This is a genomic window from Anaerotruncus sp. (assembly GCF_057433415.1).
Genome location: NZ_DBMDHH010000013.1, coordinates 1 through 57,182, shown reverse-complemented (window position 1 = coordinate 57,182; position 57,182 = coordinate 1). Strand labels below are relative to the sequence as shown.

General features: G+C 63.8%; 55 protein-coding genes (1 of these 55 running past the window's edge). 41 read left to right on the top strand and 14 right to left on the bottom strand.

What is annotated here, in order from left to right:
• The 11 genes from infB to ACZO3G_RS05635 form a co-directional block, all read left to right on the top strand.
• A protein-coding gene (infB, locus tag ACZO3G_RS05685; RefSeq protein WP_302550097.1) for a translation initiation factor IF-2 crosses the window boundary here: on the top strand, positions 1-319 show its end. The gene continues 2,282 nt to the left of window position 1, outside the view; 319 of the gene's 2,601 nt are visible here — the last part of the coding sequence; its start codon lies beyond the left edge, outside the window; it ends in the stop codon at positions 317-319.
• Between the two features lie 45 nt (positions 320-364).
• Positions 365-706: a 30S ribosome-binding factor RbfA gene (gene rbfA, locus ACZO3G_RS05680; protein WP_101552738.1), complete on the top strand. Its 342-nt coding sequence runs from the start codon at positions 365-367 to the stop codon at positions 704-706.
• 10 nt (positions 707-716) lie between these two features.
• Positions 717-1,691: a DHH family phosphoesterase gene (locus ACZO3G_RS05675; protein ID WP_276872450.1), complete on the top strand. Its 975-nt coding sequence runs from the start codon at positions 717-719 to the stop codon at positions 1,689-1,691.
• 26 nt (positions 1,692-1,717) lie between these two features.
• Entirely contained in the window at positions 1,718-2,623 is a 906-nt protein-coding gene (gene truB / locus ACZO3G_RS05670) for a tRNA pseudouridine(55) synthase TruB (protein WP_276872451.1), read from the top strand.
• A 3-nt stretch (positions 2,624-2,626) separates the two neighbouring features.
• Positions 2,627-3,571 carry a riboflavin biosynthesis protein RibF gene (gene ribF / locus ACZO3G_RS05665; RefSeq protein WP_276872452.1) on the top strand — a complete coding sequence of 315 codons (945 nt, stop codon included), beginning with the start codon at positions 2,627-2,629 and terminating at the stop codon, positions 3,569-3,571.
• Between the two features lie 165 nt (positions 3,572-3,736).
• A complete protein-coding gene (gene rpsO / locus ACZO3G_RS05660) occupies positions 3,737-4,003 on the top strand; it encodes a 30S ribosomal protein S15 (RefSeq protein ID WP_101552729.1) in 267 nt (88 codons plus the stop codon).
• Positions 4,004-4,190: 187 nt separating this feature from the next.
• Entirely contained in the window at positions 4,191-6,314 is a 2,124-nt protein-coding gene (locus ACZO3G_RS05655; RefSeq protein WP_101552727.1) for a polyribonucleotide nucleotidyltransferase, read from the top strand.
• A 441-nt stretch (positions 6,315-6,755) separates the two neighbouring features.
• Positions 6,756-8,066 (top strand): HlyC/CorC family transporter, encoded by a 1,311-nt coding sequence (locus tag ACZO3G_RS05650; protein ID WP_276872453.1) that lies wholly within the window; start codon positions 6,756-6,758, stop codon positions 8,064-8,066.
• Between the two features lie 37 nt (positions 8,067-8,103).
• A complete protein-coding gene (proB, locus tag ACZO3G_RS05645) occupies positions 8,104-8,904 on the top strand; it encodes a glutamate 5-kinase (RefSeq protein WP_276872454.1) in 801 nt (266 codons plus the stop codon).
• 28 nt (positions 8,905-8,932) lie between these two features.
• Positions 8,933-10,177, top strand: coding sequence for a glutamate-5-semialdehyde dehydrogenase (locus ACZO3G_RS05640; RefSeq protein WP_101552723.1), 1,245 nt, complete (start codon positions 8,933-8,935; stop codon positions 10,175-10,177).
• A 23-nt stretch (positions 10,178-10,200) separates the two neighbouring features.
• Positions 10,201-10,962: a hypothetical protein gene (locus ACZO3G_RS05635; protein ID WP_101552720.1), complete on the top strand. Its 762-nt coding sequence runs from the start codon at positions 10,201-10,203 to the stop codon at positions 10,960-10,962.
• A 63-nt stretch (positions 10,963-11,025) separates the two neighbouring features.
• Here the strand turns inward: ACZO3G_RS05635 and ACZO3G_RS05630 are convergent, their stop codons facing one another.
• The 3 genes from ACZO3G_RS05630 to ACZO3G_RS05620 form a co-directional block, all read right to left on the bottom strand.
• Complete coding sequence (locus tag ACZO3G_RS05630; protein ID WP_276872455.1) at positions 11,026-11,937, bottom strand: hypothetical protein; 912 nt, start codon at positions 11,935-11,937, stop codon at positions 11,026-11,028.
• 170 nt (positions 11,938-12,107) lie between these two features.
• Positions 12,108-12,482, bottom strand: a complete 375-nt coding sequence (locus ACZO3G_RS05625) for a PH domain-containing protein (protein ID WP_101552716.1) — start codon at positions 12,480-12,482, stop codon at positions 12,108-12,110.
• 59 nt (positions 12,483-12,541) lie between these two features.
• Positions 12,542-13,921: a citrate synthase gene (locus ACZO3G_RS05620; RefSeq protein WP_486846913.1), complete on the bottom strand. Its 1,380-nt coding sequence runs from the start codon at positions 13,919-13,921 to the stop codon at positions 12,542-12,544.
• Positions 13,922-14,078: 157 nt separating this feature from the next.
• Between ACZO3G_RS05620 and spoIID the strand changes: the two genes are divergently transcribed.
• The 6 genes from spoIID to ACZO3G_RS05590 all read left to right on the top strand — a co-directional run bounded on the left by spoIID (position 14,079) and on the right by ACZO3G_RS05590 (position 21,052).
• Complete coding sequence (gene spoIID, locus ACZO3G_RS05615; protein ID WP_276872456.1) at positions 14,079-15,170, top strand: stage II sporulation protein D; 1,092 nt, start codon at positions 14,079-14,081, stop codon at positions 15,168-15,170.
• A 68-nt stretch (positions 15,171-15,238) separates the two neighbouring features.
• Complete coding sequence (locus tag ACZO3G_RS05610; protein WP_276872457.1) at positions 15,239-16,405, top strand: aminotransferase class I/II-fold pyridoxal phosphate-dependent enzyme; 1,167 nt, start codon at positions 15,239-15,241, stop codon at positions 16,403-16,405.
• Positions 16,406-16,413: 8 nt separating this feature from the next.
• Complete coding sequence (locus ACZO3G_RS05605; RefSeq protein WP_276872458.1) at positions 16,414-16,725, top strand: hypothetical protein; 312 nt, start codon at positions 16,414-16,416, stop codon at positions 16,723-16,725.
• Positions 16,726-16,807: 82 nt separating this feature from the next.
• Positions 16,808-18,193 carry a Trk system potassium transporter TrkA gene (gene trkA, locus ACZO3G_RS05600; protein WP_276872459.1) on the top strand — a complete coding sequence of 462 codons (1,386 nt, stop codon included), beginning with the start codon at positions 16,808-16,810 and terminating at the stop codon, positions 18,191-18,193.
• A 26-nt stretch (positions 18,194-18,219) separates the two neighbouring features.
• Complete coding sequence (locus ACZO3G_RS05595) at positions 18,220-19,668, top strand: TrkH family potassium uptake protein (protein WP_277138632.1); 1,449 nt, start codon at positions 18,220-18,222, stop codon at positions 19,666-19,668.
• Between the two features lie 202 nt (positions 19,669-19,870).
• The gene (locus ACZO3G_RS05590) at positions 19,871-21,052 is read left to right on the top strand and encodes an iron-containing alcohol dehydrogenase (protein WP_276874486.1); all 1,182 of its coding nucleotides are present in this window, start codon (positions 19,871-19,873) and stop codon (positions 21,050-21,052) included.
• A 301-nt stretch (positions 21,053-21,353) separates the two neighbouring features.
• Here ACZO3G_RS05590 and ACZO3G_RS05585 read toward each other — a convergent pair whose 3' ends face one another.
• The 5 genes from ACZO3G_RS05585 to ACZO3G_RS05565 all read right to left on the bottom strand — a co-directional run bounded on the left by ACZO3G_RS05585 (position 21,354) and on the right by ACZO3G_RS05565 (position 27,574).
• Entirely contained in the window at positions 21,354-22,004 is a 651-nt protein-coding gene (locus tag ACZO3G_RS05585) for a site-2 protease family protein (RefSeq protein WP_276874489.1), read from the bottom strand.
• 29 nt (positions 22,005-22,033) lie between these two features.
• Entirely contained in the window at positions 22,034-23,866 is a 1,833-nt protein-coding gene (gene ftsH / locus ACZO3G_RS05580; RefSeq protein ID WP_418452671.1) for an ATP-dependent zinc metalloprotease FtsH, read from the bottom strand.
• 18 nt (positions 23,867-23,884) lie between these two features.
• On the bottom strand, positions 23,885-24,328 hold the full coding sequence (locus ACZO3G_RS05575; protein ID WP_101552699.1) for a MarR family winged helix-turn-helix transcriptional regulator: 444 nt from the start codon (positions 24,326-24,328) through the stop codon (positions 23,885-23,887).
• Between the two features lie 1,095 nt (positions 24,329-25,423).
• Positions 25,424-26,536, bottom strand: a complete 1,113-nt coding sequence (locus ACZO3G_RS05570) for a dihydroorotate dehydrogenase (protein ID WP_276874377.1) — start codon at positions 26,534-26,536, stop codon at positions 25,424-25,426.
• A 15-nt stretch (positions 26,537-26,551) separates the two neighbouring features.
• Positions 26,552-27,574 carry a LacI family DNA-binding transcriptional regulator gene (locus ACZO3G_RS05565; protein ID WP_276874374.1) on the bottom strand — a complete coding sequence of 341 codons (1,023 nt, stop codon included), beginning with the start codon at positions 27,572-27,574 and terminating at the stop codon, positions 26,552-26,554.
• Between the two features lie 295 nt (positions 27,575-27,869).
• Between ACZO3G_RS05565 and codB the strand changes: the two genes are divergently transcribed.
• On the top strand, positions 27,870-29,126 hold the full coding sequence (codB, locus tag ACZO3G_RS05560; RefSeq protein ID WP_276874372.1) for a cytosine permease: 1,257 nt from the start codon (positions 27,870-27,872) through the stop codon (positions 29,124-29,126).
• Between the two features lie 42 nt (positions 29,127-29,168).
• On the top strand, positions 29,169-30,404 hold the full coding sequence (gene codA / locus ACZO3G_RS05555) for a cytosine deaminase (protein ID WP_101552691.1): 1,236 nt from the start codon (positions 29,169-29,171) through the stop codon (positions 30,402-30,404).
• A 167-nt stretch (positions 30,405-30,571) separates the two neighbouring features.
• Here codA and ACZO3G_RS05550 read toward each other — a convergent pair whose 3' ends face one another.
• Positions 30,572-31,495 carry a collagen-like domain-containing protein gene (locus tag ACZO3G_RS05550; RefSeq protein WP_276872693.1) on the bottom strand — a complete coding sequence of 308 codons (924 nt, stop codon included), beginning with the start codon at positions 31,493-31,495 and terminating at the stop codon, positions 30,572-30,574.
• Between the two features lie 313 nt (positions 31,496-31,808).
• Between ACZO3G_RS05550 and ACZO3G_RS05545 the strand changes: the two genes are divergently transcribed.
• The 14 genes from ACZO3G_RS05545 (at position 31,809) to ACZO3G_RS05480 (ending at position 46,160) form a co-directional block, all read left to right on the top strand.
• Positions 31,809-33,086, top strand: a complete 1,278-nt coding sequence (locus ACZO3G_RS05545) for an ABC transporter substrate-binding protein (RefSeq protein WP_276872692.1) — start codon at positions 31,809-31,811, stop codon at positions 33,084-33,086.
• A 157-nt stretch (positions 33,087-33,243) separates the two neighbouring features.
• Positions 33,244-34,119: a branched-chain amino acid ABC transporter permease gene (locus tag ACZO3G_RS05540; protein ID WP_158595723.1), complete on the top strand. Its 876-nt coding sequence runs from the start codon at positions 33,244-33,246 to the stop codon at positions 34,117-34,119.
• Between the two features lie 15 nt (positions 34,120-34,134).
• Positions 34,135-35,103 carry a branched-chain amino acid ABC transporter permease gene (locus ACZO3G_RS05535; protein ID WP_101552684.1) on the top strand — a complete coding sequence of 323 codons (969 nt, stop codon included), beginning with the start codon at positions 34,135-34,137 and terminating at the stop codon, positions 35,101-35,103.
• A gap of 21 nt (positions 35,104-35,124) precedes the next feature.
• The gene (locus ACZO3G_RS05530) at positions 35,125-35,859 is read left to right on the top strand and encodes an ABC transporter ATP-binding protein (protein ID WP_101553284.1); all 735 of its coding nucleotides are present in this window, start codon (positions 35,125-35,127) and stop codon (positions 35,857-35,859) included.
• Entirely contained in the window at positions 35,840-36,550 is a 711-nt protein-coding gene (locus ACZO3G_RS05525; protein WP_306575962.1) for an ABC transporter ATP-binding protein, read from the top strand. The genes ACZO3G_RS05530 and ACZO3G_RS05525 overlap by 20 nt, the downstream gene beginning before the upstream one ends.
• Before the next feature lie 29 nt (positions 36,551-36,579).
• Positions 36,580-37,605 (top strand): DUF2804 domain-containing protein, encoded by a 1,026-nt coding sequence (locus ACZO3G_RS05520; protein ID WP_276872688.1) that lies wholly within the window; start codon positions 36,580-36,582, stop codon positions 37,603-37,605.
• Positions 37,606-37,618: 13 nt separating this feature from the next.
• The gene (locus tag ACZO3G_RS05515; protein ID WP_276872685.1) at positions 37,619-38,677 is read left to right on the top strand and encodes a DUF2804 domain-containing protein; all 1,059 of its coding nucleotides are present in this window, start codon (positions 37,619-37,621) and stop codon (positions 38,675-38,677) included.
• Between the two features lie 37 nt (positions 38,678-38,714).
• Complete coding sequence (locus ACZO3G_RS05510; protein ID WP_121587622.1) at positions 38,715-39,287, top strand: glycerol-3-phosphate responsive antiterminator; 573 nt, start codon at positions 38,715-38,717, stop codon at positions 39,285-39,287.
• Between the two features lie 163 nt (positions 39,288-39,450).
• Complete coding sequence (locus tag ACZO3G_RS05505) at positions 39,451-40,902, top strand: NAD(P)/FAD-dependent oxidoreductase (protein ID WP_276872681.1); 1,452 nt, start codon at positions 39,451-39,453, stop codon at positions 40,900-40,902.
• Positions 40,895-42,154: an NAD(P)/FAD-dependent oxidoreductase gene (locus ACZO3G_RS05500; protein WP_418452693.1), complete on the top strand. Its 1,260-nt coding sequence runs from the start codon at positions 40,895-40,897 to the stop codon at positions 42,152-42,154. Before ACZO3G_RS05505 ends, ACZO3G_RS05500 begins: the two co-directional genes overlap by 8 nt.
• Positions 42,151-42,552: a DUF1667 domain-containing protein gene (locus tag ACZO3G_RS05495; RefSeq protein ID WP_486846908.1), complete on the top strand. Its 402-nt coding sequence runs from the start codon at positions 42,151-42,153 to the stop codon at positions 42,550-42,552. Before ACZO3G_RS05500 ends, ACZO3G_RS05495 begins: the two co-directional genes overlap by 4 nt.
• Complete coding sequence (gene glpK / locus ACZO3G_RS05490) at positions 42,549-44,039, top strand: glycerol kinase GlpK (protein WP_486846906.1); 1,491 nt, start codon at positions 42,549-42,551, stop codon at positions 44,037-44,039. The genes ACZO3G_RS05495 and glpK overlap by 4 nt, the downstream gene beginning before the upstream one ends.
• A 178-nt stretch (positions 44,040-44,217) precedes the next feature.
• Positions 44,218-44,472, top strand: coding sequence for a DUF6870 family protein (locus ACZO3G_RS05485; protein ID WP_276872676.1), 255 nt, complete (start codon positions 44,218-44,220; stop codon positions 44,470-44,472).
• A 53-nt stretch (positions 44,473-44,525) separates the two neighbouring features.
• Entirely contained in the window at positions 44,526-46,160 is a 1,635-nt protein-coding gene (locus ACZO3G_RS05480; protein WP_276872674.1) for a recombinase family protein, read from the top strand.
• A 1,123-nt stretch (positions 46,161-47,283) separates the two neighbouring features.
• Here the strand turns inward: ACZO3G_RS05480 and ACZO3G_RS05475 are convergent.
• Positions 47,284-47,955 carry an isocitrate/isopropylmalate family dehydrogenase gene (locus ACZO3G_RS05475; RefSeq protein WP_276873809.1) on the bottom strand — a complete coding sequence of 224 codons (672 nt, stop codon included), beginning with the start codon at positions 47,953-47,955 and terminating at the stop codon, positions 47,284-47,286.
• Positions 47,956-48,167: 212 nt separating this feature from the next.
• Between ACZO3G_RS05475 and ACZO3G_RS05470 the strand changes: the two genes are divergently transcribed.
• From ACZO3G_RS05470 to ACZO3G_RS05450, 5 genes are all read left to right on the top strand, one after another.
• Positions 48,168-48,416 carry an aconitase family protein gene (locus tag ACZO3G_RS05470; RefSeq protein ID WP_101552662.1) on the top strand — a complete coding sequence of 83 codons (249 nt, stop codon included), beginning with the start codon at positions 48,168-48,170 and terminating at the stop codon, positions 48,414-48,416.
• A complete protein-coding gene (locus tag ACZO3G_RS05465; protein WP_276873805.1) occupies positions 48,413-48,898 on the top strand; it encodes a LeuD/DmdB family oxidoreductase small subunit in 486 nt (161 codons plus the stop codon). The genes ACZO3G_RS05470 and ACZO3G_RS05465 overlap by 4 nt, the downstream gene beginning before the upstream one ends.
• 89 nt (positions 48,899-48,987) lie before the next feature.
• Complete coding sequence (locus ACZO3G_RS05460) at positions 48,988-49,542, top strand: chromate transporter (RefSeq protein ID WP_172439285.1); 555 nt, start codon at positions 48,988-48,990, stop codon at positions 49,540-49,542.
• Positions 49,539-50,066, top strand: a complete 528-nt coding sequence (locus tag ACZO3G_RS05455) for a chromate transporter (RefSeq protein WP_276873799.1) — start codon at positions 49,539-49,541, stop codon at positions 50,064-50,066. Before ACZO3G_RS05460 ends, ACZO3G_RS05455 begins: the two co-directional genes overlap by 4 nt.
• A 17-nt stretch (positions 50,067-50,083) precedes the next feature.
• Positions 50,084-51,043, top strand: a complete 960-nt coding sequence (locus tag ACZO3G_RS05450) for a D-2-hydroxyacid dehydrogenase (protein ID WP_276873796.1) — start codon at positions 50,084-50,086, stop codon at positions 51,041-51,043.
• 185 nt (positions 51,044-51,228) lie between these two features.
• Here the strand turns inward: ACZO3G_RS05450 and ACZO3G_RS05445 are convergent, their stop codons facing one another.
• Positions 51,229-51,399 (bottom strand): hypothetical protein, encoded by a 171-nt coding sequence (locus ACZO3G_RS05445; RefSeq protein WP_158595612.1) that lies wholly within the window; start codon positions 51,397-51,399, stop codon positions 51,229-51,231.
• A 14-nt stretch (positions 51,400-51,413) separates the two neighbouring features.
• Positions 51,414-51,587, bottom strand: a complete 174-nt coding sequence (locus ACZO3G_RS05440; protein ID WP_276873793.1) for a hypothetical protein — start codon at positions 51,585-51,587, stop codon at positions 51,414-51,416.
• 249 nt (positions 51,588-51,836) lie between these two features.
• On the opposite strand from ACZO3G_RS05440, the gene ACZO3G_RS05435 reads away from it, so the two are divergent.
• The gene (locus ACZO3G_RS05435) at positions 51,837-52,091 is read left to right on the top strand and encodes a hypothetical protein (RefSeq protein WP_101552654.1); all 255 of its coding nucleotides are present in this window, start codon (positions 51,837-51,839) and stop codon (positions 52,089-52,091) included.
• A gap of 54 nt (positions 52,092-52,145) precedes the next feature.
• Here ACZO3G_RS05435 and ACZO3G_RS05430 read toward each other — a convergent pair whose 3' ends face one another.
• Both ACZO3G_RS05430 and ACZO3G_RS05425 read right to left on the bottom strand, forming a co-directional pair.
• The gene (locus tag ACZO3G_RS05430) at positions 52,146-53,177 is read right to left on the bottom strand and encodes a 3-deoxy-7-phosphoheptulonate synthase (protein WP_277138610.1); all 1,032 of its coding nucleotides are present in this window, start codon (positions 53,175-53,177) and stop codon (positions 52,146-52,148) included.
• 257 nt (positions 53,178-53,434) lie between these two features.
• The gene (locus ACZO3G_RS05425) at positions 53,435-54,439 is read right to left on the bottom strand and encodes a LacI family DNA-binding transcriptional regulator (protein ID WP_276873792.1); all 1,005 of its coding nucleotides are present in this window, start codon (positions 54,437-54,439) and stop codon (positions 53,435-53,437) included.
• 286 nt (positions 54,440-54,725) lie between these two features.
• Here ACZO3G_RS05425 and ACZO3G_RS05420 point away from each other — a divergent pair, with 286 nt between their 5' ends.
• Both ACZO3G_RS05420 and ACZO3G_RS05415 read left to right on the top strand, forming a co-directional pair.
• Positions 54,726-55,787: a sugar ABC transporter substrate-binding protein gene (locus ACZO3G_RS05420; RefSeq protein ID WP_486846903.1), complete on the top strand. Its 1,062-nt coding sequence runs from the start codon at positions 54,726-54,728 to the stop codon at positions 55,785-55,787.
• Between the two features lie 136 nt (positions 55,788-55,923).
• On the top strand, positions 55,924-57,182 hold a 1,259-nt coding region (locus tag ACZO3G_RS05415; protein ID WP_486846901.1), incomplete at its 3' end, for a sugar ABC transporter ATP-binding protein.

The following is a 57,182-nucleotide window of genomic DNA, read 5'->3' as shown; positions in this document are numbered from 1 at the left end:
GGGCATGCTGACGCCCAAGACCCGCGAGGTCGAGCTCGGCCGCGCCGAGGTCCGCCAGGTCTACAAGATCACCGGCGTGGGCACCGTCGCGGGCTGCTACGTGCTCGAGGGCAAGATCACCCGCAACGCGGAGATCCGCGTCGTGCGCGACGGCATCATCATCGCCGACGATAAATTGGCCTCCCTCAAGCGCTTCAAGGACGACGTCAAGGAGGTCGCGAAGGGCTACGAGTGCGGCACCGGGCTCAACAAGTTCAACGACATCAAGGAGGGCGACATCTTCGAGGCGTATGAAATCGAGGAATATCGCGAATCCTAACAGCGCGGGGCTTCCCCGCGAAAGTGACCGGAAGGAGGGCTCGTCATGGGCTCTTACAGGGCTTCCAGAACGGAAGAGGACGTCAAACGGGAGCTGAGCGACATCATGCGCTCCCTCAAGGACCCGCGCATCACGGGGCTGCTGTCGATCGTAAAGCTCGACCTTGCGAAGGATCTGAGCTCCTGCAAGGTCTACATCAGCTCGATGGACGGCCTCGAGGCGGCCAAAAGCGCCGTCAAGGGGCTCACAAGCGCGGCCGGCTTCATCAAGCACGAGCTGAACAGCCGGCTCAAGCTGCGCAGGCTCCCCGAGTTCAGCTTTGTGGCGGACGATTCGATCGCCCACAGCGCGGATATCGCCAGGATGTTAAACGACCTTCAGAAGTGAGGTGACGCAATTGGGAACCAGCAGACCGGTGGACGCCGCGGGCGCGGCCGCGATCATCCGCGGGGCGGACCATATCGTGATCCTCTGCCACCAGAAGCCGGACGGCGACACGCTGGGCAGCGGCTTCGCGCTGCTCGGCGCGCTGCGCGCGCTCGGCAAGACCGCGCGGATCGAATGCCCGGACGGGTTCCCGCCGCGCTACTGCTTCATGTACCCCGGCTTCACCGGGGAGGACCAGCCGGCGTTTGCCCCCGAGCTGGTGGTCGCGGTGGACATCGCGGACATGCAGCTTCTGGGGGACCTGCGCCCGCGGTATGAGGGGAGGATCGGCCTCTGTGTCGACCACCACCCCTCCAACACCCGCTACGCGGAAAACCTGCTGCTCGACACCGGCGCCGCCGCCACGGTGGAATCGATCTACTGCATCATCCAGGAGCTCGGCGTGGGGATCGACTACCGCATGGCGGTGTGCATCTACACGGGGCTGGCGACCGACACGGGGTGCTTCCGCTACTCCAACACGACCGCCCGCACCCACATCCTCGCGGCCGAGATGATGCGCACCGGCATCGACAGCTACCGCATCAACAAGATGATGTTCGAGACCAAGTCGGTCGCGCGCATGGAGCTCGAGCGCCGGGTCATGGACACGCTGGAATACCACTACGACCACCGCATGGTGATTACCGTCATGACCCGGCGGGCGATCGCGGAGACGGGCGTGCCCGAGGAGGACATGGAGGGCATCGCGGCCGTCCCGCGGCAGATCGAAGGGGTGGACGTCGCGGTGATGCTCCAGCAGAAGGCGGAGCGCCGCTGGCGCGTCTCGATGCGCAGCAGCGAGCATGTGAACTCGTCCGCGGTCTGCGCCCGCCTGGGCGGAGGCGGACATGCCCGCGCGGCGGGCTGCACCCTCGAGGGGACGCTCGAGGAGGTCAAGGCCCGCCTGGTGGAGGAGCTCCGGACCGAACTCACCCCCGTTTGAGGGAAGGATAAGGGACAGGAAGACATATGGCGGAACAAAACGGGATCCTTTGCATAGACAAGCCGGAAGGCTTTACATCGTTTGACGTGGTGGCGAAGCTGCGCGGGATCGCGGGCACCCGCCGCGTCGGCCACGCGGGGACGCTCGATCCGATGGCGACGGGCGTGCTTCCGCTTTTTTTCGGCCGCGCGACCAAGGCGTGCGACATTCTGCCCCGGCAGGACAAGCGCTACCTCGCGGATTTCCGGCTCGGCGTGACCACCGACACGCAGGACGAGACGGGCAGGGTGCTCTGTGAGCGGGACCCTTCGGGGGTCTCAGAGGCGGACGTGCGAAAGGCCGCCGCGCGTTTCACGGGGGAGATCATGCAGGTGCCGCCCATGTACTCCGCCCTGAGGGTGGAGGGCAAACGCCTTTACGAGCTCGCGCGGCAGGGGGTGGAGGTGGAGCGCAAGGCCCGCCCCGTCACCATCCATTCGCTCGACTTCGTCTCGTGGGACGGGGCGTCCCACACCTGCCGGATCGACGTGCACTGCTCCAAGGGGACCTACATCCGCACGCTGGTGGCCGATATCGGCGAGGCGCTCGGATGCGGCGCGGTCATGACCGGGCTGCGGCGCACGATGGCGGCGGGCTTCACGCTCGCCGACTGCGTCACGATCGGGGAGGCCGGGGATCTCGCGCGGGAGGGTCGGTTTGCGGAAGCGCTGCTCCCGGTGGGCGCGGCCTTCGCGGGGCTGCCCAGGGCGCGCCTCAGTGAAAAGCAGGCGAAGATGTTTTTAAACGGCGTGCGCCTCGACCCGGCGCGCGTCGCCCGCCCCGGGGGGGAGGGCCCCTTCGCGGTCTATCTGGGGGAGGAGACCTTCCTCGGGACGGCGGAGGTGAAAAACGGGGAATTCCGGATGGTTAAACTATTTACGCTGGAGGTGTAGCCCTTGCGGGTCTTTCATACGATCGCCGAGGCGGCCCCGGCCGGCCGGTCGGCCGTCGCCTGCGGCTTTTTCGACGGGCTGCACATCGGGCACGCCGCGGTGATCGGCCGCGCCGTCGAACGGGCCGGGGAGGCGGGGCTCACCCCCGGCGTCTTCACCTTTACGATCCACAGCGGGCACCCCGCCCGCAAATGCGACAACTGCGAGATCATCACCGAGACGAAAAAGTTCCACATGCTCGAGAAATGGGGGGTGCGGCTGCTGCTCTCCCCCGACTTCACCGATTTTTCCGCCATGCCGCCGGAGGAATTCGTCGACGAGGTGCTCGTGCGGCGGCTCGGTGCGGCGGTCGTCTGCTGCGGCGACGACTTCCGGTTCGGGCGGGACGCCGCAGGGGACGTGCCGATGCTGAAAACCCTCTGCGCGGCGCGCGGCGTCGAGGTGGACGTTGTCCCGGCCGTGCTGTGGGGGGGCGAGCGGGTGAGCAGCACCCGCATCCGCCGGCTGCTCGGCGAGGGGGAGGTCGAAACCGCCGGCGAGCTGCTCGGGCGGGCGTTCGGCTACGACTTCACCGTCGTGCACGGCAAGCGGCTCGGCCGCACGATCGACTCCCCGACGATCAACCAGCGGTTCCCCGCCGACTTTGTGCGGCTGCGCCACGGGGTCTACGCGTCGGCGGCGCGGGTGGACGGGGTTCTGCGCCCGGCGGTCACCAACATCGGGCTGCGCCCGACGGTGGAGAACGCGTCCGCCGTCAACTCGGAGACCTACATCATCGGCTTTTCGGGCGACCTCTACGGGCAGGCGGTCGAGGTGCGGCTGCTGCGGTTTCTGCGGGGGGAGCGGAAGTTCCCGTCGGTCGAGGAGCTCAAACGCCAGATTCAGGCGGACGCGGCGGCCTCCCTGCCCGTCGCGGAACGGTACATTGCCGAAAAAAACGGAAAATAAAGGGGCATGATCCCTTTACATTCGGTCAACACTATGCTACAATAAACAATTGATGTGACCTTTTTCACGGAGACAGGGTTTTACGCCCGGGCGAAGAGCCGAACGGGATGTCACCCGCCTGTCCCTGAGATCAAGGCAAATTTAACATGAAAGGTGATTCCCAACATGATCCGCAAGGAAGAAAAACAGGAAGTCATTCTCCAGAACGCCACCCATGAGGGCGACACCGGTTCGCCGGAAGTCCAGGTTGCCATCCTCACCAAGAGGATCGCCGACCTCACCGAGCACCTCAAGACCCACAAGAAGGACCATCATTCCCGCCGCGGCCTCTTCAAGATGATCGGCCAGCGGAGAAACCTGCTCAACTATCTGGCCAAGAAGGACATCAACCGCTACCGCGCGCTGATTGCCAAGCTGGGCCTGCGCAAGTAAGCCATAAACGAAAGGCAGGCGGAGCGTCCGCCTGCCTTTCGATGCATCATCCAGAAGAATTTTACGGAGCTGTGGGCGTCCTTTTAGCAGTTACTTGAGCGCTCGAATTCCCCTCGAACGCTGAAATACTTGCTAAAAAGTACGCAGCTCCGTGAGATAAAATATTTTTGATTACGGAGGAACTGCAATGTTTGAAAACTACAAGGTATACGAAATCGAATACGGCGGCAAGAAAATGACCTTTGAAACGGGCAAGATGTGCTGCCTGTCCAACGCGTCGATCCTCGTGCGCTGGGGCGAGACGGTCGTGCTCTGCAACGTCACCGCCTCCAAGAAGCCCCGCGAGGGCATCGACTTTTTCCCGCTGTCGGTCGACTTCGAGGAGAAGCTCTATTCGGTCGGCAAGATCCCCGGCTCCTTCATCAAGCGCGAGGCGCGCCCCTCCGACAAGGCGATCCTCAATTCCCGCCTCGTCGACCGCCCCATCCGCCCGCTCTTCCCCAAGGACATGCGCAACGACTGCTCGGTCGTCATGACCGTCATGTCGGTCGACGCCGACTGCCCGCCCGAGATCGCCGGCATGTGCGGCGTTTCGCTCGCGCTGACCATCTCCGATATCCCCTGGAACGGACCGATCGCCGGCGTCAACGTCGGGCTTGTCGACGGCGAGATCGTCGTCTGCCCGACCGCCGAGCAGCGCGCGAAGAGCGACCTGCATCTGACCGTCGCGGCGGACGAGGACGTCATCTGCATGATCGAGGCGGGCGCCAACGAGGTCGCCAACGACGTCATGCTCGACGCGATCATCCAGGGCCACACCGAGATCAAGAAGATGGTCCGCAAGATCAAGGAGATCCAGGCCGAGATCGGCAAGCCGAAGTTCGCCTTCGAGTCGGTCAAGGTCCCCGCCGACCTCTTCGAGGCGGTCAAGGAGTTCGCCATCGAGGACGTGCGCGCCGCGCTCGACACCGACGACAAGAGCGTGCGCGACGAGCGCCTCGCCCCCGTCGAGGAGCGCGTCCACGCGCAGTTCGACGACGAGGAGAAGTCCAACGCCGCCCAGATCGACGAGGCGTTCTACCAGCTCCAGAAATTCGTCGTCCGCCGCTGGCTGCTCGACGAGCAGAAGCGCGTCGACGGCCGCAAGATGGACGAGATCCGCCCGCTGGCCGCCGAGGTCGGCCTGCTGCCCCGCGTCCACGGCTCCGGCATGTTCACCCGCGGCCAGACCCAGGTGCTGACCATCTGCACGCTCGGCACCGTCAGCGAGGCCCAGAAGCTCGACGGCATCGACGACCAGGACCAGAAGCGCTACATCCACCACTACAACTTCCCCTCCTATTCGACGGGCGAAACCAAGCCCAGCCGCGGCCCCGGCCGCCGCGAGATCGGTCACGGCGCGCTCGCCGAGCGCGCCCTCGAGCCGATGATTCCGTCGCTTGAGGAGTTCCCCTACACCATCCGCCTCGTCTCCGAGGTGCTCTCCTCCAACGGCTCCACCTCGCAGGGCTCCATCTGCGGCTCCACGCTGGCGCTGATGGACGCGGGCGTGCCGATCAAGCGCCCCGTCGCGGGCATCTCCTGCGGACTGATTACCGAGGGCGACCGCTGGATGACGATGGTCGACATCCAGGGGCTCGAGGACTTCTTCGGCGACATGGACTTCAAGGTCGGCGGCACCGAAAAGGGCATCACCGCCATCCAGATGGACCTCAAGATCAAGGGCCTCAACTACGACATGATCAAAGAGGCGTTCGAGAAGACCTACCAGGCGCGCATGTATATCCTGAACGACATCATGCTGCCGGCCATCCCCGCGCCGCGTGAGGAGCTCTCCAAGTACGCGCCCAAGGTGAAGAGCATCCACATCAACCCCGACAAGATCCGCGAGGTCATCGGTTCGGGCGGCAAGGTCATCCAGAAGATCTCCGCCGACTGCGGCGTCAAGATCGACATCGACGACGACGGCACCGTCGTGGTCTCGTCGGTCGACGCGGACGGCATCCGCCGCGCCGTCTCGATCATCGAGACGATCGTCAACGACCCTGAGGTCGGCGCGATCTACAAGGGCAAGGTCACCCGCCTGATGAACTTCGGCGCCTTCGTCGAGCTCGCCCCCGGCAAGGAGGGCCTCGTGCACATCTCCAAGCTCGATATGGGCCGCGTCGAGAAGGTCGAGGACGTCGTCGCCCCCGGCGACGAGGTCATCGTCAAGGTCACCGAGATCGACCAGCAGGGCCGCATCAACCTCTCCCGCCGCGACGCGCTCATCGCCATGGAGGCCAAAAAGAATGCCGCCAAGCAGCAGTAAAAGACCAGTTTCACGGGCCCGCCTTCCGGCGGGCCCGTTCTTTTTTTTCTTGAAAAAAAGAACCAAAAAAAGCGCTTCTCAGGATAAGCTGCCGCGCTTTGCGAAGCGCGGCAAGGGGCTCCGCCCCTTGACCCCGCCGCCTTTTGAAAAAGGCGGGCGAAAACTTTGAGCGGGCGGGCGAAAACGTTTGTCTCACGGGGCGCGTACGCGGCGGGGGGGCGCGGCCGGCCTGAATCAAAAGTTTTGAGGGGGGTCCGGGGGAACTTTTTTAAAAGTTCCCCGGGAGGGGCTTCCAGGGGCCTTTTGCAAAAGACCCCCTGGAAAAATTGAATTTTCGGTGAATATATGCTATAATCAATTGTTATCGGGCGGGATATTTGCTATGATAGCATCTGTACACCCGTACAAAATTCTAACGACAATATGGAGGTTGGTTTTTTCTTGGACAGTACAAGCGGCATATTATACCTGGTTTTGGTGGTACTGCTTTGCTTCTCCGCCTTTTTCTCCGCGAGTGAGACGGCCTATTCGTCCCTCAACAAGATCCGCATGAAGAACTACGCGGACGGCGGAAACAAAAAAGCGAAACGGGCGCTCGCGGTCGTGGACGACTTCGACCGCCTGCTCTCGACCATCCTGGTGGGCAACAACGTCGTCAACATGGCGAGCGCGTCGATTGCCACGGTGATCGCGACGGCGGTCTTCGGCGCCTCGGGCGCGGCGATCGCCACAACGGTGATGACCATCCTGGTACTGATCTTTGGAGAAATCCTGCCGAAAACGCTGGCGAAGGAGAACAGCGAGTCGATCGCCATGAAGACGGGCGGCCTGCTCCAGTTCTTCATCAAGCTGCTGACCCCCGTGGTCTTCTTCTTCGTCAAGATCAAGGAGCTTGCCCTGCGCCTTTTGAAGGGCGCGGAGGCGCAGCCCTCCGTTACCGAGGAGGAGCTCAAATACATCGTCGAATCGATCGAGCAGGAGGGCGTGCTCGAGGAGCAGGAGAGCGATCTCGTGCAGTCGGCCCTCGACTTTGACGAGATCACCGTGCAGGAGATCCTGACCCCGCGCGTCGACCTCGTCACGATCGACGTCGAGGACCCGCTCGACGAGGCGCTCGAGGTGGTGCTCGGCGCGCACTTCTCCCGCATCCCCGTCTACCGGGGCACCGTCGACAACATCATCGGCGTTTTGCAGGTGCGCGACCTGCTCAAGGCGGTCGTGCAGAAGACCGACACCCGCCTTTCCCACCTCGTGACCGACTGCGTCTTCGTGCACAAGACGATGCGGATCTCCACCCTGCTCGCCGAGTTCAAGGCGAAAAAGCTGCACCTGGCGGTCGTCACCGACGATTACGGCGGCACGATGGGCATCGTCACGATGGAGGACGTGCTCGAACAGCTCGTCGGCGACATCTGGGACGAGTCGGACGAGGTGCGGGACGACTTCGTGCAGGTCGGCCGCGGCACCTATATCGTGAGCGGCGACATGAACGTCTTTGAGATGCTCGAGGAGCTCGGCGAGGACGACCGGAGCTTTGAGAGCGATTACAATACCGCGGGCGGCTGGGCGATGGAGATGCTCGGCCACATCCCCGAGGCGGGCGAGCAGTACGGCTACCGCGACCTGGTGGTCACCGTGTCCGAGGTGGAGGAGCAGCGGATCCTTTCGCTGCGCGTCGAGCGGATCCCGACCCTCGAGGAGGAGCCCGGCCCCGGCGAGGGGCGGCGGGCGGACAAAAAGAAAGACGAATAATATTGTTCCCGCTTCGCGGGACGGGGAGCAGATGAATATGAGGGATTTTTCAAAGGCCAGGCGGGTCGTGGTGAAGGTCGGATCGTCCACCCTCACCCACGAGAGCGGGCTTCTCAACATCCGGCGGGTGGAGCAGCTCGTGAAGGTGCTCGCCGACATCGAGAACAGCGGCCGGCAGGTCGTGCTCGTCTCCTCCGGCGCCATGGCCGTGGGGGTCGGCAAGCTCGGGCTGCATGAGAAGCCCGCCGACATGCCCGGCAAGCAGGCGGTGGCCGCCATCGGGCAGTGCGAGCTGATGTACATCTACGACAAGCACTTTTCCGAATATAACCACGTCACGTCGCAGGTCCTGCTGACCCGCGACGTGGTCGACGACCCGATGCGCAAGCGCAACGTCCAGAACACGTTCGAGCGGCTGCTCGGCCTGGGCACGATCCCGATCGTCAACGAGAACGACACGGTTTGCACGGAGGAGATCGAGCACGCGGCCACCTTCGGCGACAACGACACCCTCTCGGCGACGGTGGCGGAGCTGGCGGGCGCGGACCTGCTGGTTATTTTGAGCGACATCGACGGCCTCTACGACGGCGACCCGCGCGAAAACCCCGGCGCGAAGCTGCTGCACGAGGTGGACGAGATCACGCCCGAGATCGAGGCGTGCGCCGCGGGCGCGGGCAGCGCGCGCGGCACCGGCGGCATGATCACCAAGCTCCACGCCGCCGGGCTCGCGACGGCGGCGGGCATCGACATGGTCATCATGAACGGCGCGCAGCCGAAAAAGCTCTACGACCTGTTTGAAAACGCGGAGATCGGGACCTACTTCCCCGCGGCGAAATAGACACCCCCATCAAAAGGAGGCGGCGCAGATGAACAGCCTGACCGAAACCGGAAAACGCGCCCGCGCGGCGTCCCGCGTGCTCGCGTGCACGACCACGGGGCAGCGGAACGCGGCCCTTACCGCGATCGCCGCGGCGCTCGAGGCGAACGCGGCGGCGGTGCTGGCCGAGAATGAAAAGGACCTCGCGGCGGCAAAGGAAAACGGCATGATCGCGTCGATGCAGGACCGCCTGCGGCTGACTCCGGCGCGCATTTCGGACATCGCGGAGGCGGTGCGCGACCTCGTGAAGCTGCCCGACCCGGTCGGGCAGATCATCGGCGGCGGCAGCCGCCCCAACGGGCTCAAGATCGAAAAGGTGCGGGTGCCGCTCGGCGTGGTCGGCATGATCTACGAGGCGCGCCCCAACGTCACCGTCGACGCGGCCTGCCTCTGCCTCAAATCGGCCAACGCCTGCATCCTGCGGGGCGGCAAGGAGGCCATCCGGTCGAACACCGCGTTCGCCGAGATCATGTGCGGCGCGCTCGAGGGCGCGGGGCTCCCGCGCGACGGCATCCAGCTCGTCACCGACACCTCCCGCGCCTCCGCGGGCGACCTGATGACCCTCGACGGCTACCTCGACGCGCTCATCCCGCGCGGCGGCAAGGGGCTCATCCAGGCGGTCGTCAAGGGCGCGAGCGTCCCCGTCATCGAGACGGGCGCGGGCAACTGCCACATCTATGTGGACGACTCGGCCGATTTGGAGATGGCGGTGCGCGTCTGCGACAACGCCAAGACCTCCCGCCCGTCCGTCTGCAACGCGGTGGAGACGGTGCTCGTGCACCGGGAGATCGCGGCGGCGTTTTTGCCGAGGCTCAAGGAGGCGCTCGACGTCCACCATGTCGAGCTGCGCGGCTGCGCGCGCACGGCCGCCCTCATCCCCGGCGTCGTCCCCGCCGCCGAGGAGGACTACGACACCGAGTTTGACGACTATATCCTCGCGCTGCGGGTGGTCGACAGCCTCGACGAGGCGATCGAACACATCCAGCGGTACACCACCGGGCATTCGGAGGCGATCCTCACCGAAACTTATTCGCACGCGCAGGAGTTCACCTCGCGCATCGACGCGGCGGCCGTCTACGTCAACGCGTCCACCCGCTTTACCGACGGCGGGGAGTTCGGCTTCGGCGCGGAGATCGGCATCTCCACCCAGAAGCTGCACGCGCGCGGGCCGATGGGCCTCAATGAGCTCTGCTCCTGCAAATACATCGTGACCGGCAGCGGCCAGACCCGCTGACGGACCGCGGAAAGGACACTGGCATGGAGAAAACGAATCAGGCCCCGCGGCGGGACCCCGCCGAAGGGCTTCACTACCGGAAAAATAAATATGCCGCGCCGGTCGGGGGGATCTTCCTCTTCCTGGCGGCGGTGGGGCTCGTCGCGGTGGGCATCTTCTGCGTGCGCTTCACCCAGAGCCTGCTCGACAACACCCGCGAAAAACAGAAGTTCGAGCAGATCATCACGCCGGTGCTGATGTTCGACCCGCTGCCTTTCGAGTCCCCCTCCGACGTGAACCCCCTCTTCCTGCTGCAGTCGTCGCTGTGGAGCGCGATGCTCGGGGAAAAGCGCGCCAGCTACCAGGAGGACCCGCTCGAGCGCGTCATGGTGCCCGCGTCCGACGTGGACGTGGCGTGCGCCCGGCTCTACGGCCCCGACGTGAAGCTGGAGCACCAGACCTTTACGATCAACTACGTCGACAACTACGTCTACGACGAGGAGACCAGGACCTACTACGTGCCGGTCACCGGACAAGTGGGCATGTACACGCCGAGCGTCGAGCGGGTGGTCAAGAAGGGGGACGTCTACACGCTGACGGTGGGCTACCTCCAGCCGACGACCGCCTGGACCCAGGCCACCGCCGACAAGGACGGCAAGCCGGAGGCGGACAAATACATGATCTACGAGCTGAAAAAGGTCAAGGACCACTACCAGCTCACGGCGATCCGCGACCTGCCCTCCGAGCTGCTCCCCGAGTACGGCCAGCAGGTGCAGGCCGATTCGGCCGCCCAGCCCGCCGCGTAATCAAAGAGATGAGAAAAGCCCCGTTCCGCGAAAGCGGAACGGGGCTTTTTTGGCGTGAGCAGATCACCGGCCGGAGCGCCTGAGGGAGAGGCAGAGGGCCGCCGCGTAGAGCCCCGAGAGGAAGTAGAAGACGGCGGCCGCGGGGGAAAGCCCGAGCGCGACGGTCTTCCCGGCGAGCGCGGCCGCGATCATGCCGCCCGGCACGGCGATCGCGAAGAGGGCGAAGGCGGGCCCGAAGAAGAGGAGCTGGCGCACGCCCTTTTCGGCGCCGACGCCCGACAGGATGCGCGCGTGCGCGAGCAGGAAGGGGGCCATCAGGATCAGCATGACGATCGTGAGCATCTGGTCGGAGACGTTGCGCAGCGCGGTGTAGGCCATAAAGGAGCTGAGCAGCTCGCCGATCTCCCACACGAGCGGCAGCAGCATCAGCCAGCCGTTCATCCGCAGGGTGTGCAGCCCGCCCTCGAGGTCGAAGCCGTTTTGCGGAAGCCGGGGGTCGGGCTCGGCCGTAAAAGCGCGGAATTCGCAGGGGATCGTGAAGGGCCCGGCGCCCGCGACCCGGAAGAAAAGAAAGGCGCTGATCCAGGGCAGGGCCAGCCGGAAGAGGAGGGTGAAGAGGCAGAGGAGCAGCTTGGGCATGAGAGGATAATCGGCGGAAAAGACTTCGGGAAGCTCCTTCAGCCGCAGCAGCGTCCAGCAGAAGAGCGCGGCCCCCGCCGCGATGGAAAGCGCCCGGAGCGGGATGGTGAAGGTGACGGACGCGCCGCGCATCCTCCGCCCGGAGAGGTACCCGGCCGCCAGCAGCAGAAGGACCGAAACGCCCAGCAGGATGTTGAAAACGAGGGGGAGCGCGCCGCCGCCCTCGTAAAAGCCGGTGGCGGGGTCGACCGCGGTGAGCTTGAGCACGACGCGCAGGATCAGGCAGACTGCGGCGCAGCCCGCGAGGGAAAAGAAGAGCGGACGGTTTTTCGTCATGGCGGCCTCCGTGAAACGGGGGCGCGAGCGCCCCCGGAATTGATTTTCAGAAAATGGATATCTAAATAATTATACCGCCTGACCGGGTCCCGGTCAAGCGGTATTGTATTTCCCTCATTTTGGATGGGCCGCCGCGCCGGGGGAGCGGATGAGACCCATCCGGATGAAAATCAGATGCCGGCCTTTTGCGCCATAAAGTCGATCCACTTGTCGCGCTTCATCATGGAGATCTTGTCGGTGACGAGCTTGCCGGTCTCCATCTCCTCGTAGGTGATCGTGATGCCGATCGGGACGAGGAGTTGGGAGCATTTCCCGAGCTCCCGGATGTTCCGGTAGGGGACGACGATGTTGTCAGCCAGAAGCCCGGTCAAAACGATCAGCCGCTCCTCCGTGAAGTAGGCCCACCCCTGTTTCCAGGGGCCCATCTTTCCGACCAGCCGCTCCACGTAGCTCGCCTGCAAATAGTCGACCAGGGTGTCCGACGGGTCCATGACGCCCAATTCCACCAGATTCTGCTTCTGCTTTTCCAGTTTTGCTTCGTTCATGATCCTTGCCTCCTTAAAATCGACCGGATGCCTCAGCTCCGGAAAATTTGACGGCTGGTTCAGCCGCGCTGCGCGAGGGGGACGTAGGAATGCGCGCCGACGATCGACTTGTAGGCGGGGCGGATGATCTTTTTGCCGGTCGAGAGCTCCTCCAGCCGATGGGCGCACCAGCCCGCCGTGCGCGCGATTGCGAAGAGGCGGGTGTGCAGCTCGTCGGGGATGCGCAGCATCCGGTAGACAAGCCCCGAATAGAGGTCGACGTTGGCGCAGGTGATCCGGTCGCTGCCCCACTTTTCCCGCAGCACGTCGGGCGCCAGCCGCTCGACCGCGTCGAGCAGGCGGAACTCGCCCTCGTAATCGGTGCCCTTGGCCAGCTTCATCGCGTTCTGCTTGAGCACCCGGGCGCGCGGGTCGCTTTTCGTGTAGACCGCGTGCCCCATCCCGTAGATGAGCCCCGAGCGGTCGCCCGCCTCCCCGGCGACGGCCTTGCGCAGGTATTCGCGGATCTCGTTGTCGTCGTCCCAGTCGTAGACGTTCGCCTTGAGGTATTCGAGCTGCTCGATCACCTTGTGGTTCGCGCCGCCGTGGCGGGGGCCCTTGAGCGCGCCGATGCCCGCCGCGATGGCCGAGTAGGTGTCGGTCTGCGCGGAGGTGAGCACCCGCACCGCGAAGGTGGAGCAGTTGCCGCCGCCGTGTTCGCTGTGCAGCGTGAGGCAGAGGTCGAGCAGGTGGGCCTCCTCCTCGGTGAACTGTTTGTCCGAGCGCAGCATCCGCAGGATGTTCTGCGCGGTGGAAAACTCGGGGTTGGGATTATGTAAATACATCGAGCGGCCGTCGTACACCCGCTTCTTCACCTGGTAGGCCGCCGCCATGATCGACGGCATCCGCGCGATCAGCTCGATCGACTGGCGCATGACGTTTTCGATCGAGTAGTCGTCCGGCCGGGGGTCGTAGGTGTAGAGCGCGAGCACCGAGCGCGCGAGCATGTTCATGATGTTGGGGCTCGCGACCTTCATGATCATGTCCTCGGTGAAGTTTTCGGGCAGCTCGCGGTTGTCCGCGAGGATCTCCGAAAAACGGTTGAGCTGCGCGCCGGTGGGCAGGAAGCCGAGCAGCAGCAGCCAGGCGGTCTCCTCGCAGCTGTAGCGGTTTTCGGCCTGCGCGCCCGCGATCAGGTCGGTGATGCTGTAGCCGCGGTAGGTGAGCTCGCCGTCGATCGGCAGCTTTTCCCCCTCGCTGAGCAGGTAGCCGTGGACGTTGCAGACCTGCGTGATCCCGGCGACCACGCCGGTGCCGTCCGCGTTGCGCAGGCCGCGCTTGACGCCGAATTTGTTGCACAGTTCCTCATCGAAACCGTTATACCGCGCGTACTCGCCGCATAGTAATTGAATATCCTGATTGAGCTGCTCATTGGGTGCAGCAGGCGTTTTGCCGTACATAACGGGAGCGCTCCTTTCCTCTTTCCACACAGATGCCCGGTGGGCGTTATCTCATATTGTATTCCGGTAACGTGTGAAAGTCAATAGACGTTTCCGCCGAAAAGCGGCAAAAATGAAATTTCCAAATAGAAATCTTGCATAAATAGGAGGAAGTGCAATGCGGTTCAGGGTGGCGGCAGGGCTGGTATTCGCCCTTTTGATGTTTCTGATCCCCCTTTTGGCGCTTGTGGGAAATGTGGACATGGTGCAGTATTCTCCCCGGGAAGATGCATCCGTGCCGCAGGCGTCCGCGCCCGCCGGGACGGGACAGGCCGCGCCCGAAAGGGACCCGTCCGCGCCCGCGGCGTCCTCCGGGACAACCCCCGCGGTGACGGTGGCGGACGACGGCTTCCGGATCCTGGACGATCGGACGGGGAAGGTGTTCGAGGTGAGCGCGCGGGACTATGTGCGAGGGGCGCTCGCGGCCGAGATGCCGCCGACCTTCCACCCCGAGGCGCTCAAGGCGCAGGCGGTGGCGGCGCACACCTACGCGCTGCGCCTGCGGGAGCAGAACCGCGCCGCGCCCGACGAGTCGCTCAAGGGGGCGGACTTCTCCGCCGACCCGCAGGGCTGGAAGAGCTATACGACCGAAAAGCTCTTCCGCGAGCGGTACGGCGATCTGGCGGACGCCTACTGGAAGGCGATCTGCGGCGCGGCGGACGAGGCGTGCCCCTACCTGCTCACCTGGGAGGGGGAGCCGATCGTGGCGGCCTACCACTCGATGAGCAGCGGCACCACCGAGGACGCCTCCAACGTATGGACGGGCAGCGAGCCCTACCTCGTGCCGGTCGAGAGCTTTGGGGACACCCTCGCGCCCGACTATGAGACGACCGAACGGTTCCCGGTGCAGGAGGTGGCGGAAAAGCTGCAAAACGCCTGGCCGGACATCTCGCTCGGGGAGGACCCGGCCGGGTGGCTCAAGGTGACCGAACGTTCGGAGGGGGGCTATGTCACCGGCATAACGGCGGGGGACCGGGCCATCCACGGAAAGGAGCTCCGAAGCCTGCTCGGCCTGCGCTCCTCCGACTTCACGGTCGCCTGCGACGGCGCGTCCTTCACCTTTACCGTGCGGGGCTACGGACACGGGGTGGGGCTCTCCCAGTACGGCGCCGACTATCTGGCGCGGCAGGGCGCCACCTTCGACGAGATCCTCGCGCACTACTATCCCGGCGCGACGCTCGGCGTCATCGCCGGGGAGGCGGCGTCCTGAGGGTTGCAAATCGGCCAGAATATGTTAAAATGAAGGCTGTATACGGACGTGAAAAGGGGAAAAGAGACGTGGAATTTGCAAAACGCATGGACCGTTTCGGTGAGGGCATCTTTTCGGTGCTGCTGGGCATGAAGAAGGAGCAGCTCGCGCAGGGCAGGCATGTGGTGGACCTGAGCGTGGGCACCCCCAACATCCCGCCCGCGCAGCACGTTATCGACGCGCTGGTCTCCGCCGCGCAGGACAGGGGCAACTACGTCTACGCGATCAGCGACACCGCTGAGCTCCAGGACGCGGTGGCGGCGTGGTACCGGCGGCGGTACGGCGTGGAGGTCGACCCGCGCCGTGAGGTTGTCTCGCTGCTCGGCTCGCAGGAGGGGCTCGCGCACATCGCGCTTTCGGTCGTGGACGAGGGGGAGACGGTGCTCGTGCCCGATCCCTGCTATCCCGTCTTCGGCGGCGGGCCGCTCATCGCGGGCGCAAAGCTCTGGTACATGCCCCAGCGGCGGGAGAACGGCTACATCATCGACCTTGCGGAGATCCCCGAGGAGGTCGCCCGCGCGGCCAAGCTGATGGTCGTCTCCTATCCGAACAACCCCACCACCGCCATCGCGCCCGACAGCTTCTATCTCGACCTGATCGCGTTCGCGCGGAAATACGGCATCATCGTGCTGCACGACAACGCCTACAGCGAGCTCGTCTTCGACGGCGGGAGCTGCGGCAGCTTTTTGCGCTTTCCGGGCGCGAAGGAGGTCGGCGTCGAGTTCAACTCCCTCTCCAAGACCTACGGGCTGGCGGGCGCGCGGGTCGGCTTCTGCATCGGCAACCGCGAGGTCGTGTCGATGCTCTCCACCCTCAAGTCGAACATGGATTACGGTATGTTTCTGCCCGTCCAGAAGGCCGCCATCGCCGCGGTCACCGGCGACCAGTCGTGCGTCGCCGCGACCCGCCGCGCCTACCAGGACCGGCGCGACATCCTCTGCGACGGCCTCACCGCGATCGGCTGGCCGGTCGAGCGGTCCCGCGCCACGATGTTCGTCTGGGCCAAGCTCCCCGGGGGCCGGACCGACGACCAGGCGTTCGCCCAGGAGCTGCTTGCCAAAACCGGCGTGCTCATGACCCCCGGCAGCGCCTTCGGCCCCTCCGGCCGGGGGTATCTGCGCATCGCGCTCGTCCAGGACGAGCCCGAGATGCGCCGGGCGATCGAGGCGATTAAGAGCAGCGGGTTGTTGAAGTAACGGCTTTTTTGGAAGGAAGCCTGTCGCGGCGCTTTGCTGCGGCCGTGTCTGATAAAACAAAAGTTTTCGGGGCCGGGGGGCGCTTTTTCAAAAGCGCCCCCCGTCGCGCTTCGCAAAGCGCGGAACACTTTTTTCCTTCAGGCGTATTTTTCGGTTCCTTTTTACAAGGAAAAAAGGAACATCCGCAGGGGCGGTTTTCCGGAGGGGAAACCGCCCCTGTGTCCCACTTATTGGCAGGAGGCAAATTTTCACCGGAAAAAGCCGCGCAAAACTTGCCGAACGCTGTCATTTGTGTTAAGATCGCATTAAAGCGAAGTTAAGAAAAGCTAAAGATACTATAAAGATGGGGTGCCCGCGGCCGTGACGGCCGCGGGAATCTCTGCGTAGGGGCGAAACGGAAAGATGAAGATTGTCATAGTAGGCGACGGAAAAGTCGGATGCACGCTGACGGAACGCCTGTCCAAGGAAGGGCATGACATCGTGGTGATCGACAACAACCGCCAGGTGCTGCGCGAGTCGGCGGAGATCTTCGACGTCATGGCGGTGCACGGCAACGGCGCGAGCCTGCGGGTGCAGAAGGCGGCGGACGTGCAGAACAGCGACCTGCTGATCGCGGCGGCGTCGGGGGACGAGCTGAACCTGCTCTGCTGCATCATCGCGCGCAAGCTCGGCTGCAAGCACACGATCGCGCGGATGCGCAACCCGGAATATGTTGAGCAGCTTTTTTTCCTGCGGGAGGAGCTGGGGCTGAGCATGATGATCAACCCCGAGCGCGCCTCCGCAAAGGAGATCTTCCGCCTGCTGCAGTTCCCGACCTTTTTGAAGCGCGATTCCTTCGCGAAGGGGCGCGCGGAGATCGTCGAGATCGTGCTGCGGGAGGGGAGCATCCTCAGCGGCAAGCGGCTGAACGAGCTGTATAAGATCGCGAAGGTCAAGGTGCTCGTCTGCGCCGTGGAGCGGGAGGACCGCGTCTACATCCCCGACGGCTCCTTCCGGCTCCAGCGGGGGGACAAGCTCTATGTCACGGCGCCCACCCAGGATTTGACGGCGCTCATCAAGCACCTTGGACTGGAGAAGATCAAAGTGCGCAACGCCATCCTCGTGGGGGGCAGCCGGATCGCCTACTACCTCGCGCGGGAACTGGAGGAGGCGGGCATCGGCGTCAAGATCATCGAGACGTCGGAGGACCGCTGCAACCAGCTCGCCGAGCTGCTGCCCCGCGCCCAGATCGTCCACGCGGACGGCTCGAGCCAGGCGGTGCTGCGCGCCGAGGGGATTGAGCAGACCGACGCGGTCGTGACGCTCACCAACATCGACGAGGAGAACCTGCTCATCTCGATGTTCGCCAACTACCTGCACGTCCCCAAGGTGGTCACCAAGATCAACCGCACCGAATATACCGAGGTCATCCGCGACAAGGGAATCGACAGCGTCATCAGCCCGAAGCTGCTCTGCGCCAACGACATCGTGCGCTATGTGCGCGCGATGCAGAACACCACCGGCTCGGTGCTGGCGCTCCACCGCATCGTGGACGAGCGGGTGGAGGCGCTGGAATTCCTCGCAAGCCCCTCGACCCGGCACCTCGGGGAGACCCTCCTTCAGATCACCCTCAAGCCGGACATCCTCATCGCCTGCATCAACCGGAAAGGCCGCATCATCATCCCCAAGGGCGACGATACGATCGAGCCGGGGGATACGCTGATCGTCGTGACGACCGCCGACCGGATGATCGTCGACCTCAACGACATCTTCGCCGACGCGCCCGAGCGGCTGGCGGCGGTGCAGTAAACGGCGGCGCGGGAGGAAATGGCGGAATGAATTACCGGATTATTGCATATTTCATCGGGCGGATTCTGCGGCTCGAGGCGGTCTTCATGGCGCCCGCGCTCGCGATCTCGCTCTACCAGGGGGAACACGCGGCGGCGGCCGGCTTTTTGATCGCGATGGGCGCCCTGCTCCTCGTGGGCGTGCCCTGGTCGTGGAAGCGCCCCGAAAACCGCTCGTTCGGCGCGCGGGAGGGGTTCGTCACGGTGGGCCTCGTGTGGGTGGTCGTCTCCCTCTTCGGGGCGCTGCCCTTCTTTTTCGGCGGGGGCATCCCAAGCTATGTCGACGCCGTCTTCGAGACGGTGTCGGGCTTCACCACCACGGGCGCGAGCATCCTGACCGAGGTGGAATCGATGGCGATGGGGCTGCTCTACTGGCGCAGCTTCACCCACTGGCTGGGCGGCATGGGCGTGCTCGTCTTCCTGCTGGCGATCGTGCCGATGACGCGCGGCTCGGGCGCGTCGCTGCATCTGCTGCGCGCCGAGAGCCCCGGCCCGCAGGTGGGCAAGCTGGTGCCCAAGATGCACCAGACGGCGAAGATCCTCTACGGCATCTATGTCGCGCTCACCCTGTTCCAGATCGTCCTGCTGCTCGCGGGGGGCATGCCCCTCTTCGACGCGGTGACCACCGCGTTCGGCACCGCCGGCACGGGCGGCTTCGCGGTCAAGAACGACAGCATGGCGGGATACAGCTTCTACCTGCAGACGGTCGTCACCGTCTTTATGGCGGTCTTCGGCATCAACTTCAACATCTTTTACCTGCTGCTCATCCGGGAGTTCGCCAAGGCGTTCTTCAATGAGGAGCTGCGGGTCTACCTCGGCATCATGCTCGGGTCGATCGCGCTTGTGACGGTCAACATCTCCCACCTCTACCCGTCCGTGCGGGAGGCGCTCCACCACGCGGCCTTCCAGGTGTCGTCGATCATGACGACCACCGGCTTTGCCACGGCGGATTTCAACCTCTGGCCGGAGTTTTCCCGCTCGCTGCTCGTGCTGCTCATGGTGCTGGGCGCCTGCGCCGGGTCGACGGGCGGCGGCATCAAGACCGCGCGCCTCATCATCCTCTTCAAGTCGGTGCGCAACGAGGTGTGGAAGATGCTGCACCCCCGCTCGGTCAAGCTCGCGCGGATGGACGGCTCGATCCTCGACGAGGGCACCCTCTACGGGGTCAACGCCTATATGGCGGTCTACTGCATCATCGTCGCGGTTTCCGCCCTGCTCGTGTCGTTCGACAACTTTTCCTTTGAAACCAACGTGACCGCCGTCTTCGCCTGCCTGAACAACATCGGGCCGGGGCTGGGACTGGTCGGCCCGATGGGCAACTATTCGGCTTTCTCCGATTTCAGCAAGCTGGTGCTCACCGCCAACATGCTGATCGGGAGGCTGGAAATTTTCCCGATCCTCGCGCTGCTGATGCCGACCACCTGGCGGCGCGGCTGATCCGGGGTGGGCGGCGGCGCCTGCGTGCCGCGCGCCCGCCTTTTTGCTTTCGGGAAACCGGCCGCGAACGGGGCGCGCCGCGCGGCCCCGCCGCCGCCCGGGCCGCTTCCGGCGCCTTTGGCGCCCCCGCGGCCCGCTTGACATCCCGTTTTCACGCGGCTACAATGACAGGGACGGCATATCTGATTGAGGAGGTTTGGCAATGCAGAGCTTTTCCTACTACTCCCCGACGCGCGTGGTGTTCGGGAAAGAGACGGAGACGCAGGTGGGCTCCCTTGTAAAGGAGCTGGGCGGCAGCCGGGTGCTGGTGCTCTACGGGGGCGGCAGCGCGGTCAAAAGCGGGCTGATCGGCCGGGTGACCGGCAGCCTCGCGGCGGCGGGGCTCGCCCATGAGGCGCTCGGCGGGGTCAAGCCCAATCCGCGGCTCGCCTTTGCGCGCGAGGCGCTGGAACGGGCGCGGGCGTTCGGGGCGGATTTCGTGCTCGCTGCGGGCGGCGGAAGCGTCATCGACACGGCCAAGGCGGTCGCGCTGGGGCTGGGCAATCCCGGCGTGGACATCTGGAAGTTCTGGACGCGGGAGGCGGTCCCCGTGGGCTGCGCGCCGGTGGGGGTCGTGCTGACGATTTCCGCGGCGGGCAGCGAAACGAGCAGCTCGTCGGTGCTGACCGACGAGGAGACGGGGGAGAAGCGCGGGCTCGGCAGCGATCTGGTGCGGCCCCGCTTTGCGGTGATGAATCCGGAGATCACCTTCACGCTGCCCGTCTACCAGGTGGCGTGCGGCGTGGTGGATATCATGATGCACACCCTCGACCGGTATTTCTGTCCGATCCTGGGCAACGAGCTGACCGACCAGATCGCCGAATCGGTGCTGCGGGTGGCGATCGAAAAGGGCCGCGCGGCGGTCCGGGACCCGCACGACTACGACGCGATGGGCGAGCTCATGTGGGCGGGGAGCCTCTCCCACAACGACCTGACGGGGCTGGGCGGCGTCAAGGATTTCGCGCCCCACCAGCTCGGGCACGAGCTGTCCGCGATGTTCGATGTGGCGCACGGCGCGAGCCTTTCAACGGTGTGGGGCTCGTGGGCGGACTACTGCTGGGAGACGAACCCGGCGCGGTTCGCGCGCTATGCGAAAAACGTCTGGGGCATTGAAAACGCCGACGAGCGGACGGCGGCGCGCGCGGGCATCGACGCGACGGTGGACTATTTCCGCTCGCTCGGGATGCCGACCTGCTTTGGCGAGCTCGGCATCGGGACGCAGCCGGACGAAGTGCTGCACCGGCTCGCGGTCAACTGCATGTACGGCGGGACCCGCAAGGTGGGCACCTTCCGGGTGCTTGACGCGCCCGACGCCTACGAGATCTACCGCCGCGCCAACCACTGAAGGGTTTCGGGATTTGAAATTTTCGCCGCCACTTGCCCTGCGGGCAAATGGTGACCCCATTCGGGCTGTTGCTTCGCGACACCTTTTTTAAAAGGCGGCGGGGCCGCGGGGCAGCGCCCCGCGCCGCGCTTCCCGGGAAAAGACGCGAAGGGCTCCGCCCTCGAAAATGCCCGGCGTTCCATTCGGAACGCCGGGCATTTTCTCACCCGCGGCCTTATCTACGGCCTAAGAGCCGCCCTTTGGGCGGCTGGCCTCCGACACGCCTCGCTGCGGCTCGGTGCGAGAAGGCCGGCGAGGCTTTTCAGAGGCGGAAGACCGCCTCCGTGATCAGCCAGAAGAAATCGCTCAGGCCGTCGCTTAAAAAGGCGAGCGGCCGGTCGAGGATGCCGGTGAAGAGCAGCACCATCATGATGAGCGCGCCGTACCGCTCGTAGCGCATGTAGCCGAAGTATTTGTCCTCGGGCAGCACCGCGCCGAGCACCTTGGAGCCGTCGAGCGGCGGCACCGGGATGAGGTTGAAGAGCCCCAGGCCGGTGCTGATCGCGGAGGTGTAGAAGAGCAGGTAGTAGATGTAGCGCACGACCGCTCCCACATAGCCGCCCGTGAGCCTGAGGATGAGCCCCATGCCCAGCGTGCATACGAGAGAGATCAGAAAATTCATGCCCGGACCGGCCAGCGCGGTGAGCACCATGCCCCTTTTGCGGTTTTTATAGTAGCGCGGGTCGACCATCACCGGCTTTGCCCAGCCGAAGTGGAAGACCAGCAGGCAGAGGGTGCCGATCGGGTCGAGGTGGCGCAGCGGGTTGAGGGAGAGCCTCCCGGTCGCCCGGGGGGTGGGGTCGCCCAGCTTCCACGACGCCCAGCCGTGCGCGAACTCGTGCAGCGAGATCGCGATGAGCACGGCGGGCACCGTGTAGACGAGGGTCGGGATCAGGTTGGAAATCCATCGCATCGGTCTGGTTCCTCACAGTCGGGCGGGGGTCACGCGTTTAGAATCCGCATGAATTCCTCGCCGGTAATCGTCTCCTTTTCGAGCAGGTATTTTGCCAGCTCGTGGAGCTTGGGCTCGTTGTCGCGGAGAATTTTGACGGCCTTGTCGTGCGCCTCCCGGATGATGCCCATGACCTCCTGGTCGACGCGGGCGGCCGTCTCGGAGGAACACTCGAGCGACGCGTCGCCGCCGAGATAGGGGTTCTGGACCGTCTCGAGCGCGACCATGCCGAAGGCGTCGCTCATGCCGTAGCGGGTGACCATTGAGCGGGCGAGCCTGGTGGCCTGCTCGATGTCGTTGGAGGCGCCGCTCGTGACCGACTGGAAGACGACCTCCTCCGCCGCGCGCCCGCCCGTGAGGGTGGCGATCTTGTTTAAGGCCTCCTCCCGGGACATGAGCACCCGTTCGCTCTCGTCCACCTGCATCGTGTAGCCGAGCGCGCCCGAGGTGCGCGGCACGATGGTGATCTTGTGGACCGGCGCGGAGTCGGTCTGCCTGGCGGCGACGAGCGCGTGCCCGATCTCATGGTAGGCGACGATCTCCCGCTCGCGCGGGGAGATGACCGCGTTTTTGCGCTGGTAGCCCGCGATGACCACCTCGACCGATTCCTCAAGGTCGCTCTGATTCACGAGGGTGCGGCCATATTTGACGGCGCGCAGCGCGGCTTCGTTGACGATGTTGGCAAGCTCCGCGCCCGAGGCGCCCGCGGTCGCGCGGGCGATCACGCCCCAGTCGATGTCCGACTCGGTCCGCACGTCCTGTGCGTGGACCCGCAGGATCGCCTCGCGGCCCGCGAGGTCGGGCAGCTCGACGGGGATGCGCCGGTCGAAGCGGCCGGGGCGCAGCAGCGCCGGGTCGAGCGATTCGGGGCGGTTGGTGGCGGCGAGGATGACGACGCCCTTGCGCCCGTCGAAGCCGTCCATCTCGGTGAGCAGCTGGTTGAGGGTCTGCTCGCGCTCGTCGTTGCCGCCCATCACGCCGCTTTCGCGCTTTTTGCCAATCGTGTCGATCTCGTCGATAAAGACGATGCAGGGGGCTTTTTCATTGGCCTGCTTAAAGAGGTCGCGGACCTTGGCCGCGCCCATGCCCACGAACATCTCGACGAACTCGGAACCCGAGATCGAGAAGAAGGGGACGTCCGCCTCGCCGGCGACCGCCTTGGCGAGCAGCGTCTTGCCCGTTCCGGGAGGGCCCACAAGCAGCGCGCCCTTGGGCAGGTTTGCGCCGATCTCCGCGTATTTGCGGGGGTTGTGGAGGAAGTCGACGATCTCGGTGAGGGCCTCCTTGGCCTCGTCCTCGCCCGCCACGTCCTTAAAGGTCTTGCCCGTCTGGGCCTGCACATAGATTTTGGCGTTGGACTTGCCGAAGGTCATCGCGTTGCCTCCGCCGCCCATCCGCTTCTGCATCGAGCGCATGAAGAACTGCCCGATCAGCGCGAAAATGGCCAGCGGCAGGATCCAGGTGAGCAGAAAGCTCATCAGGGGAGAGGCCTTTTCCGGCACGATGTTGGAGAATTTGACCCCCTTCTCATAGAGGCGGTCAACCAGCCCGGTGTCGTTCGGCATCTGTCCGGTCATGTAGAGATCCGCCTGCTTGGGATTTTTCTCATTGGGGATCGCATAGTAGACGTACCCGTCATCGAGATTTGCCTCGGTGACCTTGCCCGCCTCCACGTCGCTCATGAAGGTGCCATAATCAACCTCGGTGACCCGCGGCTGCAGCAGCAGCGGGAAGACGAAGATGTTGAGCAGCATCATGACCAGCATGACCATGACGACATAATATAACAGCGGTTTTTTCGGGATTTTCGGTTGTTCCTGCATATGAATCATCCTTTCCGGTCAGGGGTTCTCTTGAATGGAATCGCGCTTTTGGAGCAGGAGGCTGAGCCTCTGCATGCCGTCGAGGATCACCTCGGCGTCCTCCTCGTTCAGCAGCGGGAAGGCGCGGGTGACAAGCGCGTCGACCTCGTCGACCGTCCGGCGGCCCTCCCCGGTCAGCGTGATGTGCACCACCCGCTCGTCCCGCGGGTCGCGGGAGCGTTCAAGCAGGCCCTCGCGTTCGAGCCGCTTGCAGAGCGCGGAGACGTTGGTCCCCGCCGCGCACACCCTCCGGCTCAGCCCGCTGACCGTGCATCCGTCCTCCCGGCGGATTTCAAAAAGGACCCGCATCTGCATGATCGTCAGCCCGTAGCGGTCGATGATCGGATGGAACACGCCGTTCATCCGGTCGGTGATGTCCCGCATGAGCGCCCAGACCTGGTTTTTAAACTCCGCAGGTTCCATTGCGCCGTTCGCCTCCCGTCTCTTATTTAGCTATGAATTATCTATAATATAAATTGTAGTTATGTAGAATCATAGATAATTTTGTAAAGAAGCTGTGAATTTGGGTTTGCCGCGCTGTACCCGGCGGGGCTTTTTTCGCGCCCCTTCGGGGCGCTTTAGGAGAGCCGCCTTCGGCGGCGGGGATTGCCGGGACCCGCCCCGGCGACGGTTTTGGATTTGCCGCGCTGCGCCCGGCGGGGCTATCGCGGGAATTGCCGCTTAAAAAGCGGCAAGAATCACGAGCGCGTTCCGCCGCGCACCACGGGTTCCTTTTCGGACGGACGAAAAGGAACCAAAAGTCCGCCTAAGAACCCTCCGCCGGGTTCTTAGGAATCTCCGGGAGTACCTTGCCAAGACCCGCAGACTGCCGGCACTCCCCACAGGTACACTAGCTGAAGGCTCAAGCTAATCTCGGCGCTCCCAATGAGCGAGAACGGATGGTGCGGTGAAACCACCCGGCGGAAAACAACACCCGTACCGGGCGTTCGCGCGCTCTGCGCGCGCGGGCGGCGAAGCCGACCGGTTTTCCGCCTCCCCGCGTTAGATGCGAGCAAAACAAAAGCGGCCGTACCTCCCCGAAGGCACTCTGGATACGGTTCCGGAGGCTCGCCGGCAGAGGCATTGCGCCCGCGGCGCGGCGGCAGATGGGATGATGTACACTTGTCCGTTGATCCGTGTCACAGGCGCCGCCGACTTTGGCCGCAGGCCAACCGGAGGCGGCGCGGGGTCGCAGGGGCGCAGCCCCTCGCGCCCTTCTTTGGTTCCTTTCTTGGGCGAGCAAGAAAGGAACTCGCTGTCGGTCGACTACCGACAGGCCCTCCGGCCTCTGGGCGGAAAACCTAAAACCGTCGCCGGTCGACTACCGGCAGGCTCCGCCGCTCACTGAGCGGCAAATCTAAAACCCCCGCCGGGGAAAGGCGCGCAGGCGGAGCCGGCAGAACGGCTCTGGTATTGGAGAGACGGCGCAATCTCCGTATAAAAAATTCTTTACCCGCTTTTTTCAAGAGAGCGGACAGAAAAGGCCGCCCCTTCGGGCGGCCGGTTTCTCTTCTGTTTTCACTTCCAGACGAGGCGGAGTTTTTTGTCGGGGCAGCGCGCGACGCACAGCCCGCAGCCGGTGCAGCGGGCGGGGTCTGTGACGATGCCGTCCGCCTCGCGGCGCACGCCGCCATAGAGACAGCCGTCGGCGCAGAGGGAGCAGTCCTCCCGCGCGCAGGGGGAGAGCAGCTCGCTCACGAGCGGCTGCGCGGGGATCTCCTCAAAGGGAATGAGGGAACCGAGTGCGGCGCCCCGCAGCCGTTCGATGCTGCCGCCGTGCCCGTCGGCCCACGCCGCGAGCCCTTGGACGATCTCGGTGATGAGGCCGTACCCGTTGAGCATGACCGCGGAGGCGAGCTGGACGGTGTTGGCGCCGAGCATGATGAATTCCAGCACGTTCTCAAAGCTCTCGATCCCGCCGATGCCGCAGATCTGGCAGCGGGTGAGCTGGGAGAGGGTGGCGGTGACCGCCAGCGACACGGGTCGGATGTTGGGGCCGGTGTAGCCGCCGTAGGTGGGCATGACGGCCTGCTGGCGCTCGATGTCGACGCCCGACAGCCCCTTGAGGCTGTCGATCGCGCTGACCGCGGAGGCGCCCGCCTCCTCGATCGCGCGGACGAATCCGGTGTTGATGCTCGCGTCGTAGGAGAGCTTGACCATCACCGGGATATCCACCGCCGCTACGATCGTGCGGACAAACTCGCCGATGTGCTCCGAATGGCTGGAGAGCCGCTCGTTCTTGGTGCCGATGGGGGCGCTGATGCTCAGTTCCACCGCGTCGGCGCCCATTCGTTCCACCTTGGAGGCGATATAGGCGGTCTCCGAGGGGGTAGCCCCCCAGATCGAACAGATCAGCATGCTGTCCCGCTTGTCGATCCGGTCCATCTCCTGCTCCCACTGCTCGAGGTCGAGGGTGGAATAGAGCATGGTGTTGAAGAGCCGCCCGTCGTCAAGATAAAGCCGCGGCCGGATGACCGAGCCCGCCTCCAGCGTGATCGTTTCGGTGACGACCGCCGCCGCGCCCGCGTCGACCGACCGCTGGATGGCGGCCGCGCTGCGCGACCAGGGACCGGCCGCCACAATGACCGGATTTTTCAGCTGCCTGCCCAGAAAAGGCACTGACAACGACATAAAACCCAACCCCTCTCATTCAAACAGCTCATAGATATATTTCTCGTTGCCGCAGGAACGGCGTATTTTCAGCTTGGGCTGGAGCACAACCTGCTGCGGCACGTGGTCGGCAAGCTGTTCGTCCTCGATCAGGTCGAAGAGCAGGCGCGCGGCGACCATGCCCAGCCTGTGGGCGGGCTGCTCGACGCTCGTGAGCTCGGGGGTGACCAGCTCGCACATCGGGGAATCGCTGAACCCCGTCACCGCGAGCCGCCCGGGGATATCGATCCCCTCGGCGCGCGCCGCCTTTATGACGCCGAAGGCGAGCTCGTCGCTCGAGGCAAAGATCGCGTCGGGCAGGCCACCCGCCGCGAAGAGCCGCCTCGCCGCGAGGAAACCGCCCCGCAGGCTGTCCTCGGCGGTGTGAATCTGCCCGGCGGGGATGCCCGCCTGCGCGCAGGCCGCACGGTAACCCTGGAGGATCGCGCCGCTCTTCGAGTGGGAATCCTCGTCGAGCAGCAGGTCGACCCGGCGGCGGCCCAGCTCAAAGAGGTGCTGGGTCATCCGGGCGGCGCTGCCCTCGAAGTTGATGTAGCAGGCGGTCACGTCGCCCAATCCATCCCCGCGCCCGATGATCACGAAGGGGCGCTCCCGCAGGCCGACGGCATCGAGCTGCGCGGCGCTCAGACGGGCGGCCCCGAGGAGGACGCCGTCCACCTTGCGGTCGAGCACCATGCGCAGCGAGTCCACCTCCCCCTCGGCGGTGCCGTGGGTGTTGCAGAGCAGGACGCCCGCGCCCTTTTTGGCGGCGACCGTCTCGACGCCGGTGACGACCCGTTGATAGATGCCGTGTTCAAAGGTGGGCACGAGCAGGGCGACCGTGTTGGTACGGCCGAGATTGAGCCCGCGCGCGAACCAGTTTGGGGTGTAGCGGAACTGCTCCATGACCGCGAGCACATGCTCGCGGGTCTCCGGCTGGACCTGTTCGGGGTGGTTGAGCACCCGCGAGACGGTCGCGACCGACACCTGCGCCTGCCGCGCGATCTCCTTGATATTCAAGCCCCCGCCCCCTCTCCAGTCATCTACCTATAGCTTACCAACCCGCTCGGGAAAATGCAAGGCCCCCGGAAGGCCCGGGGCAAAAAAACGTATTTGTAATCGGTTTCAGATAATGCGCTGGTCTGGGTGGAGGGTAAAGACTATACAAATAATTTGCCAAAGAAAAAGGCAATATTTTGTACAAAAATTTAATAGAAATGTGAGAAATATTATGATATAGTGTGGGTGGCGGCTAATGAAACTACTTACATCAATGCGCGCCCGGTGCGTGCCACAGACAGAAAGGGAGGTAACGATGAGCGAACTGAAAGAGAAAAAAGTCCAGACGGAGGATTCCGAGTATTCCCTCAGCGCGGTACCCAAGGAGAAAAAGGTACAGGGCATGTGGGCGGCGATGGTGGTGCTGGTGGGCTTCACCTTCTTTACCCCGAGCATGACCGCCGGCGGCAACCTGGGCATCGGGCTGACGCTGAGCGGGTTCCTGATTTCAATGATCGTCGGCAACGCGTTCCTGGGCGCCTACTGCGGCACCCTCGGCTACATCGGCCAGAAGACCGGCCTTTCGCTCGACCTGCTGGCGCACCGCTCGTTCGGTGAAAAGGGCTCGTTTTTGCCCTCCGCCATCATCAGCATCACCCAGATCGGCTGGTTCGGCGTGGGCGTCGCGATGTTCGCGCTCCCCGTCACCGAGCTGACCAAGGGCAAGCTGCCCGTGTGGGCGCTCGTCATCGTCACCGGCGCGGTCATGACGGTCACCGCCTACCTCGGCATCAAGGCGCTGGCGGTCCTCGGCTCGATCGCCGTGCCGCTCATTGCCATCCTCGGCGTCTATTCGGTGACCTGGGGCATCCAGAAGGCGGGCGGCATCATGAACGTCTTTGGCATGGAGAACAAGATGACGCTCGCCGCGGGCATCGCGATCGTCGTCGGCTCGTTCATTTCGGGCGGCACCGCGACGCCAAACTTCACCCGCTTCTCCAAAACCCCGAAGGTCGCCGTCACCGCGACGGTCGTCGCCTTCTTCGTGGGCAACTCGGTCATGATGATCTTCGGCGCGGTCGGCGGCGCGGTCACCGGCGTGGCGGACATCTTCAACATCCTCATCCTCCAGGGCCTCGCGATCCCGGCGGTCATCACCCTCGGACTCAACATCTGGACGACCAACAACAACGCCCTCTATACCGCGGGCCTCGGCGTCTCGAACATCACCAAGATCCCGATGAAGCCGATGGTCCTGCTCGGCGGACTGGTGGGCACCGTCTTCTCGGTGTGGCTCAACAACAACTTCGTCAGCTACCTGAACCTGCTCTCCGGCATGATCCCGCCGGTCGGCGCGGTCATCATCCTGCACTACATCCTGCACCGCGGCGACTATTCCAGGGAGGACGTCAAGAACCCGGTGGTCAACCCCGGCGCGATCCTCGCGGTCATCGGCGGCGCGCTCATCGGCATCTTTGTGAGCTGGGGCATCAAGCCGGTCAACTCGCTCGTTGTCGCGGCCGTGATCTTCCTCATCTGGGAGATGGCCGTCCGTCCGAAGCAGAAGGCATAGGCCTGTTGGAAGAGAACACACGTGACGAAAGGAGATCATCGCATGCTGATCAAAAATATCTTTGTGGAAAACGGGACCGAGGCGGTCGACATCCGCGTCGCCGACGGGAAGTTTGAAAAGATCGCCGCGAACCTCGCCCCCAACCCGGGCGAAGAGGTCGTCGACTGCACCGGATGCCTGGCCATCCCGCCCTTTATCGAGCCGCACGTCCACCTCGACACCTGCCTGACGGCGGGCGACCCGGTGTGGAACATGTCGGGCACCCTCTTCGAGGGGATCGAGTGCTGGGCCAAGCGCAAGGAGAAGCTCTCCAAGCAGGACGTCAAGGACCGCGCCCGCCGCGCGGTGCAGATGCAGGCGTCCAACGGCGTCCAGTTCGTGCGCACCCACGTCGACGTGACCGACCCGACGCTGATCGCGATGGAGGGGATGCTCGAGCTCAAGGAGGAGCTCAAGGGGATCGTCGACATCCAGATCGTCGCCTTTCCGCAGGAGGGCATCATGAGCTATCCGAACGGCGAGCAGCTCATGGAGAACGCCGTCAGGATGGGCGCGGACTGCGTCGGCGCGATCCCGCACTTTGAATTCACCCGTGAATACGCGGTCGATTCGGTCAACTTCTGCGTCAAGCTCGCGGAAAAGTACGGCAAGCTGGTCGACGTCCACTGCGACGAGATCGACGACGAGCAGTCCAAGGGCCTCGAGGTGCTCGCCTGCCGCGCGCTCGAAAGCGGCATGAAGGACATGGTCACCGCCAGCCATACCACCGCGATGCACAGCTACAACAACGCCTACTGCGGCAAGCTCTTCCGCCTGCTGCGGATGAGCGACATCAACTTCATCTGCAACCCGCTGGTCAACACCCATTTGCAGGGCCGCTTCGACACCTACCCGAAGCGCCGGGGCGTCACCCGCGTCAAGGAGCTGCTGGAGAACGGCAACAACGTCGCCTTCGGCCACGACGACATCTTCGACCCGTGGTATCCGCTCGGCGACGGCAACATGCGGGACGTCATCCACATGGGCCTGCACGTCTGCCAGCTGATGGGTTACCAGCAGATCATGGACTCCTACAGGTTCTGCACCTACAACGCCGCCCGGGCGCTGCACCTCGGGGACAGCTACGGCATCCGGGAGGGCAACCCCGCGAGCTTTATCGTGCTCAACAACGACAACTTCTACAACGCCCTCAACAAGAAGAGCGAGGTCCTCTACTCCTACAACCGCGGCAAGCTGATCGCCAAGGCGACCCCCGCGCGCAAAGAGGTCCTCTTCTGACAGCCGCCCTTCGTCCGGGAGACCGGATCCGGCGCGCCGCCCGCAGCCGCGGGCGGCGCGCCTCTGTATGTCCGGAAAAGACCAAAAGCCCGCGCCGCCCCAAAGGGCGGCGCGGGCCGCGTCTGCGCCCTGCGGGGGCGGAGACGGAAAGCGGGAGAGAGGGCCGGTCAGTCGCCGAGGCGGATGACCGTGAGGGTCAGGTCCCTGCCGGTGAAGCCGGCCCCGCTGGCGACGACGTTGAGGTTTACCGGAGTGGCCGTCACCTGGAAGGGGACGCTGAAGGTCAGCTCCGCGGTCTCCCCGGTGGCGGTAAAGGTGTGCCGGGCCGTTCCCCCGGTGACGGCTGCGCCGTTCTGGTTGAGGGTCGTCAGCAGGGTCGTGGGGATCGTGGTGCCGGCGTCGGCCGTAAAGGAGCCGCTGAAGGACGCCTGGTAGATGCCGGGCCGGCTGATCACCACGTCGGTGCTGCCCGCGGTATGGGAGATCGCGGTGCCCGAGACGAGCGGGTTGTCGGTGAAGGCGAGCGCGCCGCCCGCGGCGGTCGATTGGGCGGTGGGGTCCACCGTGGCCAGCACCTCGGGGGTCCCGCCGCCGCCCGGCTCCCCGCGCGGGATGACAAAGTCGAAGACGGCGTCCTCGTCGGAGCCCGAGTTGGTGACCTGGGCTTCGGTGCCGGGGTCGCCGGTGGTCACGGTGCCGATCCGGATGGTCGCGGCCGCGCCCGTGGGCCCGGTCTCTCCGGTGGCTCCGGTCTCTCCGGTGGCGCCGGTTTCACCGGTGGCGCCGGTTTCACCGGTCGCACCCGTCGCGCCGACAGCGCCCGCTTCGCCGGCGGGGCCGGTCGCTCCGGTGGGTCCGGTCGCTCCGGTGGGGCCCGTCGGTCCTGTCGGCCCGGTGGGCCCGGTCGCGCCGTTGCCGCCCGGCTGTCCCTGCGGGCCCTGCGGTCCGGCGGGGCCTTCCGGCCCCTGGTCGCCCCGGGGTCCCTGGTCGCCCCGTTCGCCGGCAGCTCCGGTTGCACCGGTTGCGCCGGTGGGTGCGGGCCGGTCTGCACAACCGGCCGTTTTCCGGGAAAGGCCGGTCATAAATTCCATTTTCGGCCCTGCGGCTGCGAAGAGCGTATTACGGAGATCGGCGTCAGCGGCGTCCAACCGGGATTTGTATAAACATGGAAATTTTCCTATCAAAATCTGACGAATTATTCTTTCGCAATTTGTGGGATTGAATAAACATCACAAAATATGATTGACGCAGGCGGAAAAACCGGATAGTATGATAAAGACAAGAGAATACTAGTAAATTTCACGTAGAGAGTTAAGAGAACGAGAAATTTGCCTTACCTTTGGTATTGCAAATTTTTCGTTTTTTTTATTGCTGAAAATGCTGCAATACAAAGGAGGAAAAGAAATGTCAAAGGCGAAAAGAATCCTGGCCGTACTGCTGAGCGCCTGCTTGGCGACAGGGCTGTTCTATGGGTGCGGCGACGAGGGAGCGACGCAGCCCGACGCTGCGAATCCCCCGGCCGCGGGCGGCTCCGCGGAGGACGGGGAGCTCCCGCCGCTCAAAATCGGCATGGTCACCCAGCTGACCGGACCGAACGCGTTCGGAGGGCACGAGTACCAGTACGGCGCGGAGATGGCGCTTGAGCACATCGGGGGCGAGATCAACGGCCGCAAAATCGAAATGGTCTTTGCCGACGGCCCCACCCAGGACGCCACCCTCTCCGAATTTGAACGCCTTTACAACGACGGCGTGCGCGTCTTCATCAGCGGCTACGGCTGCATCGCGGACCGCACCTTCGCCACGATGGCGGACGACATGCAGGCGCTCTACCTGTCGCTTGCGTGGGACGCCGACCTGCTCCAGGGCCCCAGCACCTATTTCTTCCGCGGCGGCGCGAACGTCGACGATTTCTCCAGGGGCGCGATGATGCAGGCCATCGACATCGGCAAGACCTTCCTCGGGAAGGACGCTAAGGACCTGAAGGTCGCGCTGCTCTACACCACGAGGCTTCAGCACGTCGCGAACCCGATGCTTGAGACGGCGGAGGCCAACGGCGTCCAGGTGGTCATCAACGAGGGCTATCCGGACACCAACAAGGACTTCATGCCGATCATCACCAAGCTGCAGAACACCGATTACGACATCCTGATCCCGATCCAGGGGACCCCGGACGGGACGCTCTTCCTCAAGAAGATCCACGAGCTCAACTACCGGCCGAAGGTCATCCTCGCCGGCGGCATCTTCTACGACACCCCCAACTTCTCCGACCTCGGCAACGAGATCACCAACGGCATCCTGACCCAGTCGTACACCAACCCGTCGATCTCCGAGGACGCGGCCCCCGGCATCACCAAGTTCAAGGAGGACTTTGAGGCGGAGTACGGGCACAAGCCCCTCGCGCACGCCCTGCAGGCCTACGGCGGCATGAACGTCTATTTCGAGTGCCTCAAGAAGGTCGATCCGAAGGACTGGGACGACACCGCCAAGCTCGCCGCGGCGATGAAGAGCCTGGACTTCGAGGAGGGCAAGCTCCCCTGGTACTGGGGCATCAAATGGGATGAGTTCAACAGCAACACCCGTGCCGGACAGATGGTCATCAGCGAATGGATGGACGGGGACATGTATGCGGTGTATCCCGATTTCCTGCGGACGAAAGACCCTGTGATCCCCTGGGAGCAGTAATCCCGGGAACCCTCCGGAAAGCCCTTGTCCATACCTTCGTGCGGCAGGGGCTTTCCCTTTGGCCCTTCATAACCGGCCCCTGTCATTCCTTCGCGCGGACGGGGGCCGGCCCAAATCCCGAACATCAGCCGGCGCGCGCGGCGGAATGGAGTACCACATGGGCGTATCGGCTTATATCAATATCATTCTCAATGGAATCTGCGTCGGCGGCATGTACGGGCTGATGTCCAGCGCCTTCACATTCCAGGTTGGCTCCCTGCGCATGGTCAACTTTACCTACGGCGCATGTATCATGCTTTCGATGTACCTGACCTTCTTCTTCATCCGGATGGTCAACGCGCCGGTCATCCTGGCGGCCCTCGGGGTCATCGTCATCAACTTTGCGATCGGCTGGCTGATGCGGAAGACCCTTTTAAAACGAATCGACGAGGGCATGAACATCCTGACGACGATGGGCCTTCAGCTCGTCATCATGAATCTCGTGCTCTTTTTCTTCACCTCCTATCCGAGGGACCTGGCCGTCTTTGAAAAGCGCATCTACTTCACCCCGAAAATCAGCGTGGGCATCATCCAGCTCGCCTGCTTCGTCATGGCCGGGGTGATTCTCGTGAGCTTCCAGCTCTTCCTCAACAAGACCTGGACCGGGCGGGCGATCCGCGCCGTCGTCCAGAACCGGGACGTCGCCGGGCTGATGGGGATCAACAGCGAGCGCACCCTCGACCTGGCCTTCTCGCTGAGCTTCATCCTGATCGGCGTCGCGGGCATGATGCTGATGACCATGTTCACCGTCGAGCCGAACTTCGGCGACTACATCACGCTGATCGGCTTCGTCATCTGCATCACCGCCGGGCTGAACAACCTGACCGGCGCCTTCATCACCGGCGTGCTGGTCGGCGTCCTCTCGGCGCTCATCTCCGGCGTGCTCGGCACCGCCTACCACGATCCGATGCTCTTCGGCCTCTTTGTGGTCGTGCTGCTCGTGCGGCCCTACGGGCTTTTCAACAAACGTAAAAACGCCGTGCGCAACATTTAGAAAGGAGGAGTCACAATGAGACAGTCCAAATATAAAATCGACAAAAGAGTCATCCTGTACCTCCTCCTTTTGGCCGCGGCGCTCCTGTTCCCGATGGCGGCCAACCGGCGGGTGCTCAACATCGCGATCATCACGCTGATGTACGTCACCCTCGGGGAGTCCTGGAACCTGCTCTCCGGCATGTCCGGCCTCTTCTCGATCGCGCACGCGCTCTTTTTCGGGCTCGGCGTCTACGGCATGACGATCACCACCAACCGCCTGGGGATGGGCCTGTTCGCGGGGGTCGTCATGGGGCTGGTCGTCAACACCCTGATGGCCCTGCTGGTGGGCGTGATCGCCTCCAAGCTGTCCGGGCTCTACTTCACCATGGCCCTCATCGGGCTGCACCAGACGGTCTATTCCCTCTCGATCCAGCTCATCGACCTCACGGGCGGCAGCATGGGCATCTCGATGCCCCGGGAATACCTCTTCAGCAAGACCCAGCAGTACTACATGGTCCTCACCCTCGCGGTCGCCTCGATGCTCTTCTACGTGTTTATCCGGAGAAGCCGCATCGGCACCAACTTCGTGGCGCTCAAGGAAAACCCCGACCTGGCGCGCGCGCTCGGTTCCAACATCGGGAACTGGCGGATCCTGGCGACCGTGTTCAGCGCCCTGATGGCATCGCTCGCCGGCTCCTTCTACGCGCTCTACCTGATGTCCAACAACACCGAGGTCTTCAACGCGTCGATCTCGCTCAAGATCATCATGGTGGTCATCGTCGGCGGCATGGGATATGTGTGGGGCCCGGTTTTGGGCTCGTCGATGATCGTGCTCGACGAACTGGTCCGCGGAATGATGCCGAGCAGGTTCGCGCCTTTCTCGGTGGTGATCTACGCCGGCGTCCTGATTATCATGGCGCTCCTCAAGCCGGCGGGCATCATCAGCTTCTTCCAGAGAGATGAAAAGAAAACGCCGGCCAAAAAAGAGCGCGCGACGACCTGAGCCGGAAAGGAGCTGCTGCAAATGTTTTTCAAACTCGAAAATTCGACGATCGCTTTCGGCGGGCTGGTCGCGAACAAAAATGTCACCGCCGAGGTGGAAAAGGGCCAGATCGTCGGGCTGATCGGCCCGAACGGCGCGGGCAAATCCACCATGTTCAAGTCGATCTCCGGCTTCAACAAGATCGACAGCGGAACGATCCGCTTCAAGGACCGGGACATCACCAAACTCGGGCCGGTCGAGGTCTGCCGCGCGGGGATCGCCTGCACCTTCCAGAAGGCGCAGTCGTTTGCCGGGATGACGCTGGAGGAGTCGGTGCTGGTGGGCGCCTACCTGCGCCGCAAGCGCAAGAAGGACGCGCTGCCGTTTGCCCATGAGATGATCCGCTTCGTCGGGCTCGAGGGCAAGGAGCAGGTCAAGATCCCCCGGCTCAACATGTTCGAGCGCAAAAAGGCGGAGCTCGCGGCGGCGCTGGCCACCGAGCCCGAGATGCTGCTGCTCGACGAGCTGTTCGCGGGGCTGGTCCCCACCGAGGTCGAGATGATGCTCGAGCTGGTGAAAAAGGTCAACGGGGAGCTCGGCATCGCGCTGTTCATCGTGGAGCATGTGCTGCGGGTCATCATGAGCCTGTGCGAAAAGGTGTATGTGCTGGAATACGGCGAGATCATCGCCTCCGGCTCCCCGCAGGTGATTTCCTCGGACGAACGCGTCATAAAAGCTTATTTGGGAGAGGATTACGATGTTGCTGACGATCAATAACCTGGACGTAACGTTGGGCGGCCTGCAAATCTTGCAGGACGTCAGCCTGCATGTCGACGAGGGCGAGCTGGTCGTCGTCGTGGGGGCGAACGGGACCGGCAAATCGACCCTGCTGCGCAGCATCTCCGGCATGAACCCGATCGCGGGCGGGGAGATCCTTTTCTGCGGCGAAAAAATCACCGGGCTGCCCTCCAGCCTGATCGCGCGCAAGGGCCTCTGCATGGTCCCCGAAGGGCGGCAGCTCTTCCCCGAGCTCTCCGCGCGGGACAATCTGCTGATCGGGGCCTACCCCTACCGCAAGGACAAGGCGCGCGTGCAGAAGAATCTGGATTTCGCCTACCAGATGTTCCCCGCGATCCGGAAATACGAGGACCGGATGGCCAACACCTTTTCCGGCGGCGAGCAGCAGATGATCAGCATCGCGCGCGGGCTGATGAGCGAACCGAAGCTCATGATGATCGACGAGATGTCCCTCGGGCTCGCGCCGATGATCATCGCCGACCTCTTCAAGGTCATCAAGCGGCTCAACGCCCAGGGGATCAGCATCCTGCTCGTCGAGCAGAACGCCCGCCAGGCCCTGCGGATCGCCGACCGCGCCTACGTCATGGAAAACGGCCGGATGGTGATGGAGGGCTCCGGGAAGGAGCTGCTCGAAAACGAGCACGTCAAGGTCGCCTACCTCGGGATGTAGGGAAAGCGGCGGAATGAAGGAGGTTCTTCATGCAGCATGAGATTACGAGACCCCATCCCCTCCTGGACGGGGACGGAAACCTGATCGAAGCGGGCTGGTGCCGCGCGCCGATTCTCGCCTACAACCGGGAGGCGATCCGGTTCCCGCGGGAGGAGATCCGGGAATGGGACTACTACTTCGCCGGGAACGACCGCTACGGCCTGGGCTTCTCCACGGCCAGCGTCGGCAGCCTGCACCGCCTGTCGGTCAACTTCATGGATTTCCAAAACAACATCCAGGCGAACGACACCGCCTTCTGCACGCCGGAGGAGAGCGTCCTGCGCTCGCCGCCGACCTCGGACGGCCCGCTGCATTTCTCCTGGAACGGCGCGGAGAGCCGGTACCTCCGGAACGGCGGGGAGACCCGGCTGAAGGTCGTTTTCCCCAACCTGCTGGACGGGGAGACCCTCGACGCCGACCTGCGCCTCGAAATGCCCGGGGGGGACACCACCGTCGTCGTCATCCCCTTCGGGGACGCGCCGGGGATGTTCTACTACAACCACAAGGTCAACTGCATCCGCGTCTCGGGCGGCTTTACCCTCGGCGGGCTGCACTACGATTTCGACGGGTGGGACGCCTACTCGGTCATGGACTGGGGGCGCGGGGTCTGGCCCCGCCGGAACCAGTGGTACTGGGGAAGCGCCAGCGGCCGGATCGGCGGGAGGCCGTTCGGGTTCAACATCGGCTACGGGTTCGGGGACACCTCCGCCGCCACCGAGAACATGGTCGTCTACGACGGCGTGATGCATAAGCTGGAAGAGGTGTCCTTCCTGATCCCCGACGGGGAGACCTCTTTTATGAAGCCGTGGAGGTTCACCTCCTCTGACAACCGGTTCGAGATGGATTTCACACCGGTCCTGGACCGCCACTCCAACCCGCCTCCGGGCGCCCAATACGGCTCGGACCAGCACCAGGTGTTCGGGTATTTCACCGGCCGGGCGGTCCTGGACGACGGGACCGCGCTCCCGGTGGAACGGCTGTTCGGATTCGCGGAAAAAGTGGTCAACCGCTGGTAGACGGGAGGAGCAGATGCAGCACGAAATTTTGACGCGGCACGATCTTTTAAAGCCCGACGGGACGCTGGTGGAGGCGGGCTGGTCCCGCGCCCCCCGCCTGCGCTACAACCCGGAGAACATCCGGTTCCCGAAGGAGCTCTTCAAGGAATGGCACTACTATTTCGCCGGGGACGACCACTACGGGCTCGGGTTTTCGATGGCCAACATGGGGGCTTTTCACCGGCTGTCGGTCAGCTTCATGGACTACCGGGAAAACCGGCAGGTCAACGAGATGGCCTTCTGCCCGGCGGAAAGCAGCGTCCTGTCCCCGCCGCGCACTTCGTGGGAGGACGTGCGGTTCCAAAACGAACGCGCAGTGGGCGAGTACCGCTATTCCGGCAGGCAAATGGCCCTGAACGTCCGCTTCGAGGATTTCAGCGGCGCGGACCCGCTCGAGGCGGAGCTGGCGCTCGAGTTCCCGGAGGGGGACATCTGCGAGCACGCCTTCCCCTTCGCGGAGGAGCCGGGGCTGTTCTTCTACTGCCACAAGGTCCCCTGCATCCGCGTGAGCGGCGGGTTTCGGCTGGGCGGGCTTTCCTACCGCTATGACCCGTCGCGCGCCTTTGCCGTCCAGGACTGGGGCCGCGGGGTCTGGCCGGAGCACAGCACCCCCTGCTGGGGGAGCGCGGGCGGGGTGGTCGGCGGCAGGCTGTTCGGCTTCAACATCGGCAGCCGGTACGGCGACACCTCCGCCGCCACCGAAAATGTGCTCTTTTACGGCGGCAGGGCGCATAAGCTGGAAGAGGTGGACTTTGTCATCCAGGACGACGAGACCGCCTTCTCCAAGCCGTGGACCTTCCGCTCCTCCGACGGGCGGTTTGAGATGACCATGGACCCGGTGCTCGACCGCCATTCCAGCGCGCCCGCGGGGATCCGTTACGGGGCGGAGCAGCACCAGGTGTTCGGATATTATTCCGGGACGGCGGTGCTGGACGACGGCACGCCGCTGAAGATCGACCGGCTCTTCGGCTTCGCGGAAAAGGTGGTCAACGACTGGCCGTTCTCCGGCGGGAAACGGGAGGCCGCCGGGTGACCGTCGGGCCGGTACCATATGGAAGGAGGGCGCCGAGGTGCTCGGAAAGAAGAAATTTTTGGAGGCGCTGCGGGACAGCCCGGTGATCGCCGCGGTCAAAAACCCCGAAGGGCTCCAAAACTGCCTGACGAGCGACTGCTCGATCGCGTTTGTACTCTATGGGGATATGCTGAATATCGCCGGGATCGTGGCACAGCTGAAGGAGGCGGGGAAACTGGCGTTCGTCCACATCGACCTGGTGGACGGCCTCACCTCGCAGGACGTGGTGGTGGATTTCATCGCAAAGAATACCTGCGCCGACGGCATCATCTCCACCAAGCACTCCCTCGTGCGGCATGCCAAGGGCTGCGGCCTGTTGACGGTGCAGCGGTTTTTTGTCCTGGATTCCATGGCGCTTTTTAACATCAGCAGGCAGCTGGCGACAGCCGAGGCCGACGCTGTGGAGATCCTCCCGGGCGTCATGCCCAAGGTGATCCGCAAGATCGCGGCAACCACCGACAAGCCGATCATCGCCGGCGGGCTGATCAGCGACAAGGAGGATGTGATCAACGCGCTGGCCGCCGGGGCGGTCTCGGTCTCCTCCACCCAGAGGGCGATCTGGTTCCTGTAGCGGGCCGTCCCGGCCTGAAAAGAAGAAATGCTGCAAGAGTTTTAGAGTACGGCAGAAGGGCGCTGGAGACAGCGCCGGATGTCGTGCTCTCTTTTTCTGCACCGCGGCGCGGACGGGCGCCGGGGACCAATTTATGCCGGTAGAGCGGCGAAAGGAGCTTACCATGTTAGATGTTGCAATCATCGGGGGCGGAATCGTGGGCGCCGCGTGCGCGTATGAGCTGTCGCGGTACCGGCTTTCCGTGGCGGTTCTCGAGCGGGAAAACGACGTGGCCTGCGGCACCACAAAGGCGAACAGCGCCATCCTGCACGCGGGATACGACCCGCCTCCGGGCACCCTGATGGCGCGGCTCAACGTAGAGGGGGTCCGTCTCGCGGAGGAGCTCTGCCGGAAGCTGGACGTTCCCTACCGCCAATGCGGCTCGCTCGTGGCGGCTTTTTCCGGGGAGGACGCCGGATTGCTGCGGACGCTCTATTCGCGCGGCGTGGAAAACGGCGTCCCCGGCCTGTCACTGCTCGATGCCGCGCAGGTAAGAAACCTCGAACCGAACCTGTCCCCCGAGGTGGTGGGCGCGCTCTACGCGCCGACCGCGGCGATTGTAAATCCCTGGGAATACGCCCTCGCGCTGGCCGAGACCGCCGTGCGCAATGGTGTTTCGCTTCACCTGAACGCGGGCGTGACGGCGATCCGGCGCTGCAAGGGCGGCTTTGAACTGGACACGGAGACCGGGCGCTTTTGGGCGCGGTATGTCCTGAACGCGGCGGGCCTTTACAGCGACGAGGTGCACAACATGGCCGCCGCGCCGGCCTTCCGCATCCACCCCGACCGGGGGGAATACTACCTGCTCGACAAAAGCGAGGGGGAGCGGGTCAGCCATGTCGTCTTCCAATGCCCGACCAGGGCGGGCAAGGGGACGCTGGTGGCACCCACGGTGCACGGCAATCTGATCGTGGGGCCCAACAACGAGCCCCCCAGGGAACGGGACGATACCGCGACGACCGCCGGGGGGCTGGAAGAGGTCATGCGCCTTGCGCGCAAATCGGTGCCCTCCATCAACTTCCGGGAATCGATCCGCAATTTTGCCGGGGTGCGCGCGGCGGCGGACGGCGCCGACGACTTTATCATCGCGGAGGCGGCGGACGCCCCCGGCCTGATCGACATCGCGGGGATCAAATCCCCCGGCCTTTCCGCTGCGCCCGCGATCGCGCGCATGGCGGCGGAGCTGCTGGAGGGCTGCGGCCTGCGGCTCGTCAAAAAGGATTTCTTTATCGACACCCGCCGCAGGGTGCGCTTCAAGGAGCTGCCCTGCGAGGAGAAGGCGCGGCTGGCGGAGGAGAACCCGGCTTACGGCAGGGTGATCTGCCGCTGCGAGACCATCACCGAGGGCGAGATCCTCGACGCGCTGCGCGGCCCGATCCCTCCCTGCTCGGTGGACGGGGTCAAGCGGCGCTGCAACGCGGGGATGGGCCGCTGCCAGGGCGGCTTCTGCGGGCCGAGGGTCTTCGAGCTGCTGGCGAGGGAGCGGGGGCTCCCTCCGGAGGAGATCTTGCAGGACCGCGTGGGGTCCTATATTATAACGGGAAAAACCAAGATGGGGGGTGCGGGCCTTGTATGATCTGGTGGTGATCGGCGGCGGCCCGGCCGGGCTGGCGGCCGCGGTGCAGGCATACCGGGAGGGGCTCGAAAGGGTCCTGATCCTCGAGCGCGACCGCGAGCTCGGCGGAATTCTGAACCAGTGCATCCACAACGGGTTCGGGCTTCATTACTTCAAGGAGGAGCTGACCGGGCCGGAATACGCCCAGCGGTTTGTCGAGATGCTGCGGGACACGCGAATCGAGGTGCGCTCGGACACCATGGTGCTTGAGATCACGCCCGACCGCAGGGTGCACACCGTCAGCAGGGCGGACGGCTACCGCGTCCTCGAGGCGAAGGCGGTGGTCCTGGCGATGGGATGCCGGGAGCGCACCCGCGGCGCGGTGGCGATCCCCGGCACCCGCCCGGCGGGCATATTCACGGCGGGTACGGCGCAGCGCTATTTGAACATCGAGGGCTATATGGTGGGCAGGCGGGTGCTGATCCTCGGCTCAGGGGACATCGGGCTGATCATGGCGCGCCGTATGACGCTCGAGGGCGCGAAGGTGCTGGCCTGCGTCGAGCTGATGCCCTATTCGGGCGGGCTTACCCGCAACATCGTCCAGTGCCTGCACGATTACGACATCCCGCTCTACCTCTCCCACACGATTGTCGACATCCAGGGCGGCAGGCGGGTGGAGCGCGCGGTGGTCGCGCGGGTGGACGAAGACCGCAGACCCGTCCCGGGGACGGAAATGACCTTCGACTGCGACACGATCCTGCTTTCGGTGGGCCTCATCCCCGAAAACGAGCTGACCCGGCGCGCTGGGATCGAAATTGACCGCAGGACGAACGGGGCGGTGGTCTATGAGAACATGGAGACCTCGATGCCCGGCGTGTTCGCCTGCGGCAACGTGGTACATGTGCACGACCTGGTCGACTTTGTCACGGCGGAGGGGCAGCGCGCGGGCGCGGCGGCCGCCGCGTATGTCAGGAAGGGCGCGCGCGCCGGGGGGAGCGTCACCGAGGTCCGCGCGGGCGGCGGGGTGAGCTATACGGTGCCGCAGCGCATCCGGATGGACGCGGCGGGGGAGCGCACCGAGCTGTTTTTCCGGGTGAACCGGGTCTGCGGGGCCAGCACGGTCGAGGTCGACGCGGACGGAAATCGAATCGCCGGGTTCCCCCGCGAACGGCTGGCCCCCGGCGAAATGGAGCGGATCACGCTTCCCAGACAGCTGCTGGAAAGGGCGGCCGGGAAGGATTTGACGGTATCGATCAAGGAGGCGCAAACATGAAAGAGCTGACCTGCATTGTCTGTCCGAAGGGCTGCCGCCTGCGCGTGGATGAGGAAAACGGCTTCACCGTGACCGGAAACGCCTGCCCGCGCGGCGCGGAATACGGGCGCGCGGAGCTGACCAACCCCACGCGCGTGCTGACCTCCACCGTCTGCGTCTCGGGCGACGCGCACCCGCGCTGCCCGGTCAAGACCGACGGCCCGCTCCCCAAAGGGAAGCTGTTTGAAGCGATGGCGCTTCTCGACGGCATACGGCTGAAGGCCCCCGTTTCGCTGGGGCAGGTGGTCGTGCGCAACGTCTGCGGGACGGGCGTGAACATTGTGGCGACGCGCAGCCTGCCCGCCCGCCCGCTGGAATCCGCGCGGCCGTCCGCCGCCGGCAGGGAGGAGATCGCATGAGCCGCTATATTTTGTCCCTCGACCAGGGGACCACCAGCTCGCGGGCGATCCTCTTTGACGCCGAGCAGAACATCGTCGGGCTCGCCCAGAAGGAGTTCACCCAGTATTATCCCCGCCAGGGCTGGGTGGAGCATGACCCGATGGAGATCTACGCGTCGCAGTACGCGGTGATGAGCGAGGTCATCACCCAAAACGACGTCGACGTGCGGGACATCGCGGCGATCGGCGTCACCAACCAGCGGGAGACGACCATCCTGTGGGAGCGGGACACCGGCAGGCCGATCTACAACGCGATCGTCTGGCAGTGCCGCCGCACGGCGGACATGATCGGGGAGCTGCTGGACCGGGGCCTCGGGGAGACCATACGGGAAAAAACCGGGCTCATTCCCGACGCCTATTTTTCCGGGACAAAGATCAAATGGATCCTTGACCACGTGCCGGGCGCGCGCGAGCGCGCCGAGCGGGGGGAGATCCTGTTCGGGACGGTCGACAGCTGGCTGATCTGGAGGCTGACCGACAAGACGGTCCATGTGACCGACTATACCAACGCCTCCCGCACGATGCTCTATAACATCCACACGCTCGACTGGGACGACGCCCTGCTGGAGGCGCTCGACATCCCGCGCGCGATGATGCCGCGGGTCTGCGGCTCCAGCGAGGTTTACGGGTATACCGTGCTCCAGGGGACGAAGATCCCGATCGCCGGCATCGCGGGCGACCAGCAGGCGGCGCTGTTCGGGCAGGGCTGCTTTGAAGCGGGGGACGCCAAAAACACCTACGGGACCGGCTGCTTCCTGCTGATGAACACGGGGGAGACCGCCTGCGAGAGCAAAAACGGACTGCTGACGACGATCGCGGTCGGGCTGGGCGGAAAGGTCCAGTACGCGCTGGAGGGCAGCGTGTTTGTCGGCGGCGCGGTCATCCAGTGGCTGCGGGACGAGATGCGCTTCTTCAACGAGAGCTGCGACGCGGAATACTACGCCCAAAAGGTGAAGGACACCGGCGGGGTGTACCTCGTGCCGGCCTTCACCGGTCTCGGCGCGCCCTATTGGGATATGTATGCGCGCGGCTGCATCATGGGGATCACGCGCGGGACCAAACGGGAGCATCTGATCCGCGCGGCGCAGGAGTCGATCGCCTACCAGAGCCTGGAGCTGGTCGAGGCGATGGAACGGGACACCGGCCGCCGGATCTCCGAGCTCTGCGTGGACGGCGGCGCGAGCCGCGACCGGTTCCTGATGCAGTTTCAGGCGGACATCTTGAATAAGCAGGTGCGCCGCCCGATGATCCGGGAGACCACCGCGCTCGGCGCGGCCTATCTCGCGGGCCTCGCCGTCGGGGTGTGGAGCGGGACGGAGGAACTGAAGAGCCTCTGGCGGTGCGACGTCACGTTCGAACCGGATATGGAGGAACCCCGCAGGGCCGCGCTGCTCGCCGGATGGCGCAAGGCCGTGGACAGAAGCCGCGGATGGGCCGACCGCCTGTAGCCGGGCGAAGGAAAATGCCGCGCCGTCCTATGCTCCGACGGCGGCGGATCAAATCCAAAAGGGCCGCTCAACTCGCAAGAGTTGAGCGGCCCTTTCTCTGGCGTGCCGCCAAATACGCGGGGACATGCAAGGAAAGGCCGTGCCGGGCATAGCAATTAGGCGAGAGGGGGGAAGGCCATTGACTCGCGCCGAACTTGACGCCATGCGCCGCGCGGACATTCGGGACCAGGAGATCTCCGGGCTCGCAGAGCTTGCGGACGTTTGGACGGACGCTTCCCGGCCGCCCGCCGGGAGGCTGGAACGCCTGATCGAGCGGACGGGCAATCCCTATTGCTTCCTGGTGGACGGCGTCCCGGTCAAAATCAGCTTCAGCGATGAAAACAGGACGCTGAAGGAGGCGCTTTTACACTACCTTGCACACGGGGACCCCTGAACGGCGGGCCGGGTATTTGGGCGTGCGGCCGCGCGGGGGAGAGGGGAGGCGTTATGTCCCGGCGATATGTGGAAAAAAAGGATTTGGAAACGGCGGCGGAATGGCCGACGGGAATCTACCTGAGGCTTTCCCGCGAAGACGGGAACGACGAGAGCTACAGCATCGCCAACCAGCGCCGGTGGCTGCTCGATTACATTGCCGGCCATGAGGACCTGAAGCTCCATAAAATCTATGTTGACGACGGCGTCAGCGGGACGAGCGAGGACGAGCGCGCCGGCTTCCGGGAGCTGCTGGAAGACATCTATGGCGGGAAAATCAATTGCGTCCTGGTAAAGGACCTGTCCCGTCCCTTCCGCAACAGCGCCGACCAGACACGTTTTCTGGAGGAGACGCGGGTCCGGTACAACGTGCGCTTTATCTCGACCCGGCTCCCGTTCATCGATACCTACCGGCACCCGGAGACCTTAAACATGCTGTCCATCGGTTTTCAGGGCATGATGAACGAGAACCACTGCCGGGAGACGAGCCTCAAGGTCCGTGACGTCTTCGACGTCAAACGAAAAAAAGGGCAGTTTATCGGGGCGTTTGCCCCGTACGGTTACGGGAAGGACCCGGACGACAGAAACCACCTGGTGGTCGATCCCGAGGCGGCGGAGGTGGTGCGGGAAATTTTCAGGTGGTACTGCAAAGGCCTCAGCAAGGAGGGGATCACGAGGAGGCTCAACGGGCTCGGCTATCCGAGCCCCGCGGAATACAAACGGCGGAAGGGCCTCAAGTATCAAAACCCGCATGACAAATACCACAGTTCCCTCTGGACCCAGCGGACGGTCTATGAAATCCTGCGCAATCAAATGTACCTGGGGCACATGGTCCAGGGGAAGCAAAGGGTCCGGTCGTACAAGGTGCACGAACGTGTGAGCCTGCCGGAGGAAGATTGGTATGTCGTCAAAGACACGCACGAGCCGGTCATCGACGGGGAGACGTTTCGGACCGTTCAGCGGCTGCTGCAAAAAAACACGCGGACGCCGCCCCGGCAGGGGGAATTGCACCTGCTGTCCGGCTTTGTATTCTGCGCCGACTGCCAAAAGGCCATGCACCGGAAAACATCCAAGGAGCTCGCCTACTACTGCTGCCGGACGAACCGGCAGTCGAAGGACGGCTGTACGCCCCACTCGATCCGGGAGCAGCGCCTGTGCGGCGTCATTTTGAAGGCGGTCCAAATGCAGGTGGACCTGGCGGACGGCCTGGCCGGCCTTGCGGAAGAGGCGGGCCGCGCCTCAAAACCGGATTGCCGACAGGACCGGCTTCAGGCCCTGCTGAGCCAGGGCGCGGAGGAACTCGAAAAGCGGAAGGGCTATCTGAAATCCTTATATACCGATATGAAGGACGGTTTGCTCTCGCAGACGGAGTATCTGGACTATAAGAGCTCCTTCGAGTCGGAAGTTGACGCGCTCCAAAAGGAAATCAGCCGGCTGAAAGAGGAAGGAGCCGTATGTGAAAGAGAACCGGCGCGGGACGATTCGCGCCTTGAACGGTTTAAAAGGACCCGGCAGCTTCAAGCCCTGGATCGGGACATTCTGGCTGAGCTTGTCAATAAGGTGTATGTCCATGCAAACGGCCGGGTGGAAATTCAGTTCCGTTTCCGTGACCCATATGAACAGATTCTGGGCCTGGAGCATGGCGGTTGAGCGGGGGGCGTGATCACCGGAGAGCACGCCGCACGGAAGACGGTTGTGCAGAAAGGAATGCACCGGTCGGTCCGGTGGGCCCGGTCGCGCCGGTAGCCCCGGTTCCCGTGGCCCCCGTCGGTCCGGCGGGTCCTGCGGGACCCGTTGCGCCGGTGGCTCCCGCCGCTCCGGTCGCACCGGTCGCGCCGGTAGCCCCGGTTCCCGTGGCCCCGGTTGCGCCGGTCGGCCCGGTGGGACCCGTGGGTCCGGTCACGCCGGTGGGTCCGGTCGCGCCGCGGGGGATGGTGAAGTCCAGGACGTGCGTCGGCCCGCCGGTGACGTCCACGACCGAGGCCGGGGTCCCGGGCTCGGAGGTGGTGGTGTTGCGGATGACGATATTCTCGGCCGCGCCGGTTTCTCCGGTGGGGCCTGTGGGGCCGGTCGGCCCGGTGGGTCCGGTCGGTCCGGTGGGACCCGTCGCGCCGGTGACCGAAAGTCCAGTAGCGCCCGTCGCGCCGGTGGCGCCTGTCGCGCCCGTGGGCCCGGTCGGCCCTGTGGGGCCGGTCGCGCCGGTCGAACCGGTGACGGAGACGCCCGTGGGACCGGTGGGCCCGGTCGCGCCCGTCGCGCCCGTCGGTCCGACGGGGCCTATGATGCCGACGCCCGTCGCGCCGGTCGCGCCGGTGGGTCCGGCGGGCCCGGTCGAACCGGTCGCGCCGGTGGGTCCGGTGACGCCGATGGGGCCCTGCGGCCCAATCGGTCCCTGCGGTCCGATCGGTCCGGTGGGCCCGGTGATTCCCGTCGGGCAGGGACAGGGCGGCGGGCAGGGCGGAACCGGAGGAGGACAGGGCGGGATGGGCGGAGGACAAGGCGGAACCGGAGGACGGCAGTTACAGATCCGTTCCTCCGGGAAGATAGGGTTCAAGAATCGATTGTTAGCCATAGATGAAGCCTCCAAAACAAATCGGGCAGTTGCCCATACCAGCATATGCCGTCCGGCCGCGTCCGGTGCCGGGAGGGGCCGCCGCGGGAGGCGGGGCAGAATGAAAAACGGGTGCAAAAAGGGCCCGGACGCAGGAGGCGTCCGGGCCTGGCGTTTAATTTTTCGGGAAGCCGGAAAATGGGAAAAAACAGCCCATCCGGATTAAGCAAGCAGTCGGCGGATCGCCGCTCCATTTCCGCCGTCCAGGTCGGGGGTAACGACGGACTTATCGTCCAGCACGGCCTCCGCTGCTTCCTGGATTTCCCGCGCGGCCTGGACGGCCTGCGGGTCGCGTTTCTTTTCGCCGAGCCAGGAGAGCATCATCTGCGCGGACGTGATCATCGCGAAGGGGTTGGCGATTCCTTTGCCGGCGATGTCGGGCGCGGAACCGTGGGTGGCCTGTGCCATGCAGTAGTCGGGTCCCACGCAGAGCCCCGCGGCCATGCCGAGGCCGCCGACGAGCTCCGCCGCCTCGTCGGAGGGGATGTCGCCGAACATGTTGGTGGTGACCACCACGTCATAGTCCTGGGGCTTCATCAGCATCTTCATGGCGAAGGTGTCGACGACGACCGTCTCGAGCGTGATGTCCGGATAGTTCCGGGCCACCTCACGGCAGGCGTCGAGGAAAAGCCCGCACCCGAGCTTGAAGACGGTGTTCTTGTGGACGGCGGTCAGCATGAGCCGTTTGCCGACGTTTTTGACGTCGAGGGACGCCTCAAGGTTTTTGATGTACTTGCTCAACGCGGGCTGGGAGAGGTAGAGGGACTGTGCGGCCTTGGAGAGGTTCTGGTGCTCCTGGATTGCGAGAACGTAACGCAATTCTTTCGGTGTCAAGCGACCGCCTCCTGAAATTTCATGATAAAAAGTTATGATTCATATGAGGATTAAATATTAGACAAATCAGTGGTTATAGGATACAGTAAAAACGAAAATAGTCAATTTGTCAAAAAAGGTTCGCCCGCGGCCGCCCCGGCGGCCCCTTCGCAGAAGGCCGCTCCCGCGGCCCCGGACGCACTGGAGGGCTTCCCGGCAAACAGGTCTAGGTCGTGACCCACTCGGGCGTCTACCGCGTGCTGCTCGAGGCGGGCGCGCAAATCCTGCCCCCCTGCTGCGGGCCCTGCGCCGGCATCCACGGGGGCCTCATTGCGGATGGGGAGACGGTGGTCTCCACCACCAACCGCAACGCGGCGGGCCGCATGGGCGGCGGCAGGGGAAAAATCTACATCGCATCCCCGCTGGTGGCGGCCTGTTCGGCGCTGGAGGGGTATCTTACGGCGGGAGGTGACGCGGGATGATCGAAGGAAGAGCGCAGCTGCTCGGGGACAACGTCAGCGGCGACCAGATCATCGGCGGGCAGTACCTCGGCGGCGGCGCGCCGCCGGAGGAGTTGGCGGGAAACCTCTTCGAATCGTGCAGGCCCGACCTGGCGCAGAGCCTGCAGCCGGAGGATATTCTCGTGGCGGGGGAAAATTTCGGCTGCGGCTCCTCCCGGGAGCAGATTCTGCTGGTGATGAAGGCGGCGGGCATCCGCTGTGTGGTCGCGCGCTCCTTCAGCCGCAATTTTTACCGGGGCGGCGTGAACCTGGACATCCTCCCGATTGTCTGCGCGCCGCGGGTCGAGGAGTACGACCGCTTGACGGTGGACGTCGAGGCGGGTATCATAAGTGTGGAGGGGAGGGGGGACTACCCTTTCCCGGCCTTTCCCGTCCAGCTGGCCGGGCTTGTGCGCGCGGGAGGGCTGATTCCCTATTACAAGGCGCATGGCGGTCTGGACTGAACCGGCCGCCGCAAAAAACGGGCGGACGGGATTCTCCCGCCTCAAAAGGGCGGGGGAATCCCTGCGCGCGTCGAAAGGACGGGGGTGGGGTGTTGGATGCAAGGCGCGGGCTTCCCAGGCCGCTCTGCTGTTTCCTGCTGCTCTTTAAGATCGGGCTCTTCACCTTTGGGGGCGGCTGGAGCATCGTGGCGCAGCTCCAGAGGGAATTCGTCGACAAGCGCGGCTGGATCTCCAAGGAGGACCTGCTGGATATCGTGTCGGTGGGACGGTCGTTCCCCGGCATCATGGTCATCAACATCGCCGTAATGTTCGGCTACCACGTGGGCGGGGTGCCGCTCGGCGTCATCGCCGCCGTGGGCGTGGCCGCGCCCTCCGTCGCCGTGCTGTCGGTGGTCACGGTCTTCTACGAGCAGTTCCGCCGCAACATTTATATCGCGCGCGCCATGGTCGGCGTGCGCGCCGCCGTCGTGCCGATCATCCTCTCCGCGGCCGCCGGCCTGCGCTCCATCGCCATCCAGGAGAAGGTCCAGTACGGGATCGTACTGGGGGGCTTTCTGATCTGCCTTTTCCTTCCGATCAACAACATCCTCGTGGTGCTGCTCGGCGCGGCCGCGGGGCTCATGCTCAGGGGGGTGCGGGGATGATCTGCTTGCAGCTCTACTGGAGCTACCTCAAGATCGGCTTTTGCAGCTTCGGCGGCCTGTCGATGATCCCCTTCATCAACCAGGAGATGCTTGCTCACCACTGGATGACGATGGAGCAGCTCTCGGACATCGTGGCGATCGCGGAGATGACGCCCGGTTCCCTCGGCATCAACTGCGCGACCTTCGTCGGCATCCAGGTGGCGGGCCTGCCGGGCGCGATCGCCACCACGCTCGGGGTGATGACCCCCTCCCTCACCGTCTGCATGCTCGCCTGCCACTTTATGGTCAAGTTCCGGCAGAACCGGTTCCTGCAGAACGCGCTCTACGGCGTCCGCCCTGTATGCATCGGCATGATCCTCGCGGTCGCCGTCCCGCTCGGGCAGGCAAACTATTTTTTAAACGGCGCGCCGCTCTGGCCGGCGGTCGTCATCGGGGCGGCGGCGGGGGCGCTGCTGCTTGCAAAGAGAAGCATTCCCACCGTCATTCTGGCGGGGGCGCTGCTCGGCCTTGTGCTGGTCAGATAACGATAAGGAGGCAGGTTATGAAAATTGTGGTGCTGGACGGATATACCGAAAACCCCGGCGACCTGAGCTGGGAGGGCCTGGAGGCGCTCGGCGAGCTGACGGTCTACGACCGCACGCCGCCTGAGCTGGTCCGGGAACGGATCGGGGACGCCGAGGCGGTCTACACCAACAAGGTCCCGCTCCCGCGGGAGGTCATCGAGGACTGTTCCGCGCTCCGGTTTATCGGCGTGCTGGCGACCGGCTACAACGTCGTGGACGTCGCCGCCGCGCGGGAGCGCGGCATCCCCGTCTGCAACGTCCCCACCTACGGGACCGCCGCCGTCGGGCAGTATGCGATCGCGATGCTGCTCGAAATCTGCCACCATGTGGCCCATCACAGCGAGGCGGTGCACGCCGGGCGCTGGCAGCAGGGTCCCGACTGGTGCTTTTGGGACTATCCGCTGATCGAGCTGGACGGCAAGACGATGGGGATCATCGGCTTTGGGCGGATCGGCCGGGCGACCGGGAAGATCGCTAAGGCGATGGGGATGCGGGTGCTCGCGTACGATGCGTTCCCCTGCGACGAGGGACGCGCCCTCGGGGAATACGTCCCGCTGGACGTCCTCCTGGCGGATTCGGACGTGATCACTCTGCACTGCCCGCTCTTTCCGAAGACGCGCGGGATCATCAACCGGGAGAGCATCGCGAAGATGAAGGACGGGGTGATCCTTCTGAACAATTCGCGCGGCCCGCTCATCGTGGAGGAGGACCTCGCCGCCGCGCTGAACAGCGGGAAGGTGTACGCCGCGGGGCTGGACGTGGTGTCAGACGAGCCCATCCGCGCGGACAATCCGCTCCTCAGCGCGAAGAACTGCCTGATCACCCCGCATATCTCCTGGGCGCCCAGGGAGAGCCGACGGCGGCTGATGGACGTGGCCGTGGAGAACCTGCGGGCGTTTCTGGCGGGCCGCCCGGTCAACGTCGTGAACAAAGAATGAAAAAAGCCGTCCCACATGCGGGGACGGCTTTTTGACAAAAAAAGAACGGGGCCGCGGCCCCGTTCAGCAGATCACGCTTCGGATGTCGTTTTCCCCGCCGCCGGCCTCTTCGCCGTTGAGGTAGCTTTCCAGCTCATCATAGTGGATGGGATAGTACTCCAGGGGCTGATCCATCGAATTCCCCCTCAGTCGTAGTCGCTGAGCAGCTCCTGCGCACAGGCCTGCAGCTCGGGGAAGCTGTGAAGGCTTTTGGCCTGCCAGCTCACCGCGTCGCGCACGCCGTCGGGCAGGGCGGCGAAAAACCGGTGCGCCCTGCCGTCCTGTGCGATCAGGTCGTAAAGATCGCTTGTCTGCATGCTGCCGCCTCCGCTCATGGTGTAAAGTGCTCCGCCAGCTGGCGCATGCGTTCGTCGGTGATGCCGACGACGCTGCCCTGGTAGGAGCGCGTGGAGCCGAACCGCTGGGACAGCGCCCGGAGGTCCTGTTCCGACAGGACTGTCCGCTGGGGTTCGGGAGGGATCTTCTGGTTCAAAGGCTGTTCCATTTTAATCACCTCGGCATTATTGTCTGCAATTTCTGCGAAATGATCAGAGGGAACCGATGGGCGCGCAGGAAAATCCAAACGAAAAAAGAAACGGACGGCGTGGCGGCCGGCCGTTTTTCGCATAGGATGGCATTAAGAGGAAATCGCGAAAAAACGCGGTCCTTTCGCCGCCCGGCAAAAGCGCGGGCCGGTCCCGCCGCGCGGCGGGGATTGGCCTGATCCGGCAAAGCCGGGCGCATGGAGGTTTTTATGCAGAATCGTCAACCCGGCCAGACGCCCCAGCGCCAGGCCATGCGGCAGCCCCGCCAGCAGCAGACGGCACAGCGGCAGATGGGGCCGCGGCAGATGTCCCGGCCATCCGGGCGCCCGCAGCAGATGAACCGAGGCGCGGCGCAGAACGGGAACGGGAACCGGCCGAAGGGCATCCTGGGGAACCTGCTGAATATGCAGGATCCCATCGGGTCGCTCAACAAGATCGTTTCGATCTTCAAGCTGCTCGGCTGACCGGATGAAAACAAAGCGGAAGGCGCCCGGCATTGCCGGGCGCCTTCCGCCGTTTCAGCAGTTTTCGGCGATTTTATAGAGGAGCTTTTCAGTGTCGGCCCAGCCGAGGCAGGGGTCGGTGATCGACTTGCCATAGATGTGCGTCCCGCCGATCTTCTGGCAGCCCTCCTCGAGGTAGCTTTCGATCATCACGCCCTTGACGAGCTTTTTGAGGTCGGGATTGTAGTTGCGGCTGTGGAGCACCTCGCTGACGATGCGGATCTGCTCCTTATACTGCTTGTTCGAATTGGAGTGGTTGACGTCCACGATCACGGCGGGATTTTGGAGGCTGCGCTCGCCGTACATCTCCATGAGGCGCACAAGGTCCTCGTAGTGGTAGTTGGGGATCGTGGTGCCGTATTTGTCCACGCCGCCGCGCAGGATGACATGCGCGAGGTCGTTGCCGCCGGTGGTGACGTCGCAGCCGCGGTAGATGAAGTTGTGGGGATGCTGCGCGGCGAAAACTGAATTGAGCGTCACAACGAAATCGCCGCTCGTCGGGTTCTTCATCCCCACGGGGATGTCCATCCCGCTCGCGGTCAGGCGGTGCTGCTGGTTTTCCACCGAACGCGCGCCGACCGCCTCGTAGGAGAGCAGGTCGTCGAGGTAGCTGCGGTTTTCCGGGTAGAGCATCTCGTCGGCGGAGGTGAGTCCGCTTTCCATGATCGCCCGGGTGTGCATCCGCCGTATGGCGATGATGCCCGCCAGCAGGTCGGGCGCCTTGTCCGGCTCGGGCTGGTGGAGCATGCCCTTGTAGCCCTCGCCGGTGGTGCGGGGCTTGTTCGTGTAGATGCGGGGAATGAGCATCAGGCGGTCGGACAGTTTTTCGTTGAGTGCGGCGAGCCGCGACACATAATCGCAGACAGAGTCCTCGTTGTCGGCCGAGCAGGGCCCGACGATCACGACGAATTTGTCCGAGCATCCGGTAAAAATATCGCGGATTTCCGCGTCGCGCCGCGCCTTGACCCCGGTGATCTCCCGGGAGAGCGGGTATTCCGCCTTGAGATCCGCGGGCAGCGGCAGCTGCTTGTTCAGTTGCATTGCCATATGGTTGCCTCCGTTTTGCCGGTTCGTTCCGTACCGTAACAGCGTAATGCCAAACGCCGCCGATGTCAAGCGGCAGACGGGGAAAATAACCGACTCCATGCGCGTTTTTGGACCGCGGACAATGGCACAAAGCGCACGGACACCGCTGCGGGCGCTGGCCGTGTACGGACGCCCTTTGTCGGCGGCTCGTCCGGGATAAAAGCCCCAATGCGCATCATGCACCGGGGTTTTCGCTTCAGGAGCGCCGGGGGCCGGTGTCAGTCCTTCGCCCGTGACATGGTGGACTCCCGGATGATTAATTCGGTGTTCAGGAGCACCCGCTGGACCTCGGCGTCGGGGTTCTTGATCTGCTCGCAAAGCAGGTCGCAGGCAATATAACCCAGTTGGAAACGGGGCTGACTGATGGTGGTGATGGAGGGAACGGTGATACTGGAGATCTCGATGTTGTCGAATCCAACCACGACGATGTCCTCCGGAACCCGAAGCCCCTTATACACAACGGCGCGGATTACCGCTGCGGCGCAGAGGTCGGAGGCGGCGAAAAACGCGTTGGGGATGTTGCCGGTGGAAAGCATCTTGACAGCGGAGGCGAACGCAATCTCCGCCGATATTTCAGGCAGGTGGACAATCCAGTCTCTGTTAATGGGAAGCCCCGCGTCTCGCAGGGCTTTGCGATATCCTTCCAGGCGCAGTTGGGCATATTTATATTCCTCTGGGCCATTGAGAAGGGCAATCCGGTCGTGCCCGGCCGCGAGGATGTGCTGCATCGCCTTTTCGACGGAGTCGATGTTGTCGATTCCGACACAGCTCACATTGCTATCATCTTCATATTCACAGCACTGAACCAGGGGAATGTGTTCCCGAATGGTCCCGGCCAGGTTCCCGTTGAGGTAGTTAAGGGTGATCAGCCCCTGCGCGTTGCACCGTTTCAACGCGGAAAGATAGCCGTCGATATTGTCGCCGGCAAGTATCTCCTGGGTGATAAAAAGGTCGTATTGGTTAAGCTCTGCGGACGCCTTTGCGCCGTTGAGGATCTCGCTGTAAAACGGATTGCTGATGGAGGGAATATTGATGACCAGCAGTTCCCTGGCAGTCTGGGCCCTTGGCGTATAGTTCAGTTTCTGCGCGGCGTCGAGAACCTTTTCGCGTGTTCCATCTTTTACCGTTTTGGGCTGGTTGAACACACGGGAGACGGTGGAAAGGGATACCCCGGCTTCTTTCGCGACGTCGTGTATGCTGCTGTGCCCGATCGTTTTCCGCATAACGGGCCCCTCCTCTTACACGTGTTATTTTCTGTTTGCTAGTATAATGGATTGAAAAGAAAAATGCAAGGAAAAGTAAAAATATTCCACTCTTTTTGCTATTTTACAAAAATAATTGTGCATATATGATAATATTTTACGGAATAACCTTGTATAAAAGGGAAAATTGCGCTTGAAATGCATGATATGTCTTGACATATTAATAGAAATCATATATATTTGTTTCAGAAAATATCGAAAGAATTGTTCAATATTTTCTGAAAATAATTAAGGTGGAGGAGCAGAAATGAAAAAGCTTACAGTTGTTTTACTTGCCCTGACGATTATGAGCCTCGCATTGGTGGGCTGTGGCGCGAACGTCCCTGACAGTGCTCCGGCAGAAGCACCCGCTCCCGGGGAGGCATCCGCGGCTCCTGCGGGCAGCCCCGCGGAGTACGGGGTCGCATGGTTCTGTGAGGTGCTCAATGAGAGCAACAAGCTCTATACCGACAACTGGAAGAAAAACCTCGAGGCAATCGACGAGGCGGACGACAGCTTCATCTTCACCAGCATAGATGTATTTGATGCCAACAGCAGCACCGAGACGCAGATTTCCCAAATTGAGACGGCAATCGCGTCGGGGAAATACCAGACCTTCGTGATCAACCCGAACGATACCAATGGACTGGTTCCGGCTTATGAGGAGGCCATGAACGCCGGCATCAATGTCGTGGACATCGGCGGCGCGAACACCGAGGCGAAGACGCTTTACTGTATTTCTCTGGACGAGGACACGCAGGGAATGGCAATGCGGGACTATATCCGTGCATATCTGGATGCAAATCCCGATGTCACGCTGAATATGTGCATGATGGAGGGCAAGCCCGAAACCACCCGCTGCCTGCCACGCCTCAAGTACATCCGGGAGATGGCGCCGGAATATCCCGGCCGCATGAACATCCTTGCCGAGGCGTGGGGCCAGTGGAGCGCCAACGAGGCCACCCGCATCACCGAGGACTGGCTTCAGGCATATCCAGAGCTGAATATGATTTGCTGCGCGGACGACACAATGGCGATGGGTGTTGTGAATACCGTAATTTCCGCCGGGAAGAGCGGGGAAATCTTGATTACCGGCAGCAACGGAGACGAAGGTGTTTTGGACTTCATCAAGAGCGGGGACATGACGGCGACGACCGGCAACTATCTTGGCATGATAGCCAAGAAGTGCGCCGAAGTGACGGCGCAGGTGACGCTCGGAACCTGGGACAAATCTGTAAAGGAATACTCGATGGGCAAAGCGGTCATCGAGCTTGTCGATAAGGACAACGTCGAGGAGTTCGCGGCGAACAAATACACGAGGACGGAATAGGCCGGTCCGCGCGGGGCGGCAGATTACCACCGCGGGCGGGGGAGGACCCCCGCCCGCGTGATCCCAACGACGCCGGTCCCTTCCGCGGGCGGAGGCCCGCCGGGGCGAAGGCGTCGCTTTGAAAGAGGTTCTAGCTATGAGTACGCCACTGTTGAGTATGAGCGGAATCAGCAAGTCGTTTTTCGGCGTCAGCGTGCTGCGGGACATCGACTTCGTTCTGGAAGCCGGGACCGTCCACGCGCTTGTCGGGGAGAACGGCGCCGGGAAATCGACGCTCATGAAGATTCTGCTCGGAATCTACGCAAAGGACAGCGGGGAAATCCGCCTGGACGGGAAGAGCGTGGAGTTTAAAAAGCCGCTGGACGCGCTGGAAAACGCGATCTCCATGATCCATCAGGAGATCAGCCTGGTCCCCACGCTGGATGTTGCGGAAAACATCTGGCTGGGACGGGAGGAGCGGTTTTCCAGGTGCGGATGCCTGAGCTTGAAAAAACGGTACGAGGCGACGAAAGCCCTTTTGGAGGAGCTCGAAATCGAAATCGACCCGAAGACGAAGGTTCAGGACCTGAGCGTCGCGGTGATGCAGTTGGTCGAGCTTTGCCGGGCGCTCAGCTACGATTCGCGCATCATCATTATGGACGAGCCCACCTCCGCGCTTGCCGCGCATGAGATCGAACTGCTTCTGCGGATTATCCGGAAGCTCCGGGCAAAGGGCGTTGCGATCATCTTCATCTCCCACAAGCTCGACGAAATTCTCGAAATCTGCGATACCGTCACGGTGCTGCGGGACGGCAACCTGATCTGCCGGAAGGCGGTCTCGGAGGTCACGGAAGGCTCCCTGATCGAAATGATCGCGGGGAGAAAGCTGGAGAACATCTACCCCAAGCGGCGTGTGGACAAGGGAAAGGTCGTGCTCGAGGTCAGGGGACTGGAACGGGCCGGCGTCTTCCGGGACGTCGGGTTCCAGGTGCGCGAGGGGGAAATCCTCGGCTTTTCCGGGCTTATGGGCGCCGGGCGGACGGAGATCATGCGGGGGCTTTACGGCCTGGACCGGATCGACGGCGGGGAAATCCGGATGGACGGGAAGCGGATCCGCATCGCCTCCCCGAAGGACGCCGTGGAGGCCGGGATCGGCATGGTGACGGAGGACCGTCTGACCAGCGGCGGGATCGCGACCATGTCGGTCAGGGGGAATTCCACCCTTCCGTCCCTGTCGGACATCTGCAACCTGCTCGGGGTGTTTTCACAAAAGCGGGAAAACGAGATGTACGAATCGGTTTCGACGAAGCTGTCCATCAAATGCAATTCGCCGAGCGACCTGATCAAACAGTTGAGCGGGGGGAACCAGCAGAAGGTGATCATTTCACGCTGGCTCCTGAAGAAGCCCAAGCTAAT

Bases quoted from the DNA above. Each gene is read 5' to 3' on its own strand.
- ACZO3G_RS05530 (WP_101553284.1), top strand. From the start codon at position 35,125: ATGTTTTTCAAACTCGAAAATTCGACGATCGCTTTCGGCGGGCTGGTC.
- ACZO3G_RS05640 (WP_101552723.1), top strand. From the start codon at position 8,933: ATGAACAGCCTGACCGAAACCGGAAAACGCGCCCGCGCGGCGTCCCGC.
- codA (WP_101552691.1), top strand. From the start codon at position 29,169: ATGCTGATCAAAAATATCTTTGTGGAAAACGGGACCGAGGCGGTCGAC.
- ACZO3G_RS05435 (WP_101552654.1), top strand. From the start codon at position 51,837: ATGCAGAATCGTCAACCCGGCCAGACGCCCCAGCGCCAGGCCATGCGG.
- ACZO3G_RS05625 (WP_101552716.1), bottom strand. From the start codon at position 12,482: ATGAACGAAGCAAAACTGGAAAAGCAGAAGCAGAATCTGGTGGAATTG.
- ACZO3G_RS05525 (WP_306575962.1), top strand. From the start codon at position 35,840: ATGTTGCTGACGATCAATAACCTGGACGTAACGTTGGGCGGCCTGCAA.
- ACZO3G_RS05545 (WP_276872692.1), top strand. From the start codon at position 31,809: ATGTCAAAGGCGAAAAGAATCCTGGCCGTACTGCTGAGCGCCTGCTTG.
- ftsH (WP_418452671.1), bottom strand. From the start codon at position 23,866: ATGCAGGAACAACCGAAAATCCCGAAAAAACCGCTGTTATATTATGTC.
- ACZO3G_RS05535 (WP_101552684.1), top strand. From the start codon at position 34,135: ATGAGACAGTCCAAATATAAAATCGACAAAAGAGTCATCCTGTACCTC.
- rpsO (WP_101552729.1), top strand. From the start codon at position 3,737: ATGATCCGCAAGGAAGAAAAACAGGAAGTCATTCTCCAGAACGCCACC.
- ACZO3G_RS05495 (WP_486846908.1), top strand. From the start codon at position 42,151: ATGAAAGAGCTGACCTGCATTGTCTGTCCGAAGGGCTGCCGCCTGCGC.
- glpK (WP_486846906.1), top strand. From the start codon at position 42,549: ATGAGCCGCTATATTTTGTCCCTCGACCAGGGGACCACCAGCTCGCGG.
- ACZO3G_RS05655 (WP_101552727.1), top strand. From the start codon at position 4,191: ATGTTTGAAAACTACAAGGTATACGAAATCGAATACGGCGGCAAGAAA.
- trkA (WP_276872459.1), top strand. From the start codon at position 16,808: ATGAAGATTGTCATAGTAGGCGACGGAAAAGTCGGATGCACGCTGACG.
- ACZO3G_RS05505 (WP_276872681.1), top strand. From the start codon at position 39,451: ATGTTAGATGTTGCAATCATCGGGGGCGGAATCGTGGGCGCCGCGTGC.
- ACZO3G_RS05480 (WP_276872674.1), top strand. From the start codon at position 44,526: ATGTCCCGGCGATATGTGGAAAAAAAGGATTTGGAAACGGCGGCGGAA.
- codB (WP_276874372.1), top strand. From the start codon at position 27,870: ATGAGCGAACTGAAAGAGAAAAAAGTCCAGACGGAGGATTCCGAGTAT.
- rbfA (WP_101552738.1), top strand. From the start codon at position 365: ATGGGCTCTTACAGGGCTTCCAGAACGGAAGAGGACGTCAAACGGGAG.
- proB (WP_276872454.1), top strand. From the start codon at position 8,104: ATGAGGGATTTTTCAAAGGCCAGGCGGGTCGTGGTGAAGGTCGGATCG.
- ACZO3G_RS05620 (WP_486846913.1), bottom strand. From the start codon at position 13,921: ATGTACGGCAAAACGCCTGCTGCACCCAATGAGCAGCTCAATCAGGAT.
- ACZO3G_RS05455 (WP_276873799.1), top strand. From the start codon at position 49,539: ATGATCTGCTTGCAGCTCTACTGGAGCTACCTCAAGATCGGCTTTTGC.
- ACZO3G_RS05575 (WP_101552699.1), bottom strand. From the start codon at position 24,328: ATGGAACCTGCGGAGTTTAAAAACCAGGTCTGGGCGCTCATGCGGGAC.
- ACZO3G_RS05585 (WP_276874489.1), bottom strand. From the start codon at position 22,004: ATGCGATGGATTTCCAACCTGATCCCGACCCTCGTCTACACGGTGCCC.
- ACZO3G_RS05635 (WP_101552720.1), top strand. From the start codon at position 10,201: ATGGAGAAAACGAATCAGGCCCCGCGGCGGGACCCCGCCGAAGGGCTT.
- ACZO3G_RS05425 (WP_276873792.1), bottom strand. From the start codon at position 54,439: ATGCGGAAAACGATCGGGCACAGCAGCATACACGACGTCGCGAAAGAA.
- ACZO3G_RS05515 (WP_276872685.1), top strand. From the start codon at position 37,619: ATGCAGCACGAAATTTTGACGCGGCACGATCTTTTAAAGCCCGACGGG.
- ACZO3G_RS05550 (WP_276872693.1), bottom strand. From the start codon at position 31,495: ATGGAATTTATGACCGGCCTTTCCCGGAAAACGGCCGGTTGTGCAGAC.
- ACZO3G_RS05450 (WP_276873796.1), top strand. From the start codon at position 50,084: ATGAAAATTGTGGTGCTGGACGGATATACCGAAAACCCCGGCGACCTG.
- ACZO3G_RS05420 (WP_486846903.1), top strand. From the start codon at position 54,726: ATGAAAAAGCTTACAGTTGTTTTACTTGCCCTGACGATTATGAGCCTC.
- ACZO3G_RS05590 (WP_276874486.1), top strand. From the start codon at position 19,871: ATGCAGAGCTTTTCCTACTACTCCCCGACGCGCGTGGTGTTCGGGAAA.
- ACZO3G_RS05445 (WP_158595612.1), bottom strand. From the start codon at position 51,399: ATGCAGACAAGCGATCTTTACGACCTGATCGCACAGGACGGCAGGGCG.
- ACZO3G_RS05520 (WP_276872688.1), top strand. From the start codon at position 36,580: ATGCAGCATGAGATTACGAGACCCCATCCCCTCCTGGACGGGGACGGA.
- ACZO3G_RS05540 (WP_158595723.1), top strand. From the start codon at position 33,244: ATGGGCGTATCGGCTTATATCAATATCATTCTCAATGGAATCTGCGTC.
- ACZO3G_RS05430 (WP_277138610.1), bottom strand. From the start codon at position 53,177: ATGGCAATGCAACTGAACAAGCAGCTGCCGCTGCCCGCGGATCTCAAG.
- ACZO3G_RS05595 (WP_277138632.1), top strand. From the start codon at position 18,220: ATGAATTACCGGATTATTGCATATTTCATCGGGCGGATTCTGCGGCTC.
- ACZO3G_RS05440 (WP_276873793.1), bottom strand. From the start codon at position 51,587: ATGGAACAGCCTTTGAACCAGAAGATCCCTCCCGAACCCCAGCGGACA.
- ACZO3G_RS05630 (WP_276872455.1), bottom strand. From the start codon at position 11,937: ATGACGAAAAACCGTCCGCTCTTCTTTTCCCTCGCGGGCTGCGCCGCA.
- spoIID (WP_276872456.1), top strand. From the start codon at position 14,079: ATGCGGTTCAGGGTGGCGGCAGGGCTGGTATTCGCCCTTTTGATGTTT.
- ACZO3G_RS05570 (WP_276874377.1), bottom strand. From the start codon at position 26,536: ATGTCGTTGTCAGTGCCTTTTCTGGGCAGGCAGCTGAAAAATCCGGTC.
- ACZO3G_RS05465 (WP_276873805.1), top strand. From the start codon at position 48,413: ATGATCGAAGGAAGAGCGCAGCTGCTCGGGGACAACGTCAGCGGCGAC.
- truB (WP_276872451.1), top strand. From the start codon at position 1,718: ATGGCGGAACAAAACGGGATCCTTTGCATAGACAAGCCGGAAGGCTTT.